General features: G+C 47.8%; 54 protein-coding genes and 1 pseudogene (1 of these 55 running past the window's edge). 38 read left to right on the top strand and 17 right to left on the bottom strand.

Translation table 11 applies throughout. The features are described from left to right. Window positions 1-402: 402 nt before the first annotated feature. The 3 genes and pseudogenes from MAQ5080_RS17720 to MAQ5080_RS08665 all read left to right on the top strand — a co-directional run. Window positions 403-468 (top strand): annotated as a pseudogene (locus MAQ5080_RS17720) (DUF4160 domain-containing protein); the annotation flags it as partial. Next, window positions 458-613, top strand: coding sequence for a DUF4160 domain-containing protein (locus MAQ5080_RS17670; RefSeq protein WP_197464588.1), 156 nt, complete (start codon window positions 458-460; stop codon window positions 611-613). The pseudogene MAQ5080_RS17720 and the gene MAQ5080_RS17670, both read left to right, overlap by 11 nt. A 73-nt stretch (window positions 614-686) precedes the next feature. Further along, window positions 687-857, top strand: a complete 171-nt coding sequence (locus tag MAQ5080_RS08665) for a DUF2442 domain-containing protein (protein WP_197464589.1) — start codon at window positions 687-689, stop codon at window positions 855-857. 33 nt (window positions 858-890) lie between these two features. Here MAQ5080_RS08665 and MAQ5080_RS08660 read toward each other — a convergent pair whose 3' ends face one another. Then, a complete protein-coding gene (locus tag MAQ5080_RS08660; protein ID WP_067208536.1) occupies window positions 891-1745 on the bottom strand; it encodes a PA4780 family RIO1-like protein kinase in 855 nt (284 codons plus the stop codon). Between the two features lie 367 nt (window positions 1746-2112). Here MAQ5080_RS08660 and MAQ5080_RS08655 point away from each other — a divergent pair, with 367 nt between their 5' ends. From MAQ5080_RS08655 to MAQ5080_RS08640, 4 genes are all read left to right on the top strand, one after another. Then, on the top strand, window positions 2113-3477 hold the full coding sequence (locus MAQ5080_RS08655) for an arylsulfotransferase family protein (RefSeq protein ID WP_067208539.1): 1365 nt from the start codon (window positions 2113-2115) through the stop codon (window positions 3475-3477). Window positions 3478-3578: 101 nt separating this feature from the next. Further along, window positions 3579-3803, top strand: a complete 225-nt coding sequence (locus MAQ5080_RS08650) for a hypothetical protein (RefSeq protein ID WP_067208542.1) — start codon at window positions 3579-3581, stop codon at window positions 3801-3803. Next, window positions 3800-5260, top strand: coding sequence for a sulfotransferase (locus MAQ5080_RS08645; RefSeq protein WP_067208546.1), 1461 nt, complete (start codon window positions 3800-3802; stop codon window positions 5258-5260). The genes MAQ5080_RS08650 and MAQ5080_RS08645 overlap by 4 nt, the downstream gene beginning before the upstream one ends. 182 nt (window positions 5261-5442) lie before the next feature. Then, window positions 5443-6024, top strand: a complete 582-nt coding sequence (locus MAQ5080_RS08640) for a 3'-5' exonuclease (RefSeq protein ID WP_067208553.1) — start codon at window positions 5443-5445, stop codon at window positions 6022-6024. A gap of 36 nt (window positions 6025-6060) precedes the next feature. Here MAQ5080_RS08640 and MAQ5080_RS08635 read toward each other — a convergent pair whose 3' ends face one another. Next, complete coding sequence (locus tag MAQ5080_RS08635) at window positions 6061-7206, bottom strand: EAL domain-containing protein (RefSeq protein ID WP_067208555.1); 1146 nt, start codon at window positions 7204-7206, stop codon at window positions 6061-6063. Between the two features lie 220 nt (window positions 7207-7426). On the opposite strand from MAQ5080_RS08635, the gene MAQ5080_RS08630 reads away from it, so the two are divergent. From MAQ5080_RS08630 to MAQ5080_RS08620, 3 genes are all read left to right on the top strand, one after another. Beyond that, entirely contained in the window at window positions 7427-7840 is a 414-nt protein-coding gene (locus MAQ5080_RS08630) for a helix-turn-helix domain-containing protein (protein ID WP_067208559.1), read from the top strand. 306 nt (window positions 7841-8146) lie between these two features. Further along, on the top strand, window positions 8147-8860 hold the full coding sequence (locus MAQ5080_RS08625) for a helix-turn-helix domain-containing protein (RefSeq protein WP_067208563.1): 714 nt from the start codon (window positions 8147-8149) through the stop codon (window positions 8858-8860). Between the two features lie 104 nt (window positions 8861-8964). After that, window positions 8965-9303: a tRNA-binding protein gene (locus MAQ5080_RS08620; protein ID WP_067208569.1), complete on the top strand. Its 339-nt coding sequence runs from the start codon at window positions 8965-8967 to the stop codon at window positions 9301-9303. A gap of 75 nt (window positions 9304-9378) precedes the next feature. Here the strand turns inward: MAQ5080_RS08620 and MAQ5080_RS08615 are convergent, their stop codons facing one another. The 5 genes from MAQ5080_RS08615 to MAQ5080_RS08595 all read right to left on the bottom strand — a co-directional run bounded on the left by MAQ5080_RS08615 (window position 9379) and on the right by MAQ5080_RS08595 (window position 13810). Continuing rightward, a complete protein-coding gene (locus MAQ5080_RS08615; protein WP_067208572.1) occupies window positions 9379-10740 on the bottom strand; it encodes a diguanylate cyclase domain-containing protein in 1362 nt (453 codons plus the stop codon). A 32-nt stretch (window positions 10741-10772) separates the two neighbouring features. Then, window positions 10773-11516: a substrate-binding periplasmic protein gene (locus tag MAQ5080_RS08610; RefSeq protein WP_197464590.1), complete on the bottom strand. Its 744-nt coding sequence runs from the start codon at window positions 11514-11516 to the stop codon at window positions 10773-10775. 329 nt (window positions 11517-11845) lie between these two features. After that, the gene (locus MAQ5080_RS08605; protein ID WP_067208580.1) at window positions 11846-12652 is read right to left on the bottom strand and encodes a pyrroline-5-carboxylate reductase family protein; all 807 of its coding nucleotides are present in this window, start codon (window positions 12650-12652) and stop codon (window positions 11846-11848) included. 67 nt (window positions 12653-12719) lie between these two features. Then, window positions 12720-13346 carry a uracil-DNA glycosylase family protein gene (locus MAQ5080_RS08600; RefSeq protein ID WP_067208587.1) on the bottom strand — a complete coding sequence of 209 codons (627 nt, stop codon included), beginning with the start codon at window positions 13344-13346 and terminating at the stop codon, window positions 12720-12722. A 29-nt stretch (window positions 13347-13375) separates the two neighbouring features. Next, the gene (locus MAQ5080_RS08595; protein WP_067208592.1) at window positions 13376-13810 is read right to left on the bottom strand and encodes a plastocyanin/azurin family copper-binding protein; all 435 of its coding nucleotides are present in this window, start codon (window positions 13808-13810) and stop codon (window positions 13376-13378) included. A gap of 462 nt (window positions 13811-14272) precedes the next feature. On the opposite strand from MAQ5080_RS08595, the gene MAQ5080_RS08590 reads away from it, so the two are divergent. Together MAQ5080_RS08590 and MAQ5080_RS08585 are read left to right on the top strand one after the other, a co-directional pair. Further along, window positions 14273-15244 carry a substrate-binding domain-containing protein gene (locus MAQ5080_RS08590; RefSeq protein ID WP_082861061.1) on the top strand — a complete coding sequence of 324 codons (972 nt, stop codon included), beginning with the start codon at window positions 14273-14275 and terminating at the stop codon, window positions 15242-15244. 9 nt (window positions 15245-15253) lie between these two features. Beyond that, window positions 15254-18109 (top strand): bifunctional diguanylate cyclase/phosphodiesterase, encoded by a 2856-nt coding sequence (locus MAQ5080_RS08585; protein WP_067208594.1) that lies wholly within the window; start codon window positions 15254-15256, stop codon window positions 18107-18109. On the opposite strand, the gene MAQ5080_RS08580 is transcribed toward MAQ5080_RS08585, so the two are convergent. Both MAQ5080_RS08580 and MAQ5080_RS08575 read right to left on the bottom strand, forming a co-directional pair. Then, complete coding sequence (locus MAQ5080_RS08580) at window positions 18075-19625, bottom strand: ATP-binding cassette domain-containing protein (protein ID WP_067208597.1); 1551 nt, start codon at window positions 19623-19625, stop codon at window positions 18075-18077. The genes MAQ5080_RS08585 and MAQ5080_RS08580 overlap by 35 nt on opposite strands. 156 nt (window positions 19626-19781) lie before the next feature. Beyond that, window positions 19782-20681 (bottom strand): LysR family transcriptional regulator, encoded by a 900-nt coding sequence (locus MAQ5080_RS08575; protein WP_067208599.1) that lies wholly within the window; start codon window positions 20679-20681, stop codon window positions 19782-19784. 175 nt (window positions 20682-20856) lie between these two features. Between MAQ5080_RS08575 and MAQ5080_RS08570 the strand changes: the two genes are divergently transcribed. Together MAQ5080_RS08570 and lldD are read left to right on the top strand one after the other, a co-directional pair. Next, window positions 20857-22551 (top strand): L-lactate permease, encoded by a 1695-nt coding sequence (locus tag MAQ5080_RS08570; protein ID WP_067208603.1) that lies wholly within the window; start codon window positions 20857-20859, stop codon window positions 22549-22551. A 66-nt stretch (window positions 22552-22617) separates the two neighbouring features. Then, window positions 22618-23751 (top strand): FMN-dependent L-lactate dehydrogenase LldD, encoded by a 1134-nt coding sequence (lldD, locus tag MAQ5080_RS08565; RefSeq protein WP_067208606.1) that lies wholly within the window; start codon window positions 22618-22620, stop codon window positions 23749-23751. A gap of 8 nt (window positions 23752-23759) precedes the next feature. On the opposite strand, the gene MAQ5080_RS08560 is transcribed toward lldD, so the two are convergent. Then, window positions 23760-24842 carry a mechanosensitive ion channel family protein gene (locus MAQ5080_RS08560; protein WP_067208609.1) on the bottom strand — a complete coding sequence of 361 codons (1083 nt, stop codon included), beginning with the start codon at window positions 24840-24842 and terminating at the stop codon, window positions 23760-23762. A 370-nt stretch (window positions 24843-25212) separates the two neighbouring features. Here MAQ5080_RS08560 and msrP point away from each other — a divergent pair, with 370 nt between their 5' ends. The 4 genes from msrP (at window position 25213) to MAQ5080_RS08540 (ending at window position 27709) form a co-directional block, all read left to right on the top strand. After that, window positions 25213-26202: a protein-methionine-sulfoxide reductase catalytic subunit MsrP gene (gene msrP / locus MAQ5080_RS08555; protein WP_067208612.1), complete on the top strand. Its 990-nt coding sequence runs from the start codon at window positions 25213-25215 to the stop codon at window positions 26200-26202. Between the two features lie 4 nt (window positions 26203-26206). After that, entirely contained in the window at window positions 26207-26800 is a 594-nt protein-coding gene (gene msrQ, locus MAQ5080_RS08550) for a protein-methionine-sulfoxide reductase heme-binding subunit MsrQ (RefSeq protein ID WP_067208615.1), read from the top strand. Window positions 26801-27130: 330 nt separating this feature from the next. Further along, complete coding sequence (locus MAQ5080_RS08545; RefSeq protein ID WP_067208618.1) at window positions 27131-27340, top strand: cold-shock protein; 210 nt, start codon at window positions 27131-27133, stop codon at window positions 27338-27340. An 84-nt stretch (window positions 27341-27424) separates the two neighbouring features. Beyond that, window positions 27425-27709: a YkgJ family cysteine cluster protein gene (locus MAQ5080_RS08540; protein WP_067208621.1), complete on the top strand. Its 285-nt coding sequence runs from the start codon at window positions 27425-27427 to the stop codon at window positions 27707-27709. 90 nt (window positions 27710-27799) lie between these two features. On the opposite strand, the gene MAQ5080_RS08535 is transcribed toward MAQ5080_RS08540, so the two are convergent. Next, the gene (locus MAQ5080_RS08535) at window positions 27800-28594 is read right to left on the bottom strand and encodes an SDR family NAD(P)-dependent oxidoreductase (protein ID WP_067208624.1); all 795 of its coding nucleotides are present in this window, start codon (window positions 28592-28594) and stop codon (window positions 27800-27802) included. A 132-nt stretch (window positions 28595-28726) separates the two neighbouring features. Here MAQ5080_RS08535 and MAQ5080_RS08530 point away from each other — a divergent pair, with 132 nt between their 5' ends. Next, window positions 28727-29614, top strand: a complete 888-nt coding sequence (locus MAQ5080_RS08530) for a LysR family transcriptional regulator (RefSeq protein WP_197464591.1) — start codon at window positions 28727-28729, stop codon at window positions 29612-29614. A 10-nt stretch (window positions 29615-29624) separates the two neighbouring features. Here the strand turns inward: MAQ5080_RS08530 and MAQ5080_RS08525 are convergent, their stop codons facing one another. Both MAQ5080_RS08525 and MAQ5080_RS17225 read right to left on the bottom strand, forming a co-directional pair. Continuing rightward, window positions 29625-30098 carry a CreA family protein gene (locus tag MAQ5080_RS08525; RefSeq protein WP_067208630.1) on the bottom strand — a complete coding sequence of 158 codons (474 nt, stop codon included), beginning with the start codon at window positions 30096-30098 and terminating at the stop codon, window positions 29625-29627. A gap of 39 nt (window positions 30099-30137) precedes the next feature. Then, on the bottom strand, window positions 30138-30389 hold the full coding sequence (locus MAQ5080_RS17225; protein WP_082861062.1) for a hypothetical protein: 252 nt from the start codon (window positions 30387-30389) through the stop codon (window positions 30138-30140). A gap of 230 nt (window positions 30390-30619) precedes the next feature. Here MAQ5080_RS17225 and MAQ5080_RS08515 point away from each other — a divergent pair, with 230 nt between their 5' ends. Continuing rightward, entirely contained in the window at window positions 30620-31606 is a 987-nt protein-coding gene (locus tag MAQ5080_RS08515; protein WP_067208635.1) for a GGDEF domain-containing protein, read from the top strand. Between the two features lie 25 nt (window positions 31607-31631). Here MAQ5080_RS08515 and MAQ5080_RS08510 read toward each other — a convergent pair whose 3' ends face one another. Then, on the bottom strand, window positions 31632-32579 hold the full coding sequence (locus MAQ5080_RS08510) for an LLM class oxidoreductase (RefSeq protein WP_067208638.1): 948 nt from the start codon (window positions 32577-32579) through the stop codon (window positions 31632-31634). Between the two features lie 402 nt (window positions 32580-32981). Here MAQ5080_RS08510 and MAQ5080_RS08505 point away from each other — a divergent pair, with 402 nt between their 5' ends. The 4 genes from MAQ5080_RS08505 to MAQ5080_RS08490 all read left to right on the top strand — a co-directional run bounded on the left by MAQ5080_RS08505 (window position 32982) and on the right by MAQ5080_RS08490 (window position 35000). Next, window positions 32982-33230: a hypothetical protein gene (locus MAQ5080_RS08505; RefSeq protein ID WP_067208641.1), complete on the top strand. Its 249-nt coding sequence runs from the start codon at window positions 32982-32984 to the stop codon at window positions 33228-33230. Window positions 33231-33406: 176 nt separating this feature from the next. Continuing rightward, entirely contained in the window at window positions 33407-33844 is a 438-nt protein-coding gene (locus MAQ5080_RS08500) for an META domain-containing protein (protein ID WP_067208644.1), read from the top strand. Between the two features lie 67 nt (window positions 33845-33911). Next, on the top strand, window positions 33912-34247 hold the full coding sequence (locus MAQ5080_RS08495; protein ID WP_067208647.1) for a zinc ribbon domain-containing protein YjdM: 336 nt from the start codon (window positions 33912-33914) through the stop codon (window positions 34245-34247). Window positions 34248-34727: 480 nt separating this feature from the next. After that, a complete protein-coding gene (locus MAQ5080_RS08490) occupies window positions 34728-35000 on the top strand; it encodes a hypothetical protein (protein ID WP_067208650.1) in 273 nt (90 codons plus the stop codon). A gap of 100 nt (window positions 35001-35100) precedes the next feature. Here MAQ5080_RS08490 and MAQ5080_RS08485 read toward each other — a convergent pair whose 3' ends face one another. Then, window positions 35101-35565, bottom strand: coding sequence for an Lrp/AsnC family transcriptional regulator (locus MAQ5080_RS08485; protein ID WP_067208653.1), 465 nt, complete (start codon window positions 35563-35565; stop codon window positions 35101-35103). A gap of 127 nt (window positions 35566-35692) precedes the next feature. Between MAQ5080_RS08485 and MAQ5080_RS08480 the strand changes: the two genes are divergently transcribed. From MAQ5080_RS08480 to MAQ5080_RS08465, 4 genes are all read left to right on the top strand, one after another. Further along, complete coding sequence (locus tag MAQ5080_RS08480) at window positions 35693-36637, top strand: hypothetical protein (RefSeq protein ID WP_067209009.1); 945 nt, start codon at window positions 35693-35695, stop codon at window positions 36635-36637. Window positions 36638-36819: 182 nt separating this feature from the next. Next, a complete protein-coding gene (locus MAQ5080_RS08475) occupies window positions 36820-38013 on the top strand; it encodes a sensor domain-containing phosphodiesterase (protein WP_067208655.1) in 1194 nt (397 codons plus the stop codon). Between the two features lie 166 nt (window positions 38014-38179). After that, on the top strand, window positions 38180-38530 hold the full coding sequence (locus MAQ5080_RS08470; protein ID WP_067208658.1) for a hypothetical protein: 351 nt from the start codon (window positions 38180-38182) through the stop codon (window positions 38528-38530). Between the two features lie 450 nt (window positions 38531-38980). Next, on the top strand, window positions 38981-39265 hold the full coding sequence (locus MAQ5080_RS08465) for a hypothetical protein (protein WP_067208661.1): 285 nt from the start codon (window positions 38981-38983) through the stop codon (window positions 39263-39265). Between the two features lie 94 nt (window positions 39266-39359). Here MAQ5080_RS08465 and MAQ5080_RS08460 read toward each other — a convergent pair whose 3' ends face one another. Further along, window positions 39360-40259 (bottom strand): homocysteine S-methyltransferase family protein, encoded by a 900-nt coding sequence (locus MAQ5080_RS08460; RefSeq protein ID WP_067209011.1) that lies wholly within the window; start codon window positions 40257-40259, stop codon window positions 39360-39362. Between the two features lie 300 nt (window positions 40260-40559). Between MAQ5080_RS08460 and MAQ5080_RS08455 the strand changes: the two genes are divergently transcribed. The 5 genes from MAQ5080_RS08455 (at window position 40560) to MAQ5080_RS08435 (ending at window position 45828) form a co-directional block, all read left to right on the top strand. Further along, window positions 40560-41369, top strand: a complete 810-nt coding sequence (locus tag MAQ5080_RS08455; protein ID WP_067208665.1) for a transporter substrate-binding domain-containing protein — start codon at window positions 40560-40562, stop codon at window positions 41367-41369. A 70-nt stretch (window positions 41370-41439) separates the two neighbouring features. Then, window positions 41440-42387: an amino acid ABC transporter permease gene (locus MAQ5080_RS08450; RefSeq protein ID WP_067208669.1), complete on the top strand. Its 948-nt coding sequence runs from the start codon at window positions 41440-41442 to the stop codon at window positions 42385-42387. Between the two features lie 4 nt (window positions 42388-42391). Then, a complete protein-coding gene (locus tag MAQ5080_RS08445) occupies window positions 42392-43129 on the top strand; it encodes an amino acid ABC transporter ATP-binding protein (RefSeq protein WP_067208672.1) in 738 nt (245 codons plus the stop codon). A 40-nt stretch (window positions 43130-43169) separates the two neighbouring features. Continuing rightward, a complete protein-coding gene (locus MAQ5080_RS08440) occupies window positions 43170-44060 on the top strand; it encodes a LysR substrate-binding domain-containing protein (RefSeq protein ID WP_067208675.1) in 891 nt (296 codons plus the stop codon). Between the two features lie 70 nt (window positions 44061-44130). Then, window positions 44131-45828, top strand: coding sequence for a SulP family inorganic anion transporter (locus MAQ5080_RS08435; RefSeq protein WP_067208677.1), 1698 nt, complete (start codon window positions 44131-44133; stop codon window positions 45826-45828). Window positions 45829-45849: 21 nt separating this feature from the next. Here MAQ5080_RS08435 and MAQ5080_RS08430 read toward each other — a convergent pair whose 3' ends face one another. Then, the gene (locus MAQ5080_RS08430) at window positions 45850-47205 is read right to left on the bottom strand and encodes an MBL fold metallo-hydrolase RNA specificity domain-containing protein (protein WP_067208679.1); all 1356 of its coding nucleotides are present in this window, start codon (window positions 47203-47205) and stop codon (window positions 45850-45852) included. Window positions 47206-47421: 216 nt separating this feature from the next. On the opposite strand from MAQ5080_RS08430, the gene MAQ5080_RS08425 reads away from it, so the two are divergent. The 5 genes from MAQ5080_RS08425 to MAQ5080_RS08405 form a co-directional block, all read left to right on the top strand. Beyond that, a complete protein-coding gene (locus MAQ5080_RS08425; RefSeq protein WP_067208681.1) occupies window positions 47422-48321 on the top strand; it encodes a prenyltransferase in 900 nt (299 codons plus the stop codon). Between the two features lie 138 nt (window positions 48322-48459). Further along, window positions 48460-48903 (top strand): translesion error-prone DNA polymerase V autoproteolytic subunit, encoded by a 444-nt coding sequence (gene umuD, locus MAQ5080_RS08420; RefSeq protein ID WP_067208684.1) that lies wholly within the window; start codon window positions 48460-48462, stop codon window positions 48901-48903. Then, on the top strand, window positions 48900-50174 hold the full coding sequence (gene umuC / locus MAQ5080_RS08415) for a translesion error-prone DNA polymerase V subunit UmuC (protein WP_067208687.1): 1275 nt from the start codon (window positions 48900-48902) through the stop codon (window positions 50172-50174). The genes umuD and umuC overlap by 4 nt, the downstream gene beginning before the upstream one ends. Window positions 50175-50604: 430 nt before the next feature. Beyond that, window positions 50605-50865 (top strand): hypothetical protein, encoded by a 261-nt coding sequence (locus tag MAQ5080_RS08410; RefSeq protein WP_067208689.1) that lies wholly within the window; start codon window positions 50605-50607, stop codon window positions 50863-50865. A 439-nt stretch (window positions 50866-51304) separates the two neighbouring features. After that, window positions 51305-51556, top strand: partial view of a hypothetical protein gene (locus MAQ5080_RS08405; RefSeq protein WP_067208692.1) — the 5' portion only. It continues 12 nt past the right edge of the window; only the first 252 of its 264 coding nucleotides appear in the window; the start codon lies at window positions 51305-51307; the stop codon falls past the right edge of the window.

Genomic DNA, 51556 nt, shown 5'->3' with positions numbered 1-51556 from the left:
TTTCTTTGATGACAGATAGATGTTCGATAAGAGTCACGGAATGAAGCCTGTTTGATGAACTAATAAGCGCTACAATACAGGTTTTGGCAGGTTTGAAGCTAGTTCTTCAAAGTATGCTCGCGCCCTGACGAAGCCTGCGGCTTCGCGGTCCGCTGACCCGGGCGTTAGTTGCTTCTTAACTATCAGGCTTAAACAATTGGGCTCAGATGAAAACTAATCTTCATCTGACCCTCGATATACCCCAAGCAAAACCAATCAAGCCCACGTTGCTTGCCTTCATATGATCACTGTCAATTCCCCTAACCCAATCGCTAGGCATTATAGTTTCTCAATTATTGGGTTAAGGAGGGCCCTATGCCAATCATTAGTCGATTTTATGGAATAATCATCGCAATGTAGTTTAATGATCATAATCCGCCTCATTTCCATACCAAATATGCAGGTATGGAAGCTCTATTTGGTTTTTGATGGCAGTTTGTTAGAAGGCCAACTACCCAAGCGTGCTGAATCGTTTGTGCAAGAGTGGATCTCTTTACATCGCCACGAACTTGAGGAAAACTGGGAGCGTGCGAGATCGGGGCAGCCTTTGATAAACATTGCCCCATTGGAGTAAGTTATGCTGCATGTAATAGACGCAAAATACGTATCTGACTACCGTATCTGGGTGTCCTTCGACGACGGCTCTGATGGTGGTGAATCTATCAAACCTTCTAAAAGGCCCTATCTTTGAGCCGCTCCAAGAGCTCGATCAGTTTAAGTCGTTTACTGTCGATCCTGAGTTGGAAACGGTGGTTTGGTCAAACGGTGCGGATTTAGCGCCAGAGTTTTTAAAAGAGCATTTAGAGCCTAATCATTAGGCTCTAAATCATCGAGTCCAGAAGCAATAGGGCTCATTCTTCCTCAACACTTCCCATCCGCGCCAATCTCTCTTGCTCTTCTTCAAATGCTTCTTGAATCTCCACCAACACCGCATCCACATCAGCCGATTCAGTCGGCTCATCAAAGTGACCAGTTAATTCGGTATCAGGGGTAAGTTTACCCGACTCATAGATCGCCCAAATTTCTTTGGCGTATTTTGTGGTGAGAAGCTCGGGTGCGAATTGGCCGTAGTAATCGCGCATATTGTTGATATCGCGTTCTAGCATCCATTCAGCGTGGTTATTAGCGACGGCATCCACCGCTTGCGGTAGGTCAATGATCACGGGACCATCTTGATCGACTAGAACGTTAAATTCAGATAAATCCCCGTGCACGAGGCCAGCGCAGAGCATGCGCACTACATCGCGAATGATTTGCGTGTGATGGGCGAGTGCTTCTTCTTGGGTGAGTTTGATATCGTTTAGGCGCGGTGCTACATCGCCGTCTGCGTCGGTGATCAGTTCCATCAGCAGTACCCCATCAATGCAGCCATAAGGCTTGGGTACACGGACATCGGCTTGGGCCAGTTTGTAGAGCGCATCGACCTCGGCGTTATGCCATAGGGCTTCTTGCTCTTCACGACCGTATTTCGAGCCTTTTTCCATGGCGCGAGCTTGACGACTATTACGCACCTTGCGGCCTTCACGATATTGCACCGCTTGTTTGAAGCTGCGTTTATCGACGTCCTTATAGACCTTGGCGCAGCGAATATCGGACCCACAACGGACCATGTAGACGGTTGCTTCTTTACCGCTCATCAGTTGGCTGAGCACGTCATCGATTAAGCCGTCTTCAATAAGGGGTTGTAGCCTCTTTGGGGTTTTCATGAATTTCCTTGTGATTGAGGGGATTGGCACATATGCGTTCAATGCCAGAGTATCGGATGCCTCGGTAGAATATACAAGCGTTAGCGCAGGCGATGCTCTTTCGGCCAGCTAATCTGGACAGCGAGCTGCTTTGATCTACTTCAAAGGCCTAACCCCCACACAGACACGATCGCTACGATTACTAGACAGAACCCCTATCAGCACCTATCTTTTCAAGAGTTACCGCTTCTTCACAGAGTGGAGCTCAGATAAGAAAAATCGTATTACTTGACGGACAATCCATTTAGAAAACGCATTCAGACGGATGTGACGGTTGGGCAAGTCTTATTCTAGGAGTTAGAAATATAAACTAGAAAAAGGAAATATAATGCGAAAGTTTTTTGATATCAGCCAGCTTCCTAAACTGCTGTTCACGCTGTCTAGAATCATTATTTTAGTATTAGGGGGATTTGTCTACGGTTTGATCTCTTATGGAAGTGACTTATTTCCTCTCCCTCAACTTAGAATGGCAATGAATTTAGTTTCTTCCGGCGATATTACTAGGGATCCGCGTTATGAGCATATGCAACCATCCCGTGGGCAAGGCGGTGGTGTGACGGTCAATTTACTCCCAGAGGATAATGCCTACATATTAATGTCAGGTTTTTTTGATGATGAAAACCAAATACGTCTAATTAAACGCGATGGTACGATTGTTAAAAAATGGTCACTGGACTACTTAAAGCATTTTCCACATGAAGATAGCCGCACCTGTAATATGTTATCTCCTCTATATACTGATACACATGGCGTTCATTTAACGCCAAAAGGAGAAGTAGTTTTCAATTATGAGTATTGTGGCAGTGTAAAACTCAACCAATGCGGACAAGTAATGTGGACGGTAAACCAACCAACACACCACTCGATAGTGCCAGCAGAAGCTGGAGGATATTGGGGGTTAAGTCGCCTTAAATGGAACGCCAAAGAGGAGCCGGATCGCTTTCCGCCATTCACTAGCCCAGGAAACGATAGAGTGATCCTTGAGGACACCATCATTCGGATCGCGGAAGACGGTGACATACTTGAAACCATATCAATCCCAGCATTGCTGATGGAAAACAACCTTGAATCATTAATGACGGCCAATGGGCTGCTTTTCTCTTCCAGAGCAGTACTAGACAGCGAGTTAGTACATGCTAATAAAGTCGCAGAACTTCCGTCCGATTTAGCGGATGACTTTCCATTATTTTCCGCAGGAGATCTCGCGGTATCGGTTAAGAGGCTGAATTTGGTTTTTGTAATTGACCCTGTTAGTAAAAAAATAAAGTGGTATCAAACTGGCCCCTGGATAAGACAACATGATCCAGAGTTTATGGCGGACGGAAGGATTTCTATTTTTAATAACAATGTGTATCAAACGGCCTATGTGAATAGGCAAACAGATTTAGACAGTGAATTTTCAACAAATATTATGGCTGTCGATCCTATTAGCCGAGAAACAGAGGTGCTTTTTGGGGAACAGCCCGGGCAAGAAATGCTGTCAGTGATACGTGGGCAGCATGAGTTACTCAACAATAATCATATTTTGATTACAGAATTCGATGCTGGCCGTGTGCTTGAAGTGGACTCTGAAAAAAATATTGTTTGGGAATATGTTAATAAAGTTGATGATGACTACATTGGTGAGATAACAAATGCTGTTATTTATCAGGCCAATTATTTTCAAGAAGAGTTGCGTAACTGCGAACAGTAAAAACAGAAACAGGTAAGTGTTAATGGATTAAGTCGATTGGTTTAACCTGATACTGCAGTCGCAAAGCTTTTATTACACTGCTGATATTAAAGAGGCGCGATATGAGAAAGATCCAGTTTTATATAATTGTTTTAATGCTAGCGCCAACATCCGCCCTTGCTTACATTGGGCCTGGTGCTGGGCTGGGGGCTATCGCCACTTTCTTCGCGGTCGCATTAGGGATACTCCTGCTGCTTGTTGGTTTCCTATGGTACCCACTGAAGCGTATCTTGAAGAAGCAACGGCAAACCGAAGTAAAAGATGAACCTAAGAGTAACGATCAATGACCGCCGAGTTTCTAGTTTCGGTCATCGCCGTCGGAATCTTTGCATTCGGTTTATACATTACTAGGATTGGGCAAACGGCTCGCAACGTTTCGCAGAACGCCTATCACGGCATTGCTACGATGATGGATGCGCAAATGACGGACGAGGATAAGGAGATAGCTGTTCGCCGTGCTGGTATTGCCTTATTAATCGGGGCGTGGTCAATCTGTTGGCGCTTTGCTCTGTGTTTCTTCTTCACCTATGCGATTATTTATCTCGCTGATTGGCTTCATATCGCGAGCGAAGGCGAGACCATTGATCTTATGTTGCGCCCCGACTACATAATCTTAGTCAGCTTGGCAGTCATTACGGCCGTTTGGTTACTAGGGCGTCAATGGCCTGACGCAGACAAACTCAATAACGAGTTATCCTACAGCACGGGTGAGCGCATCCTACATATGATGGCGTTTGCCAGCCCAACACTACAAAGATTAGCCGCTCGGGTGGATGACGCTGCTTTTCGCCTATTTCATCGCAATATTGAATATCGCCCGCCAATCTTTATTACGTCATTGGCACGAGGTGGCACAACCGCCTTACTCAATGCTTTGTGTGAATTACCCTCGGTTGCAAGCCATACTTATCGCGATATGCCGTTTATAACAGCTCCCTATCTATGGAACCGCTTAGGGGGGCCCTTTAGAGGGCAAGTGGCACGAAAGGAGAGGGCTCATGGTGATGGATTAGAGATTGACCTTGATAGCCCCGAGGCCTTTGATGAGGTGTATTGGAAACTTTATTGGCCTGAGAAATATGACGAGGGTCGCATCAGCATCTGGCAGGAAGACGATCTGCAGGGCGAAGGGGCCTCTCGCTTACAGATGTGTTTTCAAAAGGTGCCTTACCTGCGTGGGCGGATCAATGCTCACTACCTCTCCAAGAACAACCTCAACATTGCTCGGCTGCGTGTGATTCGAAAGACCTTTCCCTGCGCTCAAATAGTCGTGCCTATTCGAAGACCTGCGCCCCATGCAGCATCACTTTTGCGTCAGCATCAGAATTTTATGGAACAGCATTCGAATGACGATTTTGTACGCCGCTACATGCGGGATATCGGACATCTTGAATTCGGTTTACTGCATACACCCATCGCCTTCGAGGGGTTTGATAGCACCGCATACAGTCCAGATTCTCCAGATTATTGGTTGGCCTATTGGATTGCTGCGTTTCGCGAGGTGCTTGCCTGTGCGGACTTTTGTCATATTGTCTTACAAGATGAATTGCGCTCCAGTGCTACCCCTTGCATGCATCAACTGCTGGCCAAATTGGGGCTCGACAGTGACGAGCAAGACTTCACTCGCTATTTCCGAAGTGAGTCAGATGAGACCGATAGGTCGGTCTTTTCGTCAAGGTTGCTGGCGGAAGCAGACGCTCTTTACAGCGAGTTGGCAGGAAAAGGAATCATTGGGGGCAGATAACAATTTAATACGACTGTCCGCAAAACTTTCTTCCCACCGCTAATTAATCCAGCTATTGCACTGTTAACAAGCAGCTGTGTTCTGTCCATTATGGCTCAGCACAAGTGATCCTTGCTCGACAAGACAACGCAATTCGAGTAAACAATGGGCCTTATCGAGCGATATAAGAAAAGAGCAAAGCGATGCAACGCCCAACGAAAGAACAGATTAATCAATTGCCAACCTATCAAGGCTTAGCCTTGGACGATATTTTGGTGATTGAGAACGAGGATGATGCGGCCCAAGCGCTAGCTGTGTTGCATCAGCAAGTGAGCGTCGGCTATGACACGGAAAGTAAACCGATTTTCCGCAAGGGTGAGGTGAGCCCAGGGCCCACCTTGATCCAGCTGGCGACGGTGACTCAGGGCTTTTTATTCCCGACACGATTTCCTGTGGCACTGGCGGCCGTGGCGGAAATCCTATCCAATCCGCAGATTCAAAAAGTGGGCTTTGGTTTGAAAGACGATAATCGTGAATTAAGAGGCAAGCTTGGCATTAGCATTGTCAACACGGAAGATTTGGCTAAGACTTTGAAGCGTTTAGCGGGCGAAAAGAATGACATCGGCGCCAGAGCGGGCGTGGCGATGGTGTTGCAGGCTCGGCTGGGCAAGGGGGCGCAAAAATCCAATTGGGGCGCTTATCCGCTGAGTGAAAGCCAAACACTTTATGCGGCCAACGACGCCCATTCGGCCATTTGTATTCAACATAAGATCAAAGGCCTTTAAGATCTTTATAGTGATATTGCCAGGGCCGTATCGATCTTAGAACTTGTGGTTGTGGTAAAACCAGTTCTCAAACTCAGCTTCTGGTAAGGGCTTAGAGAAAAGGTACCCCTGAAATACTTGGCAGCCAAGGTCTTCAAGTATTTCAAGTTGATCCGTATTTTCTACTCCTTCTGCAACCACGGATAATCCGAGTTTCTTACCAATTGATAATGTAGAAAGACAAATTTCTATATAGGCTTTATTAGGCAAAGGTAAAACAAAAGATCGATCGAGTTTTAGTTGCGAGACAGGAAGGCTGGTGAGCCTTTTAAAGTTTGAATAGCCAATGCCAAAGTCATCGAGAGAAAACTTAATTCCCATAGAGCTTAAATAAAATATTGAAGAAATTATGTGATCACAATAGTCAATCTTCTTGCCTTCTGTGATCTCGATAATAATCCGATCTGGAGGAATATTATTTTTTACTAATGTGTCTATTATTCTTTGGTGAGTATTTTGGTTGTTAAGGCTCATGGGCGAAAAATTAACCGAAGTCATAGGGATGTCTATGCCTTTTTCTGTCCATGTTGTTAACTGTTGGCAAACTTGGTCGAGCACCCAAATATCCAGTTCAGCGATAAAGTTAAACTCTTCTGCTAGAGCCACAAATATATCAGGGCTGATCGGAGTATCTTGACCTCTATCCCATCTAGAGAGGGCTTCAATACCGTACAGTTCGCCCGTACGTGCATTGATTTGTGGCTGGTAGTAAACAGAGATCTTTCCTGCTTGTATGTCGCTTACTAATTGATCTATAAGAAGTTCTGAGGATTTTAGTGGGGTGTTTGTTGCTATTAGGGGAGGGTTAACCTGTCTGACGGCTAAAAACGTTTGGCTGGTTATTTCTAGTTTTTCAACGGTTAGAGTGATATCGGTAAAGCCGTTGAGTTTACTCTTGTATAGAAGCTCAATCTCCTGTCCGACAAAGTTATGAAACTCGCTAAGATCAAACCCCCGCTGCTCTTTCTTTAGCCAAAAACTTTCTGGAGTCAGAGAGTAGTGTTTAAAAGTTTCTAAATAGGTGGCATTTAATGCCTCGTTACAAAAAACCAAACGATCATTACGATCTAATACAATAAAGCATCCTTTCGTTTCTTGTAACATTTCCCTATCAGCCTCAAAATCAATTTTATCGCTATACATCCAAATATTCGCCAAATTTTTACTGTTTGCTGAAGTTTTACAAGAACTTGCGATCTTCGTTTGAACGATACAAACAAGGCATTTACTTGCAAATATTGCCTTTTAGGCAATAAATGTCAAGGAATTTGCCTAGTTGTAATTGCCCTATTGGCAATAGATTTGCGATTAATTTGCCCTATTGGTTTTGCCGTTTAGGCAAAAAAATACGGATAATCTCGCTATGAATATTGGCTATGTTATTAAAACCTTGCGTAAACAACGCAAAATGACCCAAGAGCAGATCGCACTGGAGGCTGACATCGCCACCAGTAATGTCTCACGTATTGAGCAAGGGCTGAGACAGCCTTCGCAAAAGGTGTTGCAAAAGATCTCTCAAGCGTTAGGCACAACGCCATCTGTGCTTTATGCGGCCTGCGAACAGCCGGAATCAGAGGTCCCAAGTTTCTTAGAGCATAACAATGAAAAGACTTGGCACGATCAACACGACATCTTGGATTTGTGTGCTGGCTCGCGGATGGTGTTGAAACTTTATAATGAGCTTACGACAAGCAATCAAGCCTTACTGCGTGATCAGCTAAAAGCACTTCATCAGTGGCAATTGTCATTTGATAATGACACAGAAGGCGTCCTATAAATAAAGCATTGGATCAGATGAAATTTTATTCATCTGATCCACAATCCCTTTCTCCATAGACTTACTTAGAGAATGGCTTAGCGGCTTTCTCTAGCGCTAGAATGATTAGTCTTCTCCGTACAAAGCTAACTACCTTGAATAACACCTGTACACGCAAGCGCGCTGAACGCACTGTTAAGATGCAAGTGCTTGGACACAGTTTCATCACCGATGAACTCAAGATTGGAAGGGTGGCGGGACGATTTGCTTTCATGGCAAATTGGGACTAATTTCCCATCACTGACTCTTTTAACAATCGCAGCCAATATGAAAGCTAATCTCAGTATTCGCACCTACACCAAACGTATGAATAGTCATATGCATGCTGACTTCAGTCAGCTGGTGTTTCCTATTCAAGGCAACATTCATATGGATATGGAGGGGCTTAATGGCAAAGTGTCAGTTGGGAGCTGTCTGGTGATCCGTAAAGGTGTCACTCATGCATTTCATGCCGATGAAGCCTCCCGTTTTATCGTTGCGGATATGGCTGAGCTACCGACTGCTTTACTCGACGAAAATATTGTCGTGTTTTCGGTGACGTCGGCGTTGCTGAGCTTTGTTCATTTTGCCGAGAAGCAGCTGGCGTCCCAAGTAAATGGTGAGATGGAAGATGCTATGGCCAATGTCTTCAGCTTGCTACTGGCTCAGCAAGAGTTGTCGGTCTCGGTTGATCCTCGTATCCGAGCGGTGCAATCGTTGATATCAGATCAACTGGATCAGTGTCTGACGATTACAGAGTTAGCCAATGTCGCTTGTTTAAGTCCGACGCAATTTAAGAAGCTTTTCAAAGACAATCTTCATATCAGCGCTCATCAATACATCACTGCACAACGTATGGAAAAAGCCAAAGCCTTACTCACCCATACGGATCTGCCGGTTCAGCTGATTGCTGAGCGAGTGGGGTACAGTGATCTGTCTGCGTTTAGTCGACGCTTTACCAAGCATGTAGGTCTATCCCCCAGAGCCTTTTCTCAGGCCTGATTGAAATCGTCCATTCAAACAAGTATTGCGTCTTTTCGGCAAAAACAGCAGGTGTGTTCCCCTTTATGCTTTCTACCCTGTAAACGCTTTCAATAAGGTAGAAAATGAATCATATAGAGTGGAGTGACTTCCAAAAGGTCGATATGCGCGTGGGGACGATTGTTGAAGTAGAAGACTTCCCAGAAGCGCGCCGACCAGCTTATAGATTAAAAGTCGATTTTGGTTCTGAGTTAGGTGTGAAGAAATCCAGTGCCCAGATTACAGATCTGTATGCAAAAGAAGACTTACTGGGCAAACAGGTGTTAGCGGTGGTGAACTTCCCAGCCAAGCAGATTGGCCCTTTTATGTCAGAATGCCTAGTAACCGGCTTGCATCGCCCAGACGGCGCGGTAGTGCTTGCTAGCGTTGATATGGCGTTGCCGAACGGTTCTAAGCTGGCTTAAATCATTAGGACAGATGAAAATTTGAGGGCTCTTTTCATCTGAACGATGGTTAGCTAACGCCAAAGACTTTCGTCCTCATGTCGTGGTGACTACGCTCGAATAGGCTGTGACTTGATTGCGTCCCTGGCGCTTTGAAAAGTAAAGTGCCTTGTCTGCTTGAGCCAGTAGCGAGTCTATCGTTGCGTTTCCCTGTGGATTGACAACAACTCCCATACTGGCGGTGAAGTGAACCAGTGACTGTTCATGTATTAGCTCAATTTGACTGGCTTTTTGGCTGAGCATTTCGGCAATCTGGAGGGCTTTCTCTTCCCCAGTATTCGGCAAAATCACGGCAAACTCTTCACCACCTAAACGGCCGATGATATCGGTTGAGCTAAGGCTGCTTTTTAGCATGTCAGCAAAAGCGATCAAAACCTTATCACCCATAGCATGACCATAGGTGTCGTTAAGTTTTTTAAAATTATCGAGGTCAATCATAATCAAGCTAAGCGAATGCTTTTGTGTGTCAGCCTGATTGAGTGATTGCTTGCCAGAGTCAAAAAATGCGCGGCGATTATTAAGTTTAGTAAGTGGGTCACTGTAGGCTAATAGCTCAGCGTTTTCCTTGGCCAGTTCTAGGTCTTGAGTTCGAGCTTTAACCTTCTCATCTAGCTCTTGGTTTAGCTTTAGCAATTCGAGTTGGTTGTTATTGACCCGCTGAATCATTTGGTTATAACTGTCTTTCAGAACGAGTAATTCATTTTTATCGGTCCAGTTAATCGCCAAATCTATGGGTTTGGGGGAGTGTGTGTCTTGTTGGTGAATCTTAAACGTGAACTCTTTTAGCGGTTTACCAAGGTATTTATTGATAAAGAAATAAATAATAAACCAGAGCATACAGGTTTTGATAATTGAGTTAACTAAAATAAGAATGAAGCCATATTTTAATCGCTCAAAAACCAGCTGGTCATTTGAATAAAGCGTGACGGTTCCTAAGGGAATTTTCTGATCAAATGCCGGCCCTTGGTAATAAATGGGAAACTCATGATCGAAAAGGGCTTGCGAGCCCAGCCCCGTGAGTGTTTGTTCTGTGGGGCGGCCTTTAGAGTCGTAGTATTCAAATTGGTGCTGCTCATTCAATACAGCGCCAATTTGAAAGTCCATTTTTTGGTCAAGCGAGCTGACTTTGACGCCGACCACGATGGGTAGGTTGTACATCCCCTGTAGAATCGATTGCAGTAGCTCTTGATTATAGGTCCATACCGAGTCAGAGATGCCCTTACCGAAGGTGGATGGCAAGGTTTGAATCTCATTATAAAACTCTTTTTTGGTGTTTTCGTACTCTTTGTAAAGCTGTATCACGGTGACCAGAACGGCCACTAAAAAATAGATGCCAAAGATCACCAGCAGTAGGTGCAGAGCAATAGATCGACGGTAATGCTTTAACAAAGATGGCATTTAACAAGCCTTGGCTGTTTTATGTGGGCGGTTTATTGAGCTTGCCAATCTTGAATACCATAACGATCTAGTAGTGTTTGTAAGCGTCCATCTTCACGCATTTTCAGCGTTTCCTCGGACACTATTTGGGCATATTCAACGGAGTTAGGGTTCTGTGGTGAAAAACTAGTGTAGACATCAATCACCACATCCGTGATACCTGACACTTTCAGTTGATCGGCTTTGCCCATTTGCTGAGCTTTGTATTCCAGTACGCTTTTGTCTTCAATCACTGCGGTTAAGCGGCCATTGATCAGCATCTCCAGCAATCTTTCTAATGGCTTTTCACCAGTAATGGCCAGAACGTTGTCAGGGGTTTGATTTAAGTAATCCATCACAGTGGGGTCAACGTAGTCATACCCTTTAATAATGCCAATTAACTCTGCTTGCTCAAGTGACTCTTTGCCTGTGTAGCGCCAGTTCGAGTCTTTATGACTAAAGAAAGTGCTGTTGCTCTTACCTAGGGCAAAGTCTGGGTAAACAAAATCGGGGGCTTCTTCTCGAAAGCAGGCCATGGTGCCATCAAGTTTGCCTTCTCTAACCAGCTGCAGCCCGCGAGAGTAGGACACCTCAACAAACTCGACTTTATGTCCTCTTGCTTCCAAGGTTTCAACAAGTAAGTCTCCTAAGTAACCCACTTTGCCTTGGTTTTGACTGGCGATACAGTCGTAAGGGCACCATTCGTCGGTGGCGATTCTTAACGTATCTGAAAAAGCGGAAGTAGAAACAAGAGCCATAAAGCTAACTAACAACAGACTCAAAGAGAGCGGTTTTGGGGCTTGGTTTGTTGGTCCATTTTGCGACGGCATAATTTTTCCAGTAAGAATGTTTAAATACTATATTAGCTTTATTGCATAAGTAAGAGTGATTGTACAACCATGTTTCTTTTATAAGTCTAATGAAGCTGGAGTTTTATTAGAGTAAATTTATGTATAGTACTTGTAAGGAGTCTGTTTTATCTTGATTTAAATAAAAAAGAAGTATATAAAACAATAGCTTATCGGTTTCCTTGAAAGAATTAGGTGATCTTTTTTACGGCATTTTCATCAGCCCCCAAGTACACAAGCTAGTCTTCGCTGCTCTGAAAATTCAGCGCTTTTTGGTAAGCAGCACGCACACCTGATTCAACGATTTGTGTATAGCCAGAGGCTTTCATCTGTGAGAGTCCGGCCGCGGTGGTGCCTTGATAAGACTCGAGTAAGGTGACAGTTTGCTCTGGTGATTGGGTCAGATCTTCAATCAGATGGCCGCTTCCTTTAAGAGTCGCGTTAACCGCTCGTCTAGCTTTGTCTGCTGGCAGGCCCAGCCCGATGGCAGATTGTTCTAGTGCTTGAGCAAGTAGAGCAGGGTAGCCCGGCCCAGCGCCAGAAATGGCGGTGAGGACATCAATGTGATCCTCGGTTTCATAGCGGTCTTGGTAGCCAAAGCTTTCGAGTAAATTGCGAATCAAGCATTCAAGCGCAGGATCCAGCTCTTTGTTGGCATACCAAGGGGTATAGGATTGCTTTACCGAGCAAGCTCCGTTGGGTAGTGCGCGAATCAGGTGGCTAGGTGTATGGCGTGCCTGTAAGTCATTGCTAGGGACACCAGCCATAAAGGAAATGAGCGTCTTGCCCGTCATGTCCAACGCTAGCTCGGCCCAATCTTGTGGGCGAATAGACAGTACTATCAGATCACTGGCATCCACCAAGGTCTGATTATCATGGGTGAAAGACACACGCTCAGGTAGACCTTGGGGGGCAGGGCGTCGGGAAGAGACAACAAAGCGAACTTGCTCTAGGGGCGGGTGATCAAGGGCCGCATTCATGAGTGCCGATCCAAGCCAACCTAGACCGCCAATAATGCCAATGGTTGTGTGCTGTGTAGCTGTCATGGTTTCCCTTTACTCCTTGCTAAGGTGAACAATCAGAATCAAATGTTGAGGTATCGCACAGGTTAGCTCACTGATGAGCAAAATGGAGTGTGCGCGATACTTTATCTTTCAATATGGGTAATACTTCGCTTTCAAACCAAGGGTTTTGTGTCAGCCAACGGTTATTCCTTGGACTGGGATGCGGCAGCGCTATTTTGCCTTGCTCGAGCCAATAGGCCCATCTTTTGACTTGCTCTGTGACCGTGCCAGAGTGATTCATATAATAGGCTTGTGCATGACTGCCCAACACTATGGTTAACTCTATCTGGTTTAACTGATTGAGCAAACGTTCGTGCCATGTGGCAGCGCATTCCGGTCTGGGCGCGAGATCGCCAGATATTTGACCTGCTTTGGCTCCGCTTTTGAAAAAACTATTTCCGGGGAAACAAAATCCCATCGGCACGATGGCGACTTTTGAAGCATCGTAGAAATCGCTTTTGCCGAGCCCTAGCCACTGGCGTAGACGATCGCCGCTTGGATCATCAAATGGCCGACCGGCGTGGTGCGCTTTTCGCCCCGGCGCTTGTCCAGCAATCAGTAGGCGTGCTTCAGGATGTATCTGAAGAATGGGTTTAGGAGGTAAGGGAAGTGCTGCAGCACATTGCTGGCAATTAAGAATGGCACTCTGTAACTGTGCAAAAGATTCCTCGGCCATAATCTTACCTTTACCATTAATGATGCGCTTTATTGGCTGACCACATACTCTTTTATTGCATTAAAGCGCAGCTTGGCTTGCTTGGGCAGCGTTTTGGGAATCTTAAACTCTGAGATATCACCTGCGCCTGCCTGGATGATCATGACCATGCCCATGGTAATATGCGGTGTGCATACTATGCCATAAAATCCGCTTTCCGTGATGGTCATGGTGATCGGTTTGCCGATCTCGCCACGGTAGCGGTTGGCTTGCCACGGCATCATGTAATTAATGGTGGCGGCATTGTGGCCAGGGTCGGTTGGCTCAAATGTGACGGTGTCGCCAACTTCTACTTGTAGAAAGCTCGGTGAAAAGGCCATGCTGCCCCATTCGTTTTGGTTGAGCATTTGAACCCTGTGCTCCGCTGAATGTGCGACGCTTGTAATAGATGCCAGCACTGTGGTGAGAATGAGTTGTCGTAACATGGTGGTCCTCACGTTATAGAAAAAATGGTTACTTTAGCATGTAGTGCGTTTGCGATGCTTCTCGTTAGTAATACTGCCCAAGTCTTATATTCGATCATTTTTACACGAAAAACCGATGTCAGATGCAGGGGGCGTACGACATAGCGCTAAAGAGCATCGCATGGCTCTACGCTCTGTGGATGAGGCACTGTACATGTACAGCGCGAAAACCTCAGGGACGAACGGCTATAAAATGGTGGACTCTTTAGGTGCTCAATCATAAAACGTTGTTAAAAAAACTAATTTGATCAATTGGTTGAACTCTTTGCATCGTTAACTTTCGTTACCGTTCTGCTACGAAATGACACATGTTTTACTGCCAAATATCATGTAATTTGATGTTTTCGCAGATTAGATTATAAAAATTGCTTATTTTTATGTTCCTATATGAATAAAGTCTAATGAAGTGTCAGGGAGTAGAGTATGTGGTATCAAGTAGGCAAAAGCGTGTTTGCAAGCTTGTTGATTGCGCTGTTATCAGTGAACATAAGTGCCGCAGACAAAAAGATTGCTTATTTAGTCTCTGATCTTCGTATTCCTTTTTGGGACATTATGTGGCGTGGTGTGCAGTTTGAAGCACAACAACTTGGCTATGATATTCAGGTCTATTCCGCACAGAACAGCGCCAAAACCGAGTTACAGAATATTGTCGCGGCGTCTCGTTCTGGTGTCGACGGCATTGTCTTATCTCCAACCAATTCCTCTGCCGCCGTGACGGTATTAGATTTTGCTGCCCAAGCGAGCATCCCAGTAGTGATTGCCGATATCGGCACGCAGGGCGGCGAGTATCTTTCCTATATCGAGTCGAACAACTTCGATGGTGCCTATCAATTAGGGCAAGTGCTCGCTAAGGCGATGACAGCAACGCCTTCTCATCAGGGCAGTGTCGGCATTATTGCCATCCCACAACAACGTAAAAATGGTCAACTGCGTACCGATGGCTTTCTCAAGGCCTTGGCAGAAGCCGATATCAAAGCGTCTGATATCCGCCAACAAGTGGACTTTTCTTATCAAGAAACCTATCGCTTCACCGAACAACTGATCGTCGAAAACGAAGATATGAAAGCCTTGTGGTTGCAAGGCTCAGACCGTTATCAAGCCGCCTTGGATGCCATTCGTGACATGGGAAAAGCAGGTCAGATCTTGTTGATCTGTTTTGATGCCGAACCGGAGTTTAGTGACATGATTCGTCAACAAACATTAGTGGCGGCAGGGATGCAGCAGCCGTTTTTAATGGGCAGCAGAGCGGTGGATACCTTGCATCAGTATTGGCAAGGTGAGCCAGTGGACAAAACGCAGCAGTTAGATGTCTTGGCCGTGTCAAAGCAAAACCTAGAGCAGCTGTTACCCACTATCCAGCGCAATGTCCTTGGTATTCTTTCCAGTGAGGAGTAGCCGTTGCCCATGAGCCTTCAGTCATCCAGTAAGAAAAAGTCGCTCTTCACGGTCGTCAGCAGCGCCATCATGTTACTGGTGTCTTTAGTGTTTATCGCTAACTCGTTTTACTTCTACAAAATCCAAAAAGAGCAGCTAGAGCTAGAAATTATTGGGCAAGCGGAAGAAAGTGCTGGCCGGTTAAGCCAAACGCTCGCTTCTTTCATGGAGTCGTACCAAATAAACGAATACCAGAAATTGGTGCAAAGTGAGATCTTAACGCCTAACCACTATGCCTTGTCGGCGATCTTAGTGGAGGATTTCAATATGGCTGAGATCGTTGGCGAAGAGCACTTTGTCACAGGCCGCATCATCGATGCAGCGGGTAATAGCCGCCCCTACTCATCCACTCAGCCAGAAGATCAAGCGCTGCTTGAAAACGCCTATCACAGTAAAGCCACTGAGATCCGCTCGAGCAACGGGGAGCTGATTGGACGATTATTTGTTTATGTCGGCGCAAGGACGCTTGAGCGCAGCATTGAAGCGTTGGTAGTTAACACAGCCGTCATTACGGTAGCGTTACTATTTTTGCTGTTAACCCTCCTGTATTTTTTGCTGCAAAAGCTTCTCATTTATCCCTTGAGCCATTTCACCCAGGTGATCGCTGATTGTAATGAAGATGGCATCCCGCGCGCGCCCATGCCCGAGTCGAATTATCGTGAAATTGACGACTTATCCAATACGGTGCGTGATATGGTCAATGCGATCACGATTGCTCAAGACAGGCTCAAGCAGGAGCGTTTGGAATTAGAAAACGTCATCAATGGTACTCGCACAGGCACTTGGTATTGGAACATTCCAACCGGACAAACTCGCTTTAACGAACGCTGGGCCAGTATGGTTGGCTACACCTTGGAAGAGTTACACCCCATTTCCATTGATACTTGGGTGTCCTTGGCACACCCTGAAGACGCCAAACTGTCTGAAAAAGCCCTCAAGGCTTATTTCAACGGTGAGACAGATTACTACGAATGCGAAGCACGTATGCGCCATAAAGATGGCCATTGGGTCTGGGTGCTGGATCGTGGCCAAGTGTTTCAATGGAACGATCAGGGCGAGCCGATTGATATGTTTGGCACGCACCAAGACATCACTGTTCGCAAACAGAGTGAAGTGGAGCTGGCACTGGCGGCGAGTGTTTATCAGCAAGTTCACGAAGGGATTTTGATCTCCAATGTGGCCGGTCAAATCGTGGATGTGAACGATGCCTTTACTCGCATTACTGGTTACCAGCGCGATGAGGTCATTGGTCAGCAGCCGAGCATCTTAAAATCAGGCCGTCACGATAAGAGTTTCTATGACCAACTGTGGCAGACCTTAAAAACAGAAGGGTGCTGGAGTGGTGAAGTTTGGAACAAACGTAAAAATGGTGACATCTACCCCGAACTGATCACCATCAGTGCAGTAACAGACAGTTTTGGTGAGTTGAGCCACTATGTGGCGTTGTTCTCTGATATTACCTCTCTCAAAGAGCATGAATACCAGTTAGAGCGTATTGCCCATTATGACAGTCTGACCGGGCTGCCAAACCGCTTCTTGTTCCGTGATCGTTTGCGTGTGGCCATGTCTCGGGCGAAAAGTCGCAATGAAAAGCTGGCCCTGCTGTTCCTAGATCTAGATGGCTTTAAAGAAGTGAACGATTCCTTTGGTCATGAAGTAGGGGACCAGTTACTGGTGTATTTGGCGACGACCATCACATCATTATTGAGAAGGGAAGACACGTTTGCTCGCATTGGTGGGGATGAATTTATTCTTATTTTACCGGATGCAACGAAAGATAATGTGTTGGAAAAAGTCATTCACACCTTGCTAGAGAGCATTGCCGAGCCAGTGGATTTAAACGGGCGCCTTGTGCAAGTGACGTCTAGTATCGGGGTGGCCATTTACCCCGAAAATGATGACATGGATGCGGATCAGCTGATTCGTCAGGCTGACCAAGCCATGTACAGTGCTAAGGTGGCGGGTAAGAACCTGTGTCGCTTCTTCGACCCAGAACAAGATCGCTCAATTCGCGGTTTCCATGAAAATGTCACACGTCTGTCCGAGGCTCTGGCGGCCGATGAATTCGAGTTGTATTACCAACCTAAAGTAAATCTTAGAAGCTTAGAAGTGGTTGGGTTTGAGGCGCTGATTCGTTGGCATCACCCTGAGCAAGGCGTGCTATTACCAGGGCGCTTCCTACCGGATATTGAAGGCAATTTACTGATGGTGGAAATTGGCGAATGGACGATTCGACAGGCGCTTGAGCAGCTTTTTATTTGGCAACAGCATGGCTTACATTTACCCATCAGCGTCAATGTCTCTGCCATTCACTTGCAACAAAAGAACTTTATTGATTCTTTGGAAGAAGTGCTCATCGAATATCCGACAGTACCGCCAAAATATCTAGAATTTGAAGTATTGGAAACCAGCGCCCTAGAAAACATGGAGCAAGCACAGCTGATCATTCATCACTGTGACGACCTCGGCATTGAATTCTCCATTGATGACTTTGGTACTGGCTACTCAAGTTTGTCCTATTTAAGAGATATCCCGGCAAAAACGCTCAAAATTGACCAAAGCTTTGTCAAAAACATGAGCGATGAAAACGACGATCGCCTCATCTTGGAAGGCATTATTGGATTGGCCAAATCTTTTCATAAAAAAGTCATCGCCGAGGGCGTCGAAGACATGGCCTACGCTGATGTCTTGCTTGAATTGGGCTGTGAATACGCGCAAGGCTACGCCATTGCTCGCCCTATGCCTGCTGCCGACGTGCCTCAATGGGTGGCGCAGTGGCGAGCGCAAACGATTAGCCAGCAAGCGTCAGCACCAGGTCTGCTCTGAGCCAATGATCTTGATGCGTCACGAAGATCAGCGCACCTTGATAGTGTTCTAGAGCAGCGGCTAACTGCGCTTGGCTATCGAGATCGAGGTGGTTATCGGTTTCATCGAGGATCAATAGCCCCTCACTGGGTAACTGGCTGATCAAGAGCAAAGCCACCTTCATGCGCTCACCGCCACTGAGGTGTGAGCAGGGTAGAAACACGCGATCGGCTCGTAAGCCAATGCTGCCAAGTAAGGTACGCAAAGTGCTTAGGTCGAACCTTGGCAGCTGCTCCTGTAGCAATGCCAACGGTGATGTATATTGATCTAATAAGCTCAAATGCTGATCCAGGTAGAGGGCTTCAGTGTGCTGTTTTAACTCACCCGCTAGCAAGGGCTGTTGTCCAAGAATGCACTGAATTAAGGTGGATTTACCGCTGCCATTCGCACCTTCCAAACGCAAACGCTCCCCCCGTTCAAGCGAGATGGTGATCGGCGTTGCATCACCATAGGGCAAGACGCCTTGAAAAATATCCAGAACTCGCCGCTGGCCTTTTGTTTGCCCTGCGAGTGATAGCTGTAGCTTTGATACCTGTGTTTGCTGACTTTGCTGTTGGCGTAGATGGACCTGTAGGGCTTGGCTGCGCTGTTCGGCAACGCGCTTTTGCGCACCAGTTTGTGCCTGAGCTTTGTTCTTCTTGCGGTCCAATAGCAGCTTGGACTGGCTACCCGATTGGCGTTCTGCTTCACCTTGGCGCTGTCGTTGTTCCGCCTTCAGCTCGCGAGCCTGTTGCTCGCGCTGCTCTTTTTTCAATTGTGCTTTGGCGTGGCTGATGGCCTTTTGCGTGTCCTGTCGCTGCTTTTCGAGCAGGGCTCTAAGGCTTCCAAAGTCCATCTGATGTGGCGTGACCCCTTGCTCATCCAATACCAAGAAGTGTTTCACACTGTTTAGCAAGGTGGCGTCATGACTGACTAACAGCACGGTGCTGTTGGTATGTTGTAGCTGTTTTATGAGCCACTGGGTGGAGGCTTTGTCGAGGTGATTACTGGGCTCATCGAGCAGCAGGACGTCTGGTTGTTGCTGAAATAAGCCAATCAAACGTACCTTGGTGCGCTGCCCGCCACTTAGAGTATGCAGGGGCTGCTGCAAGTCCAATGACAGATGAGCGTCGTCTAACCAAGCTGTGGCCAGCTCGCGCACCTGCCAATGCTGCTCAAGCAGATCGATATCCGCCTCCTCGGGCACACCTTGTTCAACACGCAATAAAGCATCGAAATATAGCCCCTGTCCTAAGGCATCAATGACACGCAGGGCTGATACATGCTCCGCCGAGGCTTGCTCATAGGTCAGTAAGGTACCTGACACAGACACCCCTGATACCTGCTCGGCAATACAGCGTAGTAAGGTCGATTTGCCTATACCGTTGCGACCTATTAGCGCCGTAACATGATCAGACGGGGAACAAGAAAAAGATAGATTGGAGAACAGCGCATCACCATTTGGCAATGCATAAGACAGATTGGATAGCACCAGCATAACACGCTCACTCGGAAGTCTGTGACTTCCTCACCTTGATTCAACAAAAATAGAAAAGTTGGAAAAAGGCTTAGTTGTTCACGGCGCGTTACGCTCCTCTGCAAGTGATAAGATGGCACCAGTGTAGGGCAGCAGGCTAAGCGGTGCAATGATGCGTCAAAAATAATGCTCAATCGATTTGTAGCGTTGGCGTATATGCTCGATTAACAGTTTCAGCTTTTTCGGCAGTTGACGGGTAAAGGGGTACACCGCGTAGACGCCGAGAATCTTACCGACTTGCTGCGGCAAAATATCAATCAGCTCACCGTTTCGAAGGTCATGGTAAACCAAACAGCGTGGCAAGTAGGCGATGCCATGACCCCCAAGAGCGGCTTTGCGAAGTGCGGTGGCATTATCACTGGAAAACGAACCGGATACTTTCACGGTATAGTTTTGCTCTGCGCCTTTAAATTCCCATTCATTGGCACCAGTGGTTTGGTAGGAATACTGCAGGCAATTATGCTTCACCAAGGACTCCGGTGTTTCTGGGCGACCATAGCGTTTGATGTAAGCTGGTGAGGCACAGACAATCCAGTGGGAATCCAAAATATGCCGCGCAATCAGGCTGGAGTCTTCCAAATGGCCGGTTCGAATGACTAGGTCGTAGCCCTCCGTTACCAAATCGACAAACTGATTATCCAGCGACATATCGACGCTTAACCCTGGGTGCAAGTTGCAAAACTCTGCCACTGCATCGGCCAGCAATAATTCTCCCGAAATCGTCGGCACCGACATTTTGACATGGCCTTGAATCGACTCACCAAACCCTGCTACCGCATTGCTGGCTTCTTGCGTTGCCTGTGCCACTTGTTTGGCTTTAATAAACAGTGCTTGGCCGGCTTCGGTCAGCGTCAGCTTGCGAGTGGTGCGGTACAAAAGCTGGACGTTGAGGTCTTTTTCCAAGCGTGCAATGCGTTTACTGACCACCGAGTTGGTCACGTCATTTTGCTCGGCAGCTTTGCTAAAACTGCCCAGCTCGACCACATGGGCAAATAAGATCAGATCGTCAGAATGCATACTATTATGTAACTTTTGGAAATAATGTTTTTAATTATGGGCATATATCAAACAAAGATAAACCGATAGATTCCTCTGCACAAAAATAAATCAAACACAGAAGAGATCCCTGCATCGCGATCAGCCTTTGCTAGCGGCTGGCGTTGTATGCGTTATCTCAGCTTAGGAGTCTTGAATGAGCGAAGCGTTATTAGCCATTATTGCCTTTATTCCCATAGTCGTCGCCGGCGTGTTGCTGGTGGGGTTCAACTGGCCAGCCAAGAAAGCGATGCCGATCGTCTTGCTGCTGACCGTGATGATTGCGTTTACCACTTGGGGAATGTCGATTAACCGCATTCTGGCTTCTTTGCTGCAAGGCTTGGGCATTACCGTGACCGTCTTGTGGATCGTGTTTGGTGCCATCTTCCTACTCAATACCTTAAAGCATACGGGCGCGATTACGGCGATTCGTAATGGCTTTACCAATATTTCTCCTGACCGACGCATACAAACCATCATCATTGCTTGGTGTTTTGGCTCCTTTATTGAAGGTGCGTCAGGCTTTGGTACCCCTGCGGCCATTGCGGCCCCTTTGTTGGTAGCGATTGGTTTCCCTGCTTTGGCGGCGGTCATGGTGGGGATGATGATTCAATCCACCCCTGTCTCTTTCGGTGCAGTGGGTACGCCTATCATTGTGGGTGTGAACAACGGCCTTGATGTACACAACATCAGTAATGCCTTGATCGCTAATGGCTCGACTTGGGAAGTGTATATCCAGCAAATCACCACTAACGTGGCCTTGATCCATGCGCTGGTGGGCACCTTGATGCCAGCCTTTATGGCGGTGATGCTGACGCGCTTCTTTGGCGCTAACCGCAGTTGGCGCGAAGGCTTGAGCATTCTGCCATTTGCCTTGTTTGCCGGTTTAGCCTTCACTGTGCCTTATGCTCTAACGGGGATGTTTCTGGGTGCTGAGTTCCCATCATTAGTGGGTGGCTTGGTGAGCTTAACGCTGGTGGTGGGCGCGGCTAAAGTTGGCTTCTTAACACCCAAAACAGCGTGGAATTTCGCAGATGAAAAGGATTGGCCAAACAGCTGGTTAGGGTCGCTAAAAATGAGCCTACAAGATGACGTTGATAAAGCGCCAATGAGCCTGGTGAAAGCTTGGTTTCCCTACGTGTTGCTGGCGGCAATCTTAGTGATCAGCCGTGTTAGCGGCGAGTTTAAAGCCCTGCTGTTGAGCGTAACGGTTGGCTTTAAAGACATTCTGGGTGAAGTGGGCATCAGCGCCTCGTTTGCCCCGCTTTACTTACCAGGTGGTATTTTGATCTTCTCGGCCTTGGTGGCAACACTTGTACAAGGCAAGAATATGAATGCCTTTAAAAATGCCCTAGGGGAATCGACGAAAACCTTGGTCGGCGCAGGCTTCGTATTGGTATTCACGATTCCTATGGTGCGCATCTTTATCAACTCGGGGGTGAACACCGCGGATCTTGCCAGTATGCCAGTGACGACGGCGAATGTTGTTGCCGGCATGGTGGGGGATGCCTTCCCAGCGATCAGTGCCATGATTGGTGCCTTAGGTGCCTTTATTGCAGGTTCTAACACGGTGTCGAACATGATGTTTAGCCAATTCCAGTTTGAAGTGGCGCAGGCATTAAGTGTCTCCAGCGCAGCGGTGATTGCACTGCAGGCGGTGGGCGCTGCGGCGGGCAATATGATCGCGATTCACAACGTCGTGGCCGCTTCTGCAACAGTAGGCTTGCTGGGCCGCGAAGGGGCAACGTTACGTAAAACCATTATCCCAACTTGTTACTACCTGATTATGACGGGCATCGTCGGCACGGTAATCATTTACGGTGTGCAGCTGACCGATACCTTGATGAAGTAATCATTTTTTATACCTAAAAAGGGTGGGCAACTTAGCTCACCCAGCAATATTCATGGAGTGTTATCTATGATCATTTCAGCATCGACTGACTACCGTGCCGCGGCCAAAGCCAAGCTACCGCCATTTCTATTCCATTACATTGATGGTGGCTCATACGGTGAGCATACAATGCGTCGCAACACGGATGATCTAGCGGACATCGCTTTGCGTCAGCGCATTTTGAAAAATATGTCAGACTTGAATCTTGAGTCTGAACTCTTTGGCGAAAATCTGTCCCTACCGATTGCCTTAGCCCCCGTGGGCTTAACCGGTATGTATGCCCGTCGTGGCGAAGTACAAGCCGCCAAAGCGGCAGAAAGCAAAGGCATTCCGTTTACCTTATCGACGGTATCGGTTTGTCCGATCGAAGAGGTGAGTGCTGCCGTCAGTAAACCCATTTGGTTCCAGCTATACGTGCTTAAAGACCGTGGTTTTATGAAAAATGTGCTCGAGCGCGCCAAAGCTCAAGGCATTAAAAATTTGGTGTTCACAGTGGATATGCCAGTGCCGGGGGCCCGTTACCGTGATATGCACTCAGGTATGAGTGGCCCGAATGCGGCGCTTCGCCGTGTCATGCAGGCCATGACTCACCCCGCGTGGGCGTGGGATGTGGGCATCAATGGTAAGCCCCACGACCTAGGGAACATTTCCACTTACCGTGGTGAGCCAACCAAGCTTGAAGACTACATTGGTTGGTTGGGCAAAAACTTCGATCCATCGATTTCTTGGCAAGACCTAGAGTGGATTCGTGATTTCTGGGACGGCCCGATGATTATCAAAGGCATCCTTGATACCGAAGACGCCAAAGACGCGGTTCGCTTTGGCGCCGATGGCATCATCGTTTCCAACCACGGTGGTCGTCAGCTAGATGGCGTCTTATCGTCCGCGCGCGCCTTGCCAGAGATCGCCGATGCGGTCAAAGGCGACATTAAAATCCTCGTGGATTCCGGTATTCGCACCGGCCTTGATGTAGTGCGTATGTTGGCGCTGGGCGCAGACTGCACCTTGCTTGGTCGTGCCTTTGTTTATGCCTTGGCCACAGCGGGGCAAGCGGGGGTAGAAAATGTACTCGACCTGATCGAAAAAGAAATGCGCGTTGCCATGACGCTGACGGGCGCAAACAGTATTAAAGACCTAAGCCGTGAATCATTGGTAATCTAAGCCTTGTCTCACTCGTCTGAGCGAATGATGCGGGCACTTTCTTGCTCGGTATTAATCGCTCGGATTGGGTAAGGAATCACAATATTCTCTTCTTTAAAGCGTCTGTGTAGTTGTTTGATAAAGGCTGCCCGCAGGAAGAACTGATGGAAGAATTCTTGGCCTTTGAGAATCACAGTAAAGTTAATACTGGAATTATCGAAGGTATGGAAAAACACAATCGGATCATGAGTCGGCACGCCAAACTCATGTTCCTCCATTAGTTGCTTGCCGACCTCCTTAACGACTGCTTCGACATGCTCGAGATCTGAATCGTAATGAACGCCGACTTCCACCGATACTGACATCTGTCGTGAGGGGTAAAAGTAGTTAATGATTTTGGACTCGGACAGCACACTGTTAGGCATAATCACCGTATTATTTGGCAGCATCTTTATCCAGGTAGAGCGCCAGCCGATTTTCTCCACAAAGCCTTGTTCACCAGAATCCAGCTCAATGAAGTCTCCCACCCGAATGGGACGGTCCACCAATAGCTGCACACCAGAGAAAAAGTTCTCCAAGGTAGGTTGTAGCGCTAGCGCCACGGCTAACGAACCAATCCCTAATGAAGCAATTAATGGGGTTATGGAAATGCCCAATGTGCCCAGTAGCACCAGAATGCCGATGCCAAAAACGAACGATCGGCTGATGCCTTTGACGATCGGGCGACTGCTTTGTAGCAGTGATGACTTGTCGCTGTAGTGATTAATACTGCCGGTGATGATGCGGTCTAAGAAAAACACCGCGGCAATCACCAGCAAAATTGGCATCGCGTAGAGGGTGGAGCCTTCTATCTTCTCGCCGATCACGGCGTCTTCTGATGTGAGCTTTTCTAAAAGAAATAAACCGATGCAGAAAATCAGCAGCGAAAGGGGGACTTTTATGGCGTGTAGCAAGAGGGAATCTAAGAAAAAGTTACTCTTGTCCGCCAATCGGATTAAACGACTCAGTACCAAGCGCTTGATCAGCAATAACGCACCGATAATGACCAGTACAATAAAGACAGGTAGCGCCCAATCTGGAAACAGCTGGTTTAAGGAACTGATATCATTCATAAAAGCATCCTTATCAGAGAATTATGAATGATCGCTGCAAGTTTTGTTCCTTTGCGAATGTTGAGTCCTCAGCTTCGGCGCTTAACGACTGCTTTACTGCGTCATTCCATGCCATTCAATTTGCTTGCGCATATCTCCGGTCGTCAGCGTAAATCAAACGCATGGCATACCGCTAATGTGCTTTTGTAGGACCTCGGTTCCCGAGGGAAAAGTTTCTCTGCCTAGGTAATGTTTCGAGGAGGCTGAGATCTCAGCTTTGGCGCTTACCGACTGCTTTGCTGCACCATTCCATGCCATTCAATTATTCATTACGCTGGGGAACCAGTACTTAGTTTGACGGTCAATCCGATGCATAGCAGAGGAGAGAACCATGTTAATTAAAAACAAGAAACGGTCTGACTGTTCTGAAAATGAGGTAACGGATCAATCTGTATATCTTAACAGACGCCAATTTATGAAGGTCTCGGGTGGTGCTGCGTTAGGGCTTGGTTTTGGAAAGGCCTTTGCTGCGCTGCAATCGGGGAACCCATTATCGCCTCCAGCATCACTGCAAGATGCCTTTCATCGCATTGCCGAAACCCCATTTGGCAAAGAGGAAACCCCCACCCCTTATGAAGTAACGACGTCTTACAATAATTTCTATGAATTTGGCTATGGCAAGGACGATCCGGCAAAAAGGTCCGCAACGCTCGAAACACGTCCTTGGAGCATTACCGTCGAAGGGGAGGCTGAGGTCACGGGTGTCTTTGATTTAGAGGATATTATCAAAGAAGCGGCCTTAGAAGAGCGAATCTACCGCCTGCGCTGCGTTGAAGCTTGGTCAATGGTGATTCCTTGGGTAGGTATACCGCTTGCTGACGTGTTGAAGAAATTTAAACCCACTTCCAAAGCCAAATTCGTCTATTTCGAAACCCTTTATGATCCGAAGCAAATGCCTGAGCAGCGCGGTGGTTCGATCAATTGGCCTTATCGTGAAGGTTTGCGCATCGATGAAGCCATGAACCCATTGGCGTTACTCAGTGTCGGCATGTATGGCAGTGTCTTACCGAATCAAAATGGTGCTCCGGTTAGGCTGGTGGTGCCTTGGAAATATGGCTTTAAGAGTATTAAATCCATCGTCAAAATACGCTTCGTTGAAAAGATGCCGACCTCTACTTGGATGGACCTTGCGCCCAATGAATACGGTTTTTATGCCAATGTGAACCCGCAAGTAGATCATCCGCGTTGGTCGCAGAAAGAAGAGAGAAGGCTGCCAAGTGGTGTGATTTTCCCAAATGTGATGGAAACAAAAATGTTCAATGGTTATGAAGACGAAGTCGCCAGTTTGTACGCTGGCATGGATCTAAAGAGACATTTTTGACGTTATGAGATTCTGGGATCGAAAAGAAAAACCATATTTACTGGTGGTGTTTTTACTGCCGTTTGTTTGGATGCTGGGCTCTCTTTTATCAGGTCAGTATTTTCCTGACCCCGGTAAATTACTTATGCGCTTAAGTGGCATTTGGGCTTGTGTCTTTATGGCGGCGGCCTTGTCTGTCTCGCCCTTAATGAAAGTAAAACACTTAAAGGTATTGGCTCGCTATCGACGGTTTGTTGGGCTCTCGGCGTTTTTCTACGCCCTTGTGCATCTATTGATTTACTTAGTCCTGTTCGCCGGTCTTAGCTGGAACTGGATACGTTCGGATCTAGTGGAAAAGCCTTATATCTACGCAGGGGTTTTGGCGTTAGTGATTCTCTTTGCATTAGCCATCAGCAGCACTAAGAAAATGATGAAGCGACTCGGGCGTCACTGGAAGCGCTTGCATCGCCTCGTCTATCTCGCCGCCATCGCCATAGTGGCGCACTTATGGTGGCAAGTGAAAAGCGACACCTCTCTGGCCGTGATCTTTTCAGTCGTGTTCGCGCTGCTGCTAGGCTATCGATTGCTCGGGGGGCAGAAACGTTCTAACGCCTTCTGATAGCCTTATTTTCATAACAAAGTCGGCTCGACCTCTGATGGCGGGCTGACGTTCGCCAAGCCTCTCGCCTTTAGGTAAAGCGTAGAGTGTGCTCATTCTAAGAAGGTCAAATGAAGGTGAACCTTTTTGGAGATAATAGAAATAAACATTGACTCGGTTAACTGTTGTATATATATTGAACGCAGCTAGAAACACAGCGTCTTTTTAACATCCTCTTTACGTAGCGTTATTCGTAGTTCTCCGTCCTGTAGTATTTAAAACTTTGTTCTCTTTCCCGCTATATCCGCCTTTTCAAGGCTCTCTTATTTTTTGATCTACAGGTATATATTTATGTCTACTACAATGACTGGCACAGTAAAATGGTTCAACGAAACAAAAGGTTTTGGCTTCATCGAGCAGAAATCTGGTCCTGATGTGTTCGCTCACTTCAGCGCGATCGTAAGCTCTGGCTTCAAAACGTTGGCTGAAGGCCAAGCGGTTGAATTCATCGTGACGAAAGGTCCAAAAGGCCCTCAGGCTGAAAACATCGTAGCGCTATAATCTGTCATAGATGAATTGCGATACAAAGAAGAGGTTGCCGTCAGGCAGCCTTTTTTTATGCCTGAGCCATGATAGGGAGCCCCAATGATTGCTATAAAAACACTGCCAACCTCGGACGTTACCTGCGCGACTTGTCTTGCTTGCTGCTGTCGCTTAGAGGTTATGATTATCTCTGACACTGGCGTGCCACAGGAACATATTGAGACGAATGAGTGGGGCAGTGAAGTGATGAAGCGTTTGGACGATGGTTGGTGCTCTGCCTTGAATCGAGATAATTTGATGTGCAATATCTACGAAAATCGACCATGGATTTGTCGCGAGTTTGAGATGGGTTCTGAGGAATGTATCGCTGAGCGTAACGCAAATTAGTCACACAGCGCCAGCAACTATTTGCCGACGCCATGTCTTCACTTTTTATCGTTGCTAAGGTTTTTTTAGGCCTCTGAAGGCTAAAAGCGGTTAAGCAATGCTTTCGACAATGCCTCCTTCCACGCGAAGGGCTGCCCCTGTTGTGGCGCTGGCTTGTTTCGACGCTGCGTAGACAGACAGGTTAGCTACTTCTTCTGGGCTAGCAAAGCGTTTTAGTAAGGTCGACGGACGATTTTCTTGTAGGAAAAGTGCTTCCATTTCTTCTGCTGTCACACCACGTTCGGCCGCCATTTCTGCGATCATCTGCTGTGCACCTTCGGTACGGGTTGGTCCTGGTAATACGGTGTTTACCGTGACGCCAGTGCCCGCTAAGACTTTGGCTAGACCACGTGCCACACCTTGCACTGCGGCTTTACTGACACCGTAGTGCACCATTTCAGATGGGATATTTAACGCAGACTCGCTGGAGATAAATTGAATGCGCCCCCAGCCCTTGTCGCGCATGCCTTTGGCATAGTGGCGCGCCAAACGCACACCGCTCATGACATTTACTTGCAGCATCTCTTCCCAAGCGTCATCGTCAATGTCGAAGAATTCACAGCCACCATAAATACCAAGGTTATTAATCAAGATATCGACTGCGGGCAATTGCTCTATCACGGTATGACAACCTTGCGCGGTTCCTGCATCGGCAACGATGCCACGACAATCAGAACGGTTGGCGGCTTGATGAATCGCCGTAACAGCGTTGTCTACTTTATCGGCGCTGCGACCAACAATCGTGACCTGTGCACCCGCTTGCGCGAGACCTGTCGCAATGGCCAGACCAATGCCACCTGTTGCACCGGTCACCAGTGCCTGCTTTCCGCTTAGATCGATTTGCATAGTGTTCTCCTCAGTTTTGAATCATTTTCCAATACTATAACTTTGCCTTTTAAGTGTGAGAATGTGCTATTTTTAGTAAGTCTTTTAACTGTGAGTGTGAAGTGGATGTTGGATCGATTCACCGGAATGAGGGTGTTTTCAAGCGCAGCGGAACTGGGCAGCTTGTCGGCCGCGGCGCGGGAGTTGGGCATGTCGCCTGCCATGGCGACCAAACATATGGATGCTTTGGAGCAGCGTTTAGGCGTGAAATTGCTGCATCGCACCACGCGCCAGTTGTTGCTCACCGATGTCGGCGCGGACTATTTAGTGTCCTGTCAGCGTCTTTTGCAGGAGCTTGAAGAAGCCGAATCGGAAGTCAGTGCGCAACGAGTCGAGGCGGTCGGTAAGCTGCGTATGAACGTGCCGCAATCGTTTGGCTCGCGACACATAGCTCCCTTGATCCCGGACTTTTGTCGGCGCTATCCGCAAGTGGAGGTTGAGTTGGGTCTCAGTGATTCGCAGCAAGACTTACTGCAAGACGGTTGGGATTTAATGATTCGGGTGGGGCACCTAGAAGATAGCCTATTAAAAGCACGTCGACTTGGAAATTGCCCAATGCGGGTGTGTGCTTCACCAGAGTATTTTGCGCGCCATGGCACGCCTAAACGCGTGGCGGATCTGGCCAGTCATAACTGTTTAAGCTATACACTGTCTCAGCAGCAGGGCAAAGGCCGTTGGGTGTTTGGCGCTGAGGCAGATGTGCATGTCCCGGTTAAAGGCACCCTTAATGCAGACAATGGCGATGCGTTGCTGGCGGCGGCGATTGGCGGGCTAGGGATCATTTATCAACCCAACTTTATTGTTTCAGAAGCGATCAAAGAAGGGCGCTTACACAGCATCGAGCTGGATCATCCGCCGTTTGATTTGGGGGGAGTGCACGTCTTGTTTCCCGCCGATCGTCGTTTGCCCATGAAAATACGAGCCATGATCGACTTCTTGGTGGAAGCCTTTGAAAGCTCCCCTTGTCGTGCCCCCCAGTAACACTTAAAGGCTATGGCTGACCTTGACGGTTAGGTTCCATATATGCGTCAGTGCCCCACAAAGGTACGGTTGAGAGGCTGTGCTTGAAGCTGCCTTCCGTTTCTTTGGTGGTATATGACAGGTACATCAGTGTCTGGTTGTCGGCGTCGTAGATACGGCGCACCTTCATGGTTTTGAAGAAGATGCTTTTTGACTTGGTAAACACCACTTCGCCGGAGCTGCTTTTATCGATGCTTGCGATCATCGCGGGCGTTATCTCTCCCGTTTGGCGGCAGGCAATCGAGCTGTCACTCGGGTCGGAGAAGCTTAGATTGGCTTCAATCGATGCCACATGGCAGGTCACGCCAGGGATTTTATCGTCCTCAAGTTTTGAGATTTTAATGTCTTTTAGGGTAAACATACCTAAAGACACATCGCCCACTTCGTCGTCAGAACATGCAACTAGCGCTAATGAACAAACGGCGGCTAACCATAACTTCTTCATATTTCTCATCCTTTAATGGGGAGACTCCCCCCGAGTGTATTACTTAAACCACACCTTGCCACCAATAAATTTGAACGCGGGTGTGCCACGTACCAAGGTATCTCGTGCGAACTCTTTTTCACAGTTTGGGCAATGGCAGGGCGTGCTGGTGAAGTCTTCGACAATGCGCTCTTTGAAGCACTTTACCAGCGCACCTTTACCGCCCTTGCGATACTTAAACAGCTGTGCGTTGCACTGATTGCAGAAAATATCGACGGTTTTGGTGGGGCCCTTTTTATTGGGTTTTGCCATGAAGTACAGCTCGCTTGTTGGACAGTCTTGGTAAAGGGGCTGACCCCTGACGTTTTGCGTTATTATAAAGCGCTGCGGCGTATCTTTTAAGAGATGCCGCTTTTTTGCGTCTTGATCGGGTTAGAGCTTGATTATGTTGACGCAAAACAGCACGTTGAGGTTTTATTTGCCGTATATTAGAAGTTAATGTTTAACTGGCCGTGCGTCTGCGCTGTTTTTGCTATTATCCTATGTTTCCAAATGAACGTGTAAGTAAGTACTTTGCCATGTGTGAAGAGCTCCTTGATTTCCAAGGGGTCGCTTGGTGGTTGATTGATTTAGAAGACAACCCCGGACTGTTTTACTGTAATACCACCATGTGCGAGACCTTCTCACTCGATCCCAAGTTAACGGCACATTCGGTTGCCAAAACCTGCCCTATTGCAGGGGATTACAATCAAAACATCGCCATTCGCAGTACCCAGTTAGCTCAGCAAATCTTTAATGAGTACCATCAGCTCCGCCACGGAGAGATTGCGGAGTACAACAACCGCTTTCCTTACTACGATCAAAGCAAAGATGAGACGGTGTATTTTTCGAGCCGTGCCAAAGCCTTGGTGCGTGATGATAACGGCAATGCGGTGTTACTGATGGGCATCATAGAACCTGAAACCGTGAGTTCTGAGCTGTTTGCTTTGGCGAAAACCGATGGCCTCACGGGGCTCTATAACCGACGCGAATTTGATGCTCAGTTAGAACTCTTGATCGGACTGGGGGGGCGCAACCATCACGCGGTCTCAATGATCATGTGTGATATCGATTACTTCAAATCTTACAACGATTCGTTAGGCCACTATGCCGGTGATGACTGCCTCAAGCATGTCAGTGATGGTATTAAACGCGTCTGTTCCCGCTCGGTGAATCATGTTTTTCGCTATGGCGGGGAAGAATTTGCGATCTTGATTATGGACGACCAAATCAATGTGGGTGACTTGGCGGAGAGCATTCGCCACGAGATCCATGCGCTGAACTTACACCACCCAAAATCCCCATCAGGGAGCGTCACCGTTAGCGTTGGGTATGCCTCCTTCGCCCCTGAACTGGGGATGACAGGGCAGCGACTGATCGAAAAAGCGGATATGGCGTTATACGCCGCCAAGCAAAGGGGGCGTAATCAAGTCTGTTCCCACGATCAAGTGCTGACCTGCGTCACTAGCACCCTAGGGATCAGCGCTTAACGGCGATCTGATCCCAGCGCACAGCTTATCGATTAATCTCAGGTAGAATGAATTCCCCCATTTCGTCGATCACTGACTCGGCACTGCGGCGTGACGGTTTTAAATTCACGGCAATATGGCGCACGCCGATTTCCCGATGATGCTGCAGGCGTTCGATCAACGCCTTACGACCGATGCGTACCACGTTGTAAAAACGCTGGTAGGGGGCATCTGGATTCGGGTCTAAATCAAAAAAGGTGGCATAGCCATAATGTGGCGCTGGGCGATCTCCTGCGGCGGACTTGAGAGCCGCCACGATTTCTTTAATTGCTTCTTCGTCGTCTACCGACCAAATCCATGCATCCATATTTTGCGCCAGCCAATCGATCGGCTGACGTGAGCGGCCCACCGCCATCATCGGAATGCGGCCGTTTACGGGCTTGGGATGCATATCCAGGTTGCCACGCAACTCGCCAAAGTATTGGCTCTCAAACTTAGGAAAAGACTCTTGGTGCAGGGTACGCATCAGATCCACGGAGTCGCGGTAACGATCTGCGCGCTCATTATAGTCGACGCCAAACGCAGGGTATTCCACAGGTCGGTCACCAGTCGATAAGCCCAATACAAAACGACCATTGGTGAGATGGTCCACCGATGCCGCTTGTTTCGCCACATGAATCGGATCACGCAGCGGCAAGACAATCCCCGCCGTACCTAGGGTAATCGACTCGGTGGCGGCCGCCATAAACCCAGCATACACAAACGGATCCAGCATCTGCGCTGCATCGCCAAAGTTAGGATCGTAAAACGGCACATCCCGTAACCAAATGCTGGCAAAGCCCGCTTGCTCAGTAAGCTTGGCCATACGTTGATGATCTTTTAGGGTAGGGAAAGGACTATTAGGATACGCCTCAAGCGGCGTTAGTAAACCAATGGTTAACTGACCCTCGGCAAACACGCGGGAAAAGCTCGCGGGCATTTCAGAAGTAGACATACAAGCTCCTATCTCAAACCGCAGCATCCATGTATTTATGTGACACGGCATGCAGCCTTCGAGACTTAAATAGATCGGATTTTAAGATGTGCCTAGTGTATTGAAAGGCCAAGCGAAGATAATCAGCTTAAAGCTCTATTGATTGAAGAGTAAAATTCTACAGTGAGTGATAGATCATAGAATAAAGGGGTCAGATTCCAGAGCTACCGATGTCCGCTCCGGCTTCGGTAGCTCTGGAATCTGACCCCTTTTGCATTTCAGCTAGCCTTTATGCTTTCTACGTAAGAACCAAGCAATCAAGCACTTTGTTACGGGCTAGCTAGAAAGCCTATCAAGATCTGGTTCAGCCAGCGTAGCGGAACTGGTATCCTAGACGTTTTAAGATGTAACTGAGTATTTGCAATGATTAATGATGATGCGGTGATTGATACCCTTGAGGAGCTAGAAGCCTTTTTGCTAGCGGTAGAGAGTGGTGGTTTTGGTTTGAACAATGTGGCGGGTGTGGCACTGGCAACCAACAATGCCGATGGACGTCCGTTTGTGGCGGTGCTGGATGACAACCATCAGCTGCTGCTCGGACGTTGGGTGACACCTGAAGTGTTTGAAAATGGTAAAGACATGGTTCGCAACGGACCAAAGAAGCTGCATTAAGCCATTCTGCTAAGCGCATCTCTGTGCTGCTCGATGTGTATCGAGCAGCGTCCCTCCGAGCGACTAGCTATCGCTTATGCCAGATCCTTGGCCAATCTTTACAGTTGCCTTTGGCCATTGTCACTCTGTTCCATGCTAACTTTAGCTATGCAAACAATAGCTAAGAGGACGATGTCATGGGTTACTGGATACCTGTAGCGGCAATGAGCTTGGTGTTAGCAGGCTGTGCAGGCACGGCAACAGCACCTGACCATAAAACAGTATCTGTCGATGAGCTGTCTGGGCAATGGCAAATAGAAAGCATTGATCAAGGCGGTATCATAGACAGCTCACACATCACGCTAACGTTTACAGAAGATGGACGTGTGTCGGGGTCATCTGGCTGCAACCGTTACTCGGCCAGCGTGTCACAACAAGATGACCGTGTTTTGATTCATCAGGCTGTGAGCACGCGCATGACCTGTGCCCCATCATTGATGCAACAAGAGCAGCGCTTTTTATCGGCCCTTCAAGAAACGACGGCTTTTTACACAGTATCTGAGACGTGGTTAGTGGCAGAAGACGCACAAGGCACCCCACGACTGAAAATGCTACCGCTGAGTACGGGCAATTAATTGACTCGATTACCCGTGCCAGAGGCATTACCATACAGGCTACTGAAATTGATAGAAGTAGTGTGTTATGTCGTTACCTCCTTGCCCGAAATGCCAATCCGAATACGTTTACCAAGACCAAGCCTTGTTAATTTGTCCCGAATGCGCCTACGAGTGGAATCCTGATCAACCAGAAGATGACGAGTCGCCTAAGGTACAGGACGCTAATGGCACCTTGCTAGCGGAGGGCGATAAGGTGACGGTAGCCAAAGACCTCAAAGTTAAAGGCAGCTCCATGGTGATTAAGATTGGCACTAAGGCACTGATCAAACGCATTGTCGATGGCAAAGATCACCAACTGGATTGCAAAGTGGATGGCGCGGGCGAGATGATGGTGACCGCGAAATTCGTTAAGAAAGCCTAGTGATTAAGTGATGCGAGTGAAGGGCCTGAAGGCCCTTTTTTTATACATGGCGGTAAACCTATCGGAAAATTCGATAGATAAGCCTCTATTTCTTCGATTTCAATTATGTAAATGCAAATGGAGTAATTATTTCACTTCAGTACTTTAAGAACGTATTTAGACCTATTTTCTGCTAAATCTGTGCACGATGCGCGGAGCGACACGTCATATTGACGATTGTAGTGGCGGATATGTGAACAGTTTTTGTGATTTTGAATGAAATGCGGGGGAATCGACTCTGCTTTACATAATTGCTGCTTTTATCGCCAATTAAGACTGTTTTAAAAGCTTGAGGGAAGCATTTTGGAACGCCTTTTGGCGCTCTTTTAATCTGTTTTTGACGCGTTAATATTATTTCCAACGAAACGCGAAACACTTCATCCAAGGGTTTCGCCAGACCGACAAAACACACAATGTTGAATAGATTAAAAGGTGAATAATATGAACTTCAAAACTCCAGCACTTATCGCAGCTCTAACACTAACTGCTTCAGCTTCTTTTGCATCTGGTGATGAAAACAACCTGCTAGATAACTACCTAGACGCGCAAGCACAGGCAAAAGCTTTGTCGGCGCAACTAGAAACAATGGGTGTTGAATCTAACCCAATCGTTGAGTTCAATTCACCAGCTACGTTGTCACAAAAGCTTGATGCTTACCAAGACAAGATCTCAGACCTACAGGATCAGTTCGATACTGTTCATAAAGCGAACTAATCCAGCGAAACAATAGCTGAGTATAACGTCGACATTCTTGATCCCCTTGTCGCGTGTTGATCAAAAGCCTCGATAGCTTGCCTATCGGGGCTTTTGTCGTTTAGGGGAGGTCGATGGCGGTTTCAAATTTATCCCGCTTCATGGAAATTAGGGTGCGAAACTTGCGCACATTGGGGTCAGAGTACAGCAGCCGATCACATAACGCTTCGTAGGCCACCATATCTGTGGTCATGACCACCAGTACAAAATCCACTTCGCCTGTCACTTGATAACACTGTTTCACTTCGGGGGTGTCTTGCACACGCTGAACAAACGCTTGGAATAAGTGTTTGTGATCGCGCTCCATAAAGACTTCTACCACCATGTGTAGCATAGGGCCAAGCTTGCTTGGGTCGAGCAGGGTCACTTGCCGCGCAATGTAACCTTGCTCAGTGAGGCGTTTTACACGCTTTAAACAGGCCGGTGGTGATAGGCCAACAACCTCTGCCAATTGTACGTTGGTTAGGCGACTATCCTGCTGTAGTTGGCGCAGGATATTGCGATCAATGTTATCGATTTCAGCCATGGTTAATAAAGTTTTGTTTTTTGAATTAAAAACAAATTTATCAGTAAGCTTTGATACATTAAAGGGAAATAATTTCTTCGACGTTTCTTACAATGAGGCTCGTTACAGTCAGTTTGAGAAAATCGTTATGAAGTCATTGTTGCAAGAAAGCCGCAGGCTGGTCCTAGAGTCTGGGCGGGTCTATTGGACCTTATTAAAAGTCATGGTGCCGGCACTTCTGGTAGTCAAAGCGCTGGACATGCTCGGGGGTGTCACGCTATTCGGCCACGTCTTATCCCCCTTGATGCAATGGGTGGGTTTGCCTGATGAAGTGGGTATTGTGTGGGCGACTTTGATTCTGACCAATATTTACGCCGGCATGTTGGTGTTTTTTAACCTAGGACTATCGGAAAGTCTCACTGTCGCCCAAGTGACAGTGTTGGGGGTATTGATGCTGCTGTCGCATGCACTGCCGGTAGAGGGCGCGATTGCTAAACGCATGGGGGTGAGCTGGCGTGTGACCATCGCCTTACGTTTTGGTGGCGCTTTGGTCTTGGGCTGTCTATTACATCAGTTCTATTCGCATTTTGACCTGTTGCAGCAACCCAGCCAATTGATGTGGCAGCCGCCTGCCCATTCCGACAGCGGTGTTTGGGGATGGTGTTTGACACAGTTGGAAACCCTCATGTGGATTTATGTGATCATCTTAGCGCTGATGAGCTTATTAAAGATGCTGCGAGTGTTGGGGGTGGAGCGCTTAATACACGCCTTGCTATATCCCATTTTACGCATGTTGGGGATTGGTAAATCGGCGGCCAATGTTGCCGTGATTGGGACTGTGCTTGGTTTAACGTTTGGTGCGGGGTTGTTAATCAAGGAGGCGGAGGCTGGGCATTTGAGCAAACGTGATATTTTCCTGACCATTGGTTTTCTAAGCCTCTGTCACAGTGTGATTGAAGACACCATGTTGGTCTTGCTGCTGGGGGCGGATCTCTCTGGGGTCTTATGGGCTAGACTCGGTTTTGCTCTGATTGTCATCGCGGTCTTGGCCCGCTTGCCCTTTGTCACAAAGCGCTTAGCGTCAGCACATTAACGCTGATAGATGGGGACTAAGAGGTTCCCATTTTTTTATACCTATTTGCATATTTCCTATATAACGTTACATAACGCCACATAAGCAATCGCTATAATCGCATCAGATTTTTCTAATATGACGATGTGGTCTAGATAATGGCGCGATACAAGCCCAAATGATCTAGCGGAATAGGGTGGTATATGCGCAGTTTTTCCGATTTAGAGTTAGCAAACGAACATCTATCGATCAAGTCGGTGTTGAGCCAGGTGCTGCATGCTGCCCGCGAATCACTATCGATGGAGTTCGCGTTTATTTCGGAACTGAAAGACGGCTGTCGTATCTTTCGTTTGATTGATCAAGAAGCCGGTGCGCCAGACATCCTGCAGATTGATCACGGCGATGCTAGCGAACAAAGTTACTGCCAACGAGTGTTAGATGGGCGTCTGCCAGCGCTCATGCGTAATGCGGTGGACTTCAAGGAAGCCGTTAAATTACAAGTCACCCATGAGCTGCCAGTGGGGGCACACATCAGTGTGCCGATTTTTGCTGATGATGGTTCTGTCTTCGGCACCTTCTGTTGCTTTAGTCGTATGCCGAATTACAACCTAACCAGCAAGGACCTAGCCTCGCTGCGCGCTTTTAGTGATTTGGCCTCCGAGCTTTTGCGTAATAGCTTGGCCCAAGATCGTGAAATGCTGGCGCTGCGTCACCTTGTCCAAGATATGATTGAGCGTGGTGACTTTTCGATTGTATGTCAGCCAATTTATGATCTAGAGAAAGGTGCCGTGATCGGTTACGAAGCACTGACACGCTTTAACTCGGACGCTGGCTTGACTACTGAGGAGTGGTTTGTGAATGCGGCCAAGGTGGGCTTGTCCTATGAATTGGAGTGTGCCACAGGTCAAAAAGCATTCGACATGCTGCCACGGCTTGCAGCCAATCAATACTTAACGATCAATGTGTCGCCCACGACAATTTTAAGCTGCCAGAACCTACAAGCTATGTTTGGTCAGTACGCTGATCGCATTGTCTTGGAAATCACGGAACATGATGAAATATCGGATTACGCACAAGTGTCAGAAGTACTGGCTCCTCTAAGAGAGCAGGGCTTACGTTTGGCGGTGGATGATGCGGGCGCAGGTTATGCGAGCTTTCGTCATATTCTCTTGTTAAAGCCTGATGTGATTAAGCTTGACCGCAGTTTAATCAATGGAATTGATAGCGACCCCTCCCAATATGCCCTAGCCACGGCCATTGTCGCCTTTGCTGAGTCCACTCAATCCACTATTGTGGCGGAAGGGATTGAAACTGACAGTGAGCTGAATGCAATACGTCAGTTGAACATTCATTTAGGCCAAGGGTATTTATTAGGCCGTCCTGCCGCATTGAATTAAACAGCAAGCCATCAATACTTGTGTATTAAGCCCTGATAGGTTCCCTATTGGGGCTTAATTGTTCTGGGCCCTTTACCTCATTACAGTGAGTTATTTAAAAATGGTCATGATTGTGTTCTAGTGTCCCCCACATTTATGGCCACTTAATAATAAATAGGATTCTGATATGAATATTCTCGCGCTGTCTGATGACGAAATCCGTGACCTTGCAGAGCAAATCTGGGGGGATATGGTCAAGGGCGCTAACAGCAAAGATTGGGCTTTATATTCTAAATATATGCTGCCCGAGTCTGCCGACGAACAGGCTCGTGCAGCGGTTGAGCATCAGTGGCAATACAGCAAAATGTTTACCTCGCTGACCGAAGAGCGTGAATTTTTAAGCGTGTTGCGTCAAGGCGACCATGTTGTGGTGCTGTGGAAGCAGTGGAGCAGCAAGGTAGAGGGGGATTTCTTAGTGATGTTGTACTTAAAAAGCATTGCTGATGAGGTCAAAGTTATCGGCTCTTGGATCCGCTAAATAAGGCACTGTCTCTGCTTTAAGTGGATTGATCGAACGTTTCGATCAATCCCTATCGAATCATTCGATTTCAATTATGTAAGTCAATCGAGGCTGATTCATCCAATGCGCTATTTTAAGGATGGATTATGCATCGACTCTTAAACTCTTCTTGCAAAATTTCGCCATAACCCGCTTCTAGCCTTGATTGTGTGGTGCTTCTTATGAACAGTTTTTGCAAATTATTATGATTTTCTATCATTTGTTTTCCGCTTTGCGTTATTGGTGCTTTTATCGACAATTAAGACGGTTTTATCTAATTGAGGGAAGCATTTTGAAACGCCATTTTGCGCTCTTTTTTTAAATTTTCTAAGCGTTACTATTAATTCCATCGAAGCGCGAAACGTTAAATCAAACGGTTTCGCTGGGTAGATAAACACAAAATGTTTAACGGATTAAAAGGTGACTATTATGAACTTCAAAACACCAGCACTTATCGCAGCCCTAACTCTATCAGCAACGGCTTCTTTCGCAGCCAGCGATGAAAACAACTTGCTAGATAACTACCTAGATGCGCAAGCCCATGCCAAAGCATTGTCTGCACAACTTGAGACAATGGGCGTTGAATCTAACCCAACAGTAGAGTTCAACTCGCCAGCGACCTTGTCGCAGAAGCTTGATGCTTACCAAGACAAAATCGACTCACTACAAGCTCAGTTTGATGCGCACAACACTTCTGTGACTCAGGCGAACTAAGCATTCGCTGAATGACGAAGTGAACGCCGAAAAACAAAAGCCCCGACAGGAAACTGTCGGGGCTTTGTTGTTTCTAGGGGGTGCTACAGCCGGATTAAAGGCGCTTTGCCAAAGCAGCAATATGGTCAGGGCCAATACCGCAGCAACCACCGATCAGTGTTGCGCCCAGCTCGCACCATTTTTCCGCCCAGACTAGGTAAGACTCTGGCGTTAGGTCGGCACGCAGCTCGTCGAGGCCATCGTTAGCAGTCGCATTTTTAGGCTGCGGAGGGAAGGCGTTGGCGTAGGCTCCGATCTGAAGCTCCTTATTGATCTCAGCTAAAACTTGTTTGGTCAGAGCAATCGCATCGGCGATGATCTCTGGCTGACAGCAGTTAAACAAAATGCCATCCACGCCCGCTGCGGCCATGGCTTTGACGGCTTCTACGACGGTTTCACCTGAGCGCAGGCAGGGCTCTGTGGTTGGCTCTGCGTCTTCTAGCGTGAACGACACCCAGTAAGGTTTTTTCTCTCTGTCGAGTTCGTCGACCAGCTTTTTCATCAGCAAGGTTTCCGCCAGTAAGCTTTGGGTTTCGTTTAACCAAAGGTCCACACTAGGGGCTAGGGCGGTGATCAATGGGCGGGCGATTTCTTCGGCGCGTTCCGCTTGGTAAAGATCGGCACGGTAAGAACCAAACAGTGGCGCAAGGGAACCTGCGATTGTTACCTTTTCACCGCTTTCTTCTACTGCTTGGCGAGCAATGTTGGCTGAGTCGATGGCAAGCTCAGTAGCGCGTTGCTGGAACACTTCTTCACCAATATGAAACGGTACTAGGGCATAGCTGTTGGTGGTAATCACTCGAGAGCCCGCAGCGATAAAGGCTTTGTGCACCTCTTTTACGATCTCTGGTGCTTCCATCATGGCTAGAGCAGACCATTCTGGTTGCTTAAATGGTGCGCCACGGCGTTCTAGTTCACGGCCCATGCCGCCGTCAAGTATGGTGACTGTCGTCATAATGCTGTTTTCCGCTAGGTTGAAAATCGGCACATTCTAGCGAGGCTGCTCCCGAAATAAAATCGAATTCATTATTTTTGATAGGTCTAATTTGAGTTTTTATGTCTATAATGACGAATAAATAGCAAAATATAGCCTAACCTATTAAAAAACTTTGGTCTTAGGGCTCGATCCTGTCGATACTACTCCTTTCTGCTTTTGGGTATATTGTGTCACCCTTTTAGCTCACCGCCTGGCGCTCAAATTATTAAAGGCTTTGAACAAGTGAGCACATAACAAAACAAATGAATGAGGAATGACATGAAACTAGGTTTCAAAAAAGCTTTAGCAGGCCTAGCTCTGGCTGGTTCAGTGTTAGGCAGCACAGTGGCCAATGCTGCAGATTCTGCCATCGATAACATTTTATCGACGGGTGAATTAAAGGTGTGTTTTGAAGCGGGCTACATTCCTTTTGAAATGAAAACCAAAGACGGTCGTTTTATCGGTTTTGATATCGATGTATCAAAACATATGGCGCGCGCGATGGGTGTGAAATTTGTGCCAGTGAACACGGCTTGGGACGGTATCATTCCTGCGCTGCAAACTGGCAAATGTGACATCATCAACGGTGGTATGGGCATTACTCCAGAGCGTAATCTAAAAGTACTTTTTGCTGATACTTACTTAGAAATGGGTCAGACAGTATTGGTGACGCCTGAAGTAGCAGCTGAGATTACAGACTACCGTGATCTAAACGATCCGAAATACAATCTTGTCTCACAGATTGGCACAACCGGTGCGATTGCTGCGAAAAAGTATTTCCCAAATGCTCAGCTAAACCTATTTGAAACATCTGCGGACTCTGTTCTTCAAGTGAAAAATGGTAAAGCGGACGCGTTTGTTTATGATCTGCCATACAATGCCATGTACGCAGCTCAGAACAAAGGCGGTGTGGTGCACTTGGACGAAGCCTTTACTTACGAGCCGCTAGGTTGGGCGATTCGCCAAGACGATGTGAATTTCCTAAACTTCTTGAATAACTATCTAGTGCAGATCAAGAAAGACGGTACTTACGATCGCATCTACGACAAATGGTTTAACTCGGATGCTTGGGTCGACAGCATCCAGTAAGCGCTGAATAGTTCAGTAAGTCTTACCAAGAGCCTACTTTGTTAGGCTCTTTTTCTATTTAAGAGACATCATGCAAACACAATCTCGTCGCTGGCTTGGACACGGCCTATATTTCGTCATCATGGCGACTTTGATCGCTGGAGTATATTTCTCTGGTCAAAAGATCAATTACACCTGGCACTGGGAACGTCTTTGGCCTTATGTGATCAATACTGAGCCGCAAGACATCATTGCGCAAACGGATGGCACAGCAGTCGTTAATGCTTCCGGCCAGTTGAGCATTACACCTGATTACGGTGGTGCGCCGCAGATCGTTCCTGATTACGATTCTCTGGTAGCACGCGATGGTGATTTGATCTTCCAAGGCGACACCATTGCTCGAATAGAAGGCTGGCGCTTTGGGCCAATTGCCGAAGGTTTATGGGTGACGATTGAGATCTCTTTCTTAGCACTGATTTTCTCGATTTTACTGGGTGTCATTTTTGGTTTGATGCGCGTGGCGCACGGTCAGGTGTGGCGCAACCTTGCGGTGACCTATGTCGAAGTCATTCGTGGCACGCCTTTGCTGGTGCAGATTTTTATCGTCTACTTCTTTATCGGCACCGTATTTGATCTCGATCGTTTTACCGCTGGCGTGGCTGCATTGTCGATTTTTACGGGCGCTTATGTAGCGGAAATTGTGCGTGGTGGTATTCAATCCGTGCCACCAGGGCAGATGGAAGCGGCGCGTTCTTTGGGCATGAACTATGCCCAGGCGATGACCTATGTGGTGATGCCTCAGGCGATCAAGCGCACTTTGCCGTCATTAGCAGGACAGTTCATTAACCTCATCAAAGACTCCTCTTTAGTCTCGGTGATTTCCATTACCGACTTAACCAAAGCCGGCCGTGAGGTGGTTAGCGGCAGCTTTGCACCCTTTGAAGTCTGGTTTGCTGTAGCGGCGTTATACCTGCTTGTAACCGGTAGTTTGTCTTGGGCGATTCAACGTTTAGAAAAGAGGTTAGCGGCCAGTGACTGATACAATGCAAAACCAAGTATTGATCGAAGCTCGTGATGTAAACAAAGTCTTTGAAAATGGCTGTCATGCGCTAAAAGACGTTTCGCTGGATATCCACCGTGGCGAAGTGGTGGTGATTATCGGCCCAAGTGGTTCGGGTAAATCTACCTTCCTACGTACCTTAAATCAGCTGGAAACTATATCTTCGGGTCACATTAAGATTGATGACATCGATTTAGTAGATAAAAGCACCGACATTAATAAGCTGCGTGAAGAAGTGGGCATGGTGTTTCAGTCGTTTAATCTGTTTCCCCATAAAACAGCACTTGGCAATGTGATGTTGGCGCCTTTAAAAGTGCTAAAACGCGATAAAGCGGAAGTGGAGCAGGAAGCCAAAGACTTGCTTTACCGCGTCGGGCTTCATGAGCGTATGGAAAGCTTTCCGTCACGTTTATCCGGCGGTCAGCAACAGCGTGTAGCAATTGCCCGTTCTTTAGCCATGAAGCCTAAGGCGTTACTGTTTGATGAGCCGACCAGTGCTTTGGACCCAGAGATGGTGGGTGAAGTCTTGGACGTAATGAAGAGCCTTGCCAAAGAAGGCATGACTATGGTCGTGGTCACCCATGAAATGGGTTTTGCCCGTGAAGTGGCCGATCGTGTGGTGTTTATGGAAGACGGTGAGTTGGTGCTTGAGGAATCCCCTGAGCGTTTCTTTAATTCTGAACACCCACGCTTGCAACGTTTTCTAGGTCAGGTACTCTAAGCGCCTTTCTAATCGAAACGGTCGGCGCTTGGGTGCTTTGATGAATGAGAAAACACTTCCCCCATTAAACTGGTTACGCACCTTTGAAGTCTCTGCGCGCAGCTTGAACTTTACCAAAGCCGCGCAGGAGCTGCATTTGACACAAGGTGCGGTGAGCCAGCAAATCCGCTTGCTTGAGCGTCACCTAGGCGTAGCCTTATTTAAGCGTTTGCCGCGCGGCTTAACCTTGACCGATGAAGGCATGTCTTATTTGCCTGTGGTGCAGGACTCCATTTCCCGCTTAGCGGCGGCCACCAATGAGCTGTTCAATTCCGAGCAACGCACGCCGGTGAAAATTCGCGGCAGTTTATCCTTCTTCGTGCATTGGCTGGCACCGCGTTTGGCCGAGTTTAATCAGCAGCACCCAAACATCGATATTCGCTACATCAGCTCTCTATGGGTCAAAGACACCGACGCCGACGATGACTTTGAGATCCGTTGGGGCAATGGTCAGTGGCCTGGCTATGTGTCGCAGCGCTTAAGCTGGGATACTTTATTTCCTGTGTGTTCACCGGACCTCGTCGAGCGTAGTCAGATTCAATCGCCAAGCGATCTTGGCAAGACCACTTTACTGCATGTACTAGGCTATGAAGAAGGTTGGGGCTATTGGCTATCGATGATCAATGAAGAGCAGGTGGATCCGTCTCGTGGCATGCAGCTGGATACATTACTCGCGTCCCTGCGCCTCGCTGAAGTCGGGGTAGGGGTGGCGTTGGCCCGCTCCTCCATGGTCGAAGATATGCTGGCCGACGGTCGTCTAGTGGAACTGTTTGATCAGCGTATTCCGGCCAGCGAGTCATTCTATTTAGTACGTAAGTCTGGCACGGATTTATCCCCCGAAGCCCTGTTATTCTTTAACTGGTTGGAGCGCCAAAGTCGGTTACAGCAGTGATGTCAAAAACCGTAGCGCGAGCCTTCACTGGGCCTATAAAGAGCGCGCTACTATTTAAGAGAGCCTTGTTATGACAATCGGACGTCAACGTTTTCGATTATTCCAAAGTGTATGGCCTATTGATCGGACCCGTTTATCGCAGGAAGTGCTGGCGGGTCTGACGCTGGCGGCCTTGGCTATTCCAGAAGTCATGGGCTATACCCAGATTGCTGGTGTGCCAGTGGTGGCGGGCTTGTATACCATGCTGCTGCCCATGTTTTTATTTGCCATGTTTGGCGCTTCGCGTCAGCTAGTTGTCGGGGCTGACTCGGCCACGGCGGCCATGTTAGCGACGTCGCTTGGGGCCATTGCCATCTCAGGTTCCGACGAGTATTTGGCCATGGCCTCAGTGCTGGCGATGATCGTCGGCGGTATGTTGCTGTTAGCACGCATCCTTAATCTGGGGATGCTGGCGAACTTCCTCTCGCGTACGGTATTGATCGGTTTCTTAAGTGGTGTCGGCATTCAGGTTGCGGTCAGTCAGATGCCCGGTATGCTGGGCATCCATAGTGATGGTTTAAGCTCCATTGCGCATTTGATCCTGCACTGGCCCACGCTGGAAACTTTAAATGTTCATACCCTAATAGTGTCGTTATGTACCCTCATTGCCGTGGTGGGGATCCGTTTGCTCTCGAAACGTATACCTGGTGCCTTGCTGGCCGTCATCGCCTCCATTGTCGCCAGTTGGATGTTCAATCTGGAAACCTTTGATATTGCCTTAGTCGGTGCGGTGCCAAGCGGTTTACCAAGTTTGCAGTGGCCACTTTTTCGCCTGTCATGGGAACAGTTTACCTATTTATTACCCACCGCTTTTGCCATGGTAATGGTGATCTTGGCACAAAGTTCGGCCACCTCTCGGGCGTACGCCGCCCGCCACCGACAGACGGCCAATGATAATCAAGATTTAATCGGTCTGGGGCTTGCGAATCTTGGTGCAGCGGTCTCTGGTGCATTTGTGGTCAATGGTAGTCCAACCAAAACTCAGATGGTGGACGGTGCCGGAGGGCGCAGTCAGTTGGCGCATTTGGTCACCGTGGTCATTGTCTTGTTGGTATTGGTGCTACTGACCGAGCCATTAGCGTACTTACCCCATGCGACCCTCGCCACGATAGTGTTTTTGATCGGCTTTGAGCTGATTGATCTTAAGGGCTTACGCAAGGTGTTGTATGAGCGTCCTTGGGAATTTTGGGTGGCTTTGTCCACCATGATCAGTGTGGTGGTGCTAGGGGTTGAGCTGGGGATTTTAGTGGCGATTGTGTTATCGCTACTGGTGCATACGCGTCACGGTTATCGTCCGGTCAACAGTGTGGTGATTCCCAATGGTCATGGTCGCTGGCGCGCGGTACCACTGAACAACAACGCCCAGCTAATGCCAGGCTTGCAGGTGTATCGTTTTACCCATGGTATGTATTACGCCAACGCTGAACTGATGAGTCGCGAGGTCCTGTATCTGGCGAACAGTGCGCGCCCCGAATTAGAGTGGTTCTGTATTGATGCGTCTGCTGTGGATGATGTGGATTATACGGCGGCGCGTACCTTAGTGACCTTGTCCTATGAGTTGCGCAAACTGGGGGTGCGCTTAGTGTTTGCCGAAGTGTCGGATCGAGTTCGCTATGGTATGGACCGCTCTGGGATTACCAAGGCCGTAGGCGAAGACGCTTATTTTAGTTCGGTATCTGATGTGGTCGAAGCCTTTTCCGACCTTAGTCACACACCACCGGTGAGTTAAGAGCGATGGTGTGTGGTTTTGCTAGACGTGCATAATCCGCATGTAGCCGGCGATGTCGATTCTAAAGTTGGTGGTTTGCTCAAGGTGGTCGCGCATACCTTCGAGTGCTTCCGGCTCCCCGTGGATCAAGTAGATCTGTGTACCGGCACGTAATTGAGATGCTTTCAGCCACTTTTCAATGTCTACGTAATCGGCATGGCCGGAGAGGGCATCCATGCTTTCGATGGTGGCTCGAATCGGGATCCATTCCCCATGCAGTTTGACGCTGCTGGCACCGCCAACCATTTTCGCGCCCCGTGTACCGCCTGATTGGTAGCCAGCAAATAATACCGAGGTTTTAGGGTTACTGAGTAGGCGCTTAAAGTGGTGCAAAATACGCCCTCCCGTCGCCATACCGCTGCCCGCAATAACAATGTGTGGGTAGGTCAATTCGGCCAAGGCTTTCGACTCGTCCACTTCGCGGGTGTAGTGGATGGATTGACACATGTGTTTGGCTTGCACGGTAGAGAGCTTATGTAGCGCAGTATGCTCACAGTAGAGCTCGGAGACATCAATCGCCATCGGGCTATCGAGGTAGATAGGGATCGGCGGAATGCGACCTTCCCCCATCATGCTGAGCAGCATATGCTGCAGTACTTGTGCTCGGCCTACCGCAAACGATGGGATCAATAAGGCACCACCGCGTTTCGCAGTTTTGTTGACCATGTCCGCGAGTTGCTCGTACGGGTCGTCCTGTGAATGGCGTCGATCACCATAGGTCGACTCCAACATCAGTAAGTCTAATTCTGGCAGTGGCTTAGGTGGGTAGTTAAGAATGTCATCGGGTCGGCCAACATCACCGGAGAAGCCAATGCGCTTGCCTTCGGCTTCTATAATCACGCTGCCAGCGCCGAGAATATGCCCGACAGGCTGTAGGTGGAAGCAGATGTCGCCGACCTGTACCTGCTCTTCAAACTCGATACCTTGGAAGAGTTGCATCGAGGCTTCGGCCGTCGCGCGATCATACAGTGGTTCGGGGTTTTCGTGTTTACTGAGTTTATGTTTGCCGTAGAAACGTGCGTCTTCTTCTTGTAAATGGCCGCTGTCGGCGAGCAAGATCTTACACAGGTCGCGGGTCGCATGATGGGTGAAGACGGGGCCACGGTAGCCTTTTTTATACAGCACAGGCACATAACCGGAGTGATCTAAGTGGGCATGGGTCAGCACTACGGCATCGAGATTATCAATATCAAGGGGTAAGGTTTGGCGGTTGCGCTCCCTTAACCACTTGTAACCTTGGAATAAACCGCAATCGACCAGAATGCGCGTGGTGTTGGTTTCTACTAGGAACTTAGAGCCTGTAACGGTTTCTGTACCACCAAGAAAAATAATCTTCATAACGGCCTCAGGTATATGTAAGAGAACACTGATGTTTAAGCTTAATCCAATTTCAGTATTACACCTACTTATCGTGTTCTGTCCGAGTTATCCGTAAAAACACTGATCTAGCTCTATGTTGTGCCTTGCGGCCATAGGACGAATAGGGGCTGGCTGATATCTTGCTTTTGTCTTTTCTAATGTAATGTTGCAGCAAACCCGTTAAGAGGTTCTTGAATGAGTGCAAAGTTACCCACGCTGATGCAATCGGCGCGTGTTCCCTTTTTGATCTTGGCTCCGGTCAGTGTGTTTCTCGGTATTAGCAGTGCCTATGTCAGTGCGACAGATATTCAGTGGCTCCATGTTGCCTTGGCGGTATTGGCCGCGATCTTGGCGCATATCAGCGTCAACGCTTTTAACGAATATATGGATTATCGTTCAGGGCTCGATCTGAAAACCGAGCGTACCCCATTTAGTGGCGGCAGTGGTGGTTTGGTAGATAATCCTAGTGCTTTGAACAGCGTTTTAGCGATGGCTTGGATCACCCTGCTGCTGACCATGGCCATCGGCGGCTACTTTATTTATCTGCGCGGTGAAGCACTGTTATGGCTGGGCGCTATTGGCGTCTTGTTAGTGGTGGGGTACACCCCTTGGATCAACCGCTCGCCGTTATTGTGTTGGATGGCACCAGGGTTGGGATTTGGTCCGGTGATGGTGCTTGGGACGCATATTGCGCTGACTGGGGATCTAAATGGTTTAGCGCTGTTGTTGTCTTTGGTGCCCTTTATGTTGGCAAACAATTTGCTGCTATTGAATCAATTTCCCGATATTGATGCCGATCGTGCCAACGGACGTCGGCATGTGCCCATTATTTATGGCAAAGCGGCCAGCTTAGCCTTGTACAGCTTGGGGCTTTTGGTGGCGAGTTTTGCCGTCGTGATCGGATGTGTGTTTGAGTTGCTGCCGTGGCTATCGCTGTTGGCACTGGTGCCTTTGGCGTTGGGCATGACGGTGGTACTGGGGTTAAAGCCGTTACTACGCAAGGGGGCGGCCACTTGGCTACCGTATTTAGGGCGCAATGTGGTGATGACCTTAGTGACGCCGATTATCTTAGGGACCACTTTGATCCTCGGCTAGTAGCGCGACGCAATACTTCTCCATGGAGCCCCGCTAAGTTTATCTCGGTGGGGCTTTATTGTTTTTGGGCAAAAGCATTTGGCTTTCCTGTGAAATTAAATATACTGTATGTATGTACAGTATATTTGAGAGATCGCCATGCGTGTAACCTATTTAGGCTCAGCAGAGTCTGAGTCCTTTCTGGCTTCCCAGTCCATGCAGATTCCTTTGTATGTGGAGTCTGTGTCAGCTGGCTTTCCATCGCCGGCGCAGGATTATGTAGAGCGATCGCTGGATTTGAATGCGTTGTGTATTCAGCATCCGAGTGCCACCTTCTTTGTGCGTGCCCAAGGGGACTCCATGGTGGGGGCGGGCATTCATTCTGGGGATATATTGGTGGTAGATCGCTCCTTAACCGCTAAGCATGGAGACATCATTATTGCGTCTGTGCATGGTGAATTGACGGTCAAAGAGCTACAGCTCAAGCCAAATGTGCTGTTGCGGCCACACAATAAAGCTTATCCGGTGATGCCGATCTCGGAAGAATCTGAATTTGAAGTGTTTGGCGTGGTTACAGGCGTTGTGCGCAGGTTACAACGATGAGCCAAAAAGTCTTTGCCTTGGTGGATTGCAATAACTTCTACGCCAGTTGTGAGAAGTTGTTTCGGCCTGACTTAAAGTATAAGCCAGTAGCGGTGCTGTCCAATAATGATGGTTGTATCGTGGCACGTTCGAAGGAAGTGAAGGCACTGGGCATCAAAATGGGGGTACCTGTGCATCAAGTTCAAGAGCAGATCAAGCAACACCAGATTGTCTGCTTTTCTTCGAATTATGCCTTGTATGCGGATATGTCGCAGCGGGTCATGAGCCTATTAGAAGCCGAAGCGCCTGAAATTGAGATTTACTCCATTGATGAAGCGTTTTTGAAGTTAACTGGGGTCGAGGCGGTAGAAGACTTATTGGCATTTGGTCAACGTATTAAGGCCAAAGTTGATCAATGCACGGGCATTACGGTGGGCGTCGGCATTGCTCCGACGAAAACCTTGGCCAAGTTGGCGAATCATGCCGCTAAGACGTACCCCGCAACAGGTTCGGTGGTCAATCTGATGGACCCTGCTCGACAGCGACGCTTATTGGCCTTGCTGGATGTGAGTGAAGTCTGGGGCGTAGGACGTCGTCTGAGTAAACGTTTGCAAGAGCAGGGCATTCATACGGCTTTGGACTTAGCCGATACCGACCCTAAGCTAGTGCGGCGTGAGTATTCGGTGGTATTGGAGCGGACCATACGCGAGTTGAATGGTATTTCCTGCTTATCTTTGGAATCGCTGCCTGCGACCAAAAAGCAGATCCTTTGCAGTCGTTCGTTCGGCTCTCGAATTACGGAAAGGGCTCAGTTGAAAGAGGCGATTGCGAAGTATGTGACGCGGGCAGCGGAAAAGCTGCGTGCTGAGGGCTGTTTAGCCCGTGTGCTGCAAGTGTTTATTCGCACTGGAATGTTTAACGCGAGCGAACCCCAGTATCGCAATGCACTAACCATCGAATTGACTCAGCCGACAGACGACACGCGGGCGTTTTTGAAGGCGGCCTTTCAATTATTCGATAAGCTGTTTCGCCCAGGCTTTCGCTATGCCAAGGCGGGCGTGATGCTGACTGACTTTTATTCGTCACATGCTTACCAAGCGGATTTATTTCATACCGATGCCGTAGGCGATCACGGTGCGGCGCTGATGGCGGTGATGGATAACATTAACCAAAGTGGCCACGGACAAGTGTTTTTTGCCGCTCAAGGGCTAGCTCCCGAATGGTCGATGAAGCGTCAATTCCTGTCCCCGGCCTATACTACCCAGTGGTCAGACCTACCTAGCGTGCGCTAGAACTAGGCAACCTATCGATATATTAGATAATGGATCATCAGGTTATTCGATTTCAAATAAGTAAGTGCAGCTCGAGCGGCTATTTTCTTTACCGCTTTTAAGGATGAAATGTGCGCATAGTGTCCTTTAAGTTTAGCGAATTCGCAGTGAATAGAGGGTTACTGGCAGGGGGAGGCATTGAGAGTGTGAACAGTTTTTGCGACTTCATACGGAATAAGTGCAAATATTGATGGATCTCCTTGATTGGTGCTTGAAGCCTGAAATTAGACGCCTTGGCGTGTTTGAGGGAAGCATTTTGGAACGCATTTTTGAGACCTTTTTTTATTTCAAGCAAGCACTAATAATCTCTACATCGAAACGCGAAACACATGTCGCGACAGGCTTTAAAACGCATACAAATTTCTTAGAGACCCATGAAAGGAGGCTCACCATGAAAAAACTGATCACGCTTACATCAGCAGCTTTAGCAACGGCCGCACTGTCTACTTCTGCATTGGCTGACAACATTACTGACGATCTACACCGAGCGGAATCGCGTTATCACGCATTGGCTGAGCAAGTAGAGTCTCAAGGTTACCAAGTGGATGAACTGTACAGCGAGCCGATGACCACTTCGCAAAAACTAGATGTTGTGGCTGAAAAACGGGCTGAGCTAATCAACGTATTGGACGGTTTAAATAGCGCAAACTAATACTCTGTCTAAGTAATGCGAAAAGCCCCAGAGAGATTCTCTCTCTGGGGCTTTTTCTGTTTGTGGCAATGAGCATTGAGGCTGCTACAGACAAATATTTTTAGCCAGTCACAAATATTTCATAATTAATTTGTCGCCACATTAATGGTAAAAATTCATCGCTATAAATATAAGTTATGATATTTGAGTCTGTCTATTCTGTCTTTTGTGAATAGTTCTTTCGCTATCCACTGAACTGGGTAAAAAATAAACAAGATATTCCTTTTTGTCTCGTCGAGTCGGTTTTTTAGTGGCCTTTATTTCTTTTTGGAATAGTGAATCAATTGTTCAGTTGCTGTCGTAATACAGTGACGCGTCTAGTATTTGAGTTGAGGCGCAAGGTTAAACGTTCTTAGTGGCTTTACTATATTTAACCAGAGACTTTGTAAGGAGGCTCACCATGAAAAAACTGGCTGCAATCACATCTGCTGTATTTATGGCTTCGGCTATGTCAACAGCTGCCATCGCTGATAATATCAGTGATGACTTCCGTGCGGCAGAAGCAAGCTACCAAGCTCTTTCTGCGCAGCTTGAAACCATGGGTTATGAAGCAGGCGAGCTAGATTTAGGCTATGCCATGACACCATCACAAAAACTTGATGCAGTAAAAGAGCAGAATAAAGAGTTACAAGGCGTGTTTGATGACCTACAC

Source organism: Marinomonas aquimarina (assembly GCF_900089755.1).
Taxonomy (GTDB): domain Bacteria; phylum Pseudomonadota; class Gammaproteobacteria; order Pseudomonadales; family Marinomonadaceae; genus Marinomonas; species Marinomonas aquimarina.
This window is presented reverse-complemented; position numbering and strand designations above follow the sequence as displayed.

What these genes read in the sequence shown, in the direction of transcription:
- umuD (WP_067208684.1), top strand. Translation starts at nt 48,460, where the DNA reads ATGCGTGTAACCTATTTAGGCTCAGCAGAGTCTGAGTCCTTTCTGGCT.
- MAQ5080_RS08600 (WP_067208587.1), bottom strand. Translation starts at nt 13,346, where the DNA reads ATGGCCGAGGAATCTTTTGCACAGTTACAGAGTGCCATTCTTAATTGC.
- MAQ5080_RS08445 (WP_067208672.1), top strand. Translation starts at nt 42,392, where the DNA reads ATGCAAAACCAAGTATTGATCGAAGCTCGTGATGTAAACAAAGTCTTT.
- MAQ5080_RS08560 (WP_067208609.1), bottom strand. Translation starts at nt 24,842, where the DNA reads ATGAATGATATCAGTTCCTTAAACCAGCTGTTTCCAGATTGGGCGCTA.
- MAQ5080_RS08430 (WP_067208679.1), bottom strand. Translation starts at nt 47,205, where the DNA reads ATGAAGATTATTTTTCTTGGTGGTACAGAAACCGTTACAGGCTCTAAG.
- MAQ5080_RS08510 (WP_067208638.1), bottom strand. Translation starts at nt 32,579, where the DNA reads ATGTCTACTTCTGAAATGCCCGCGAGCTTTTCCCGCGTGTTTGCCGAG.
- MAQ5080_RS08580 (WP_067208597.1), bottom strand. Translation starts at nt 19,625, where the DNA reads ATGCTGGTGCTATCCAATCTGTCTTATGCATTGCCAAATGGTGATGCG.
- MAQ5080_RS08470 (WP_067208658.1), top strand. Translation starts at nt 38,180, where the DNA reads ATGAATATTCTCGCGCTGTCTGATGACGAAATCCGTGACCTTGCAGAG.
- MAQ5080_RS08590 (WP_082861061.1), top strand. Translation starts at nt 14,273, where the DNA reads ATGTGGTATCAAGTAGGCAAAAGCGTGTTTGCAAGCTTGTTGATTGCG.
- MAQ5080_RS08480 (WP_067209009.1), top strand. Translation starts at nt 35,693, where the DNA reads ATGAAGTCATTGTTGCAAGAAAGCCGCAGGCTGGTCCTAGAGTCTGGG.
- MAQ5080_RS08440 (WP_067208675.1), top strand. Translation starts at nt 43,170, where the DNA reads ATGAATGAGAAAACACTTCCCCCATTAAACTGGTTACGCACCTTTGAA.
- MAQ5080_RS08495 (WP_067208647.1), top strand. Translation starts at nt 33,912, where the DNA reads ATGTCGTTACCTCCTTGCCCGAAATGCCAATCCGAATACGTTTACCAA.
- lldD (WP_067208606.1), top strand. Translation starts at nt 22,618, where the DNA reads ATGATCATTTCAGCATCGACTGACTACCGTGCCGCGGCCAAAGCCAAG.
- MAQ5080_RS08450 (WP_067208669.1), top strand. Translation starts at nt 41,440, where the DNA reads ATGCAAACACAATCTCGTCGCTGGCTTGGACACGGCCTATATTTCGTC.
- MAQ5080_RS08575 (WP_067208599.1), bottom strand. Translation starts at nt 20,681, where the DNA reads ATGCATTCTGACGATCTGATCTTATTTGCCCATGTGGTCGAGCTGGGC.
- MAQ5080_RS08435 (WP_067208677.1), top strand. Translation starts at nt 44,131, where the DNA reads ATGACAATCGGACGTCAACGTTTTCGATTATTCCAAAGTGTATGGCCT.
- MAQ5080_RS08505 (WP_067208641.1), top strand. Translation starts at nt 32,982, where the DNA reads ATGATTAATGATGATGCGGTGATTGATACCCTTGAGGAGCTAGAAGCC.
- MAQ5080_RS08620 (WP_067208569.1), top strand. Translation starts at nt 8,965, where the DNA reads ATGAATCATATAGAGTGGAGTGACTTCCAAAAGGTCGATATGCGCGTG.
- MAQ5080_RS08635 (WP_067208555.1), bottom strand. Translation starts at nt 7,206, where the DNA reads ATGTATAGCGATAAAATTGATTTTGAGGCTGATAGGGAAATGTTACAA.
- MAQ5080_RS08455 (WP_067208665.1), top strand. Translation starts at nt 40,560, where the DNA reads ATGAAACTAGGTTTCAAAAAAGCTTTAGCAGGCCTAGCTCTGGCTGGT.
- MAQ5080_RS08485 (WP_067208653.1), bottom strand. Translation starts at nt 35,565, where the DNA reads ATGGCTGAAATCGATAACATTGATCGCAATATCCTGCGCCAACTACAG.
- MAQ5080_RS17225 (WP_082861062.1), bottom strand. Translation starts at nt 30,389, where the DNA reads ATGGCAAAACCCAATAAAAAGGGCCCCACCAAAACCGTCGATATTTTC.
- MAQ5080_RS08615 (WP_067208572.1), bottom strand. Translation starts at nt 10,740, where the DNA reads ATGCCATCTTTGTTAAAGCATTACCGTCGATCTATTGCTCTGCACCTA.
- MAQ5080_RS08595 (WP_067208592.1), bottom strand. Translation starts at nt 13,810, where the DNA reads ATGTTACGACAACTCATTCTCACCACAGTGCTGGCATCTATTACAAGC.
- MAQ5080_RS08645 (WP_067208546.1), top strand. Translation starts at nt 3,800, where the DNA reads ATGACCGCCGAGTTTCTAGTTTCGGTCATCGCCGTCGGAATCTTTGCA.
- MAQ5080_RS08610 (WP_197464590.1), bottom strand. Translation starts at nt 11,516, where the DNA reads ATGGCTCTTGTTTCTACTTCCGCTTTTTCAGATACGTTAAGAATCGCC.
- umuC (WP_067208687.1), top strand. Translation starts at nt 48,900, where the DNA reads ATGAGCCAAAAAGTCTTTGCCTTGGTGGATTGCAATAACTTCTACGCC.
- MAQ5080_RS08490 (WP_067208650.1), top strand. Translation starts at nt 34,728, where the DNA reads ATGAACTTCAAAACTCCAGCACTTATCGCAGCTCTAACACTAACTGCT.
- MAQ5080_RS08515 (WP_067208635.1), top strand. Translation starts at nt 30,620, where the DNA reads ATGTTTCCAAATGAACGTGTAAGTAAGTACTTTGCCATGTGTGAAGAG.
- MAQ5080_RS08545 (WP_067208618.1), top strand. Translation starts at nt 27,131, where the DNA reads ATGTCTACTACAATGACTGGCACAGTAAAATGGTTCAACGAAACAAAA.
- MAQ5080_RS08665 (WP_197464589.1), top strand. Translation starts at nt 687, where the DNA reads ATGGTGGTGAATCTATCAAACCTTCTAAAAGGCCCTATCTTTGAGCCG.
- MAQ5080_RS08585 (WP_067208594.1), top strand. Translation starts at nt 15,254, where the DNA reads ATGAGCCTTCAGTCATCCAGTAAGAAAAAGTCGCTCTTCACGGTCGTC.
- MAQ5080_RS08500 (WP_067208644.1), top strand. Translation starts at nt 33,407, where the DNA reads ATGGGTTACTGGATACCTGTAGCGGCAATGAGCTTGGTGTTAGCAGGC.
- MAQ5080_RS08640 (WP_067208553.1), top strand. Translation starts at nt 5,443, where the DNA reads ATGCAACGCCCAACGAAAGAACAGATTAATCAATTGCCAACCTATCAA.
- MAQ5080_RS08425 (WP_067208681.1), top strand. Translation starts at nt 47,422, where the DNA reads ATGAGTGCAAAGTTACCCACGCTGATGCAATCGGCGCGTGTTCCCTTT.
- MAQ5080_RS08625 (WP_067208563.1), top strand. Translation starts at nt 8,147, where the DNA reads ATGAAAGCTAATCTCAGTATTCGCACCTACACCAAACGTATGAATAGT.
- MAQ5080_RS08410 (WP_067208689.1), top strand. Translation starts at nt 50,605, where the DNA reads ATGAAAAAACTGATCACGCTTACATCAGCAGCTTTAGCAACGGCCGCA.
- MAQ5080_RS08605 (WP_067208580.1), bottom strand. Translation starts at nt 12,652, where the DNA reads ATGACAGCTACACAGCACACAACCATTGGCATTATTGGCGGTCTAGGT.
- MAQ5080_RS08460 (WP_067209011.1), bottom strand. Translation starts at nt 40,259, where the DNA reads ATGACGACAGTCACCATACTTGACGGCGGCATGGGCCGTGAACTAGAA.
- msrP (WP_067208612.1), top strand. Translation starts at nt 25,213, where the DNA reads ATGTTAATTAAAAACAAGAAACGGTCTGACTGTTCTGAAAATGAGGTA.
- MAQ5080_RS08540 (WP_067208621.1), top strand. Translation starts at nt 27,425, where the DNA reads ATGATTGCTATAAAAACACTGCCAACCTCGGACGTTACCTGCGCGACT.
- MAQ5080_RS08660 (WP_067208536.1), bottom strand. Translation starts at nt 1,745, where the DNA reads ATGAAAACCCCAAAGAGGCTACAACCCCTTATTGAAGACGGCTTAATC.
- MAQ5080_RS08655 (WP_067208539.1), top strand. Translation starts at nt 2,113, where the DNA reads ATGCGAAAGTTTTTTGATATCAGCCAGCTTCCTAAACTGCTGTTCACG.
- MAQ5080_RS08475 (WP_067208655.1), top strand. Translation starts at nt 36,820, where the DNA reads ATGCGCAGTTTTTCCGATTTAGAGTTAGCAAACGAACATCTATCGATC.
- MAQ5080_RS08535 (WP_067208624.1), bottom strand. Translation starts at nt 28,594, where the DNA reads ATGCAAATCGATCTAAGCGGAAAGCAGGCACTGGTGACCGGTGCAACA.
- MAQ5080_RS08525 (WP_067208630.1), bottom strand. Translation starts at nt 30,098, where the DNA reads ATGAAGAAGTTATGGTTAGCCGCCGTTTGTTCATTAGCGCTAGTTGCA.
- MAQ5080_RS08570 (WP_067208603.1), top strand. Translation starts at nt 20,857, where the DNA reads ATGAGCGAAGCGTTATTAGCCATTATTGCCTTTATTCCCATAGTCGTC.
- MAQ5080_RS08650 (WP_067208542.1), top strand. Translation starts at nt 3,579, where the DNA reads ATGAGAAAGATCCAGTTTTATATAATTGTTTTAATGCTAGCGCCAACA.
- MAQ5080_RS08630 (WP_067208559.1), top strand. Translation starts at nt 7,427, where the DNA reads ATGAATATTGGCTATGTTATTAAAACCTTGCGTAAACAACGCAAAATG.
- msrQ (WP_067208615.1), top strand. Translation starts at nt 26,207, where the DNA reads ATGAGATTCTGGGATCGAAAAGAAAAACCATATTTACTGGTGGTGTTT.
- MAQ5080_RS08465 (WP_067208661.1), top strand. Translation starts at nt 38,981, where the DNA reads ATGAACTTCAAAACACCAGCACTTATCGCAGCCCTAACTCTATCAGCA.